This window comes from Microbacterium sp. MYb54, from assembly GCF_002979515.1.
Taxonomy (GTDB): Bacteria; Actinomycetota; Actinomycetes; order Actinomycetales; family Microbacteriaceae; genus Microbacterium.
Genome location: NZ_PCPA01000028.1, coordinates 1 through 40,421 on the forward strand (window position 1 = coordinate 1; position 40,421 = coordinate 40,421).

A 40,421-nucleotide genomic window follows, 5' to 3' on the forward strand; every position below is an offset into this window, starting at 1 on the left:
GGTATCCCCGCGGAATTGAGCGTCGAGGTTCGCGAGCTCGCAGACCCCTACCTCAAACATCGCTCGACGACCTCCGCGCTAGGCACCCTCGACGCGTGAGCCGCCTCGAGCTGCGACTGCCTTCGCCATCGGTTTGCTTCTTGGAATCCCGGCAAGAAGGCTGCGCGCCATGATTCCACAGCCGTTGGCATCGATTCCGCGCTCAGCCTTCACTGAAGCGCGATCGCACCCAGTCCGTCGAAGGCGATCTCTCCCGACGACATACCCGGGACGAGGACGCAGGGCTGATAGCTGACGCCCGGCTGCCGCGCCGTGGCATCATCCGCCAGCAGCGCATCGGCCGCCACTCTGCCGAGGTTGTTCAGCTGGGGGTCGACCGATGTGAGGAATCGATCGGGGCTCCCGCTGTATTTCGACCAGTTGTCGTAGCCGACCAGCGCGATGTCGTCAGGAACCCGGACCCCCGCCTGCTCGAAGGCACGGGTGACGCCCAGCGCGATGTAGTCGTTGCCGCAGAACACGGCGTCGAACTCACCCAACCGGTCGAGAAGCTCGAGACCCGCTCGGTAGCCCCACGGGATCGTCCAGTCCCCGAACAGGGGCCCCGACAATGCGAGCTCGGTGCCGGCGTCAGCGAGTTCGTCGCGAAACCCGCTCAGACGATCCTGGACCGCCCGCGAATACGCCATCGCCGTCACGTGCGCGATCCGCATCTTCCCCCGACCGAGGAGGTGCGCAGCAGCCAGCCGACCCGCCTGCACGTCGTCAGGAAGGAAGCACGTGTCCTCTGGGTTGTCCGACAGCCCGAACACGTGGATCACCGGCGTCTGGAACGATTCCGATATCGACGGGAAAGGAACATCCGTACCGTCACCCACCACGATGATCCCGTCGACACGACGAGCCTGCAACGTGCGCAGGTTCTCCGGCCGGGCGGCAGCATTGTCCTCGTCGTCGTAGACGAGCACGGCGACGTCATGCTTGCTGAGCTCTGCGATGATGCCCGTGATGACCGGCGTCGAGAAGTTGCCCGATGCCTTCTGAGCGAGAACCCCGACCGTGAAGCTGCGCCCCAACGCGAACGACTGCGCGAGTGCGTTGGGCCGGAAGTCGAGTCGCCGCGCGGCCTCATGGATACGCTGCCGCGTCTCGACCGATACATGTCCGCCGCCGTTGAGCACGCGCGAGACCGTGGGCACGGAGACACCCGACTCTTCCGCCACGTCCTTCAATGTCACTGGCCTCATCGCTCTCCCTCCCGACTCCTCCTCATCCTCATCCTCATCCTCATCCTCATCCTCTCAGAATCCCACTAGCCGTCGCCGCCTGCCCCGTTGCTCAGGGCTCCATCAGATCGGAGATCGTCAACAGAGACACCCAAGCGTCGTTCATCGTCACTTCGGCGTCGGCGATCGCTCCTGCATGCGTGGATTCGAACGTCTCGCGCGCGAGGATCTGCGCGGCGATCATGCGGTCTTCGGCAACGGACATGTCCAGACCTTCCGCTACCTCCGGTCGAGCGCGGACAGCCTCATCCAAGGCGACCGGATCGCCCGTCAACGCGACGGCGTCCGCCTTCTCCTGCGCGGATGCCGCATCGGACATCTCCTGGAACTCGTACTGCGCGAGCGACTTCTCCACCGGACCGTAGAGAACCTCGCCGGCATCGGCAGCCGCCCGACGGGCTTCGTTGTCGGCGTTCCACCGATCGACCAAGCTCGCGAATGACGCATCATCGATCACGTCGAGAGCGACCGCACCGTGCCGACGGATGACCCCGTCGATGCAACGCGCAGCCCCCTGGTCGACGAAGAGCTCACCGACCGGGTTGTCCGGCACCGGGGCGGCTTCGTCTACGACCCATCCGCGCTTGGACGCGGTGTCCAGGACGCTCGCTCGAACCTGAGTGACGCAGTACCGGAACTCGTCCGCATGAACGGGCGTTCCCTCGACGGTCATCGCGATGTCGTTCGCTGCCACCTCCGGAGGCGATGGCGGCGGTGGTGCGGGAGTGCACGCGGAAAGCCCCAGCGCCAGGAAGACGGCGATGCCCACCGCCGTATACGGTCGTTTCACTGTTCCAACCCATCCGCGTCTCGTCACCGCTTCTGCTCCCGCCCGAGAGTGGGGCGTTCGAACGACCGATTCTCCGACCGTCCGAACGCCCGACAGCTCGACGACTATCCGCCTACACGAGCGAGGCTCAACGTGTCGCAGAAGCCGACGTCGAGCCCGTTCTCCTTGAGGCAGTAGACCTTCGCGGTGGTCGACGACGCTCCCACGGTGAACGGGACCGTGACCTTGGTCCAGGTTCCCGATGTGACGGCGCCGTACTGCTCGGGATTCCCGAAGTCGTACACCCCGATCCGCACCTCCTCACCCGGCTTCGCCACCCGGGCCCAGCCCGTGAGCTCGTAGGTCGCACCGGGAACCAGCCCGTTGACTACCTGTTCGACTCCGCGGTGGCCGTTGAGGTTCGTCTGCAACGTGAATGTGCCGTTCTGGGCACCCTGTCCGACGACGAAGTTGTCGTCGTCCGTCGCCCAGATCGGCTTCCATGCTCCGAGCACGCCCTGCTCGAATCCGCCGTTCTTCAGCAACGGGTCGACAGCGATGTCGTCGCAGTTCGATGCGGTCTGCGTGGGCTGATAGCAGTAGATCCGCGCAGACGTCGCGCTCGTCCCCGTCGTGAACGTCACCGTCTTCTGCGTGTAGCCGGTACTCGCGAACTGCGCGGCGAGATCACCGCCACCGAACTCCTTCACGCCGAGGTACGGCCCGCTCGTGGTCGTCGCCGACTTGCCCCACCCGGAAAGCACGTAGGTCGTGCTCGGCTGAAGGCCGGTGACGACCCGTTCTGCCGCACCTCCAGTGACAGACAGCGCCTTCGTCCCTCCATGCGCGTTTGAACTGGTCACCGACACCGTTCCATACGATGTCCAGCCGGTCAGGCCGTCTTCGAAGCCTCCGTTGCCGACCAGCGCGCCGGCGCGGGCCGCCTTCGCCACGACGGGACCGGAGTAGGCGCCGATGTTCGGAGCCGTCGTCGCCGACACCACGTTGCCCCAGTAGTCGCGACCTCCGTTTCCGGAGATGATGCGACCCGCCGAAATAGCCGGCGATCCGGCGGTCAACTTGTACCCGTCGACGGTGTGGAGACCGTCGCGGCCCGTTCCCGGGTCGGCGAGCAGTGGGTCCGCATTGATGGCGTTGGCATCCGCGGTCGGGCCGTTGAACCCGTGGTAGACGTTGCGGTCGACGGTGATCCCCCGGTCGGTGTCGAATCGCGTCAGGCCCGAGCCGACAAAGATGTTGTTGGCGATCAGCGAGTTCGCGGGAAGGCGGATGTCGAACGGGCGGTCCGGGTTGTAGAGGGTGTTGTTGTACATCTCCAGCTTGACGTTTCCGTTAGCCGAGTTGATGAACCCCTCGCCCTGGGACACGTTGTATCGAACGATCAGTCGGGGGATATCGGTCTGCGCCGGGCCGAAGCAGGTCAGGCACTCGAGATAGAAACCACCGGTGTTCTCATGGCTGTAGTTGTACTGGTAGGTGCACGAACCGGTGATGCCCCAGTCGCAGTCCCACCCCATGGAGTCCGGCCCTGGTTGCGTGCGAGCCGATTCATTGAACTGGAACACCGGGTTGGCGCTCGTGTAGGCCCAGATGCCGGCTATCGCGCCACGGTTGACCGCGTCGTATCCGGCGTCGTAGCTCACGTTGCGTTCGACGAGGGGGTCGATCGAGACGCCGATGAGGATCGAGTCGGCGGCCGCGCGATACACCGAGTTGCCTCTGATGACGACGTTGCGGTTGTGGTTGATGGTGTCGTCGCCGTTGGGTGAGCCGACGACGGCGATTCCCATCGACTTCACATCCCGGACCGCATTGTTCTCGATCGTGACGCCGTCGAAGTAGCCCGTGAGTCCGCTGGACTTCGCCGGGAGGCGCACTTGGATGCCGGCCGAGACGTAGCGGTCGCTGGCGTTTCTATCCGAACGCCCCGTGACGTCGTGAACATCGAGGTTCTTGATGGTGATGCCGGATCGTTTGACATTGCCGGTGTTCTCCACGAGAACACCGCTTCGCTTGCCCTCGGCCGCAGCGATGTTCGTCAGTTCCAGTCCGTCGACCGTCCAGTAGCTGACATCCCGCACGATGACAGGTGCCTCGACGGCGCCCCCGCCATTGATGATCGGCTTCGCGCCGGTGCCGTAGCTGGTCAGGGTGATGGGTTTCGCGGCTGTTCCGCTTCCCGCTGCCGCGAACGATCCGGTACAGCTCGTCCCGGCTTTGAGCCTGATGGCGTCCCCGGCGCCGAACGCGCCACCGGGGGCGTGGATCGCGGCGAGCGAGTTCCACGGATTGTTCTGTGTGCCGGTGCCGTTCGTCGGCGCCCCGCAATCGACGAAGTATGCGGTGTCGGCTGCGCGTGCGGGCGACGCGCCGAGCCCCGTCAAGGAGCTGAACGCCACAGCCACTCCGACGGCAGCCGTGAGCGCCGCCCTCAAGCGGCCTGTCTTGTGTCGCACTACAGCGACGGAGGGTGGAGCAGAATGCATCATTGCACTTCCCTTCTTCAGGCGATCGCGAGCGGATGCTCCGACCGGGATCAGGACTTCACGGCACCCGCCGACATGCCGGCGACGACATAGCGCTGCAGGAAGCTGAACACCAGGACCAGGGGCAGGACGCCGAGGAGCGCCGCCGGGAACAGCGTCGTCGGCTCCACGGTGTTCGGGTCGATCAGGGCATACGCATTCGCCATGATCGTGCGGTTCTGCTCACCCTGGAGAAACACGAGGGGAACGATCAGGTCGTTCCACACGACGAGGCTGATGAACGTCACCAGGGTCGCGGTCACGGGTGCCAGTAGCGGGAATATCACGACGAAGAAGATGCGAAGAGGACCCGCACCATCGATCGCGGCAGCCTCCTCGAGTTCCGTCGGAACCTGGCGCATGAAGCTGGTGTAGAAGAACACGGCGATCGGCAGGTTCATAGCCGTGTAAATGAGGATGACGCTGAGGTGCGTCCCCAGGATGTGCAGATCTCGAACCATAAGGTACAGCGGCGCGATGAGCACGTAGATCGGAATGGTCGTGCCGATGATGAACACGCGGTACATGGTGTTCGTCCAGGAGCGCCCGATCCGGCTCAGGGGGTAACTGGCCATGGCGCCGAAGGCGACAGTCAGCACACATGAGCTCACCAGGATTATCAGGGTGTTGGCGACGCTCTGCGCGTAGTTGATGCGCAGGAACGCATCCACGACGTTGTCGATGGTCAGGTGCTCCGGCCACCCCAGCGGATTCGCTGATACGTCAGCGGCCGGACGGATCGCGGTGAGCACCGCGAAGGCGAAGGGGATGAGGAGCAACGCGACACCGACGATGAGTCCGAAGTCGCCGAGCCGGCGTTTGCCCGCGTTCCAGAGACGGTGGTCGCGTGACCGGGTCGGGGCGGGGAGCGATGCGGTCATGAACTCAGATCCTTTTCTCGCGCATGCGCAGAATGGACGTGGCGACGCTGCTGAGCACCACGACGATGACGAGCAGGAGGACGGCGATCGTCACCCCGTAGGCGAACTCGCCCGCCCCGCCGAAAACCTTGCGGTAGACGAGGAGGGTGAGTGTCGTGGTGGATCCGGCCGGCCCGCCGTTGGTCAGGACGAACGGGAACTCGAACACCTTGAGCGAGCCGATCAGAGAGAGAGTGACGTTCACCGTGAGCGAAGGGGCGAGAAGAGGCCATTCGATCGTGCGGAACCTGCGGAACCCCGTCGCACCATCGAGGTCGGCTGCTTCCAGAACATCGGCGGGCAACGCGAGGTAGCCGGCGAGGAAGATCGCCGCGGAGTAGCCGGCGAACATCCAGATGTTGACCAGCGCCACCGCACCCAGGGCAGTGCCCGTCTCGCCCAGCCAGATGCGAGTGAGGGAGTCGAGCCCGAGGGTGCGAAGCACTTCATTGATCGTGCCGTCGGGCGCGTAAAGGTAGGAGAAGATAAAGGACGCCATAACCGGGGCGACGAGCGTCGGCATGAGGATGAGGACGCTGACCGGCTTGCGGATCCGCGGCCGGTTGTAGAGCGCTCGGGCCAGAAGCAACCCGAAGAGGTTCTGGAAGACGACGACGATGACCGCGTAGACGACGGTCGTGCCGACCGCGCGGATCACCTCCCCGTCGGTGAACAGCCGCAAGTACTGTTCGAGACCGACGAAGTCCGCCCGAGGACCCCCGCTGCTGTCCGTGAAGCTGAGCCAGAGCCCGTTCACCAGGGGGTAGAGGATGAGCAGCCCGTAGACGACGAGCGCAGGAAGGAGGAACCCGAGAGCGACGAGGGGACGTTTGGAGATCATGACATACCTTCAGCAGGAGCGGTGCGGCCGCCGGGGAGATGGCGACCGCACCAGGAACGGGGCTACTCCGCCTTCTTCGCGATCCCGTCCATCTCGTCGAGGAACTCGTCGACCGTGATCTCGTCGAGGAAAAGGGCCTGCAGGCGAGAACCCATCTGCGTCTGCACGTCGCCTGCCATCCACGTATTCGTCTGCATGAACCGATAGTTCCCGGCTTCATAGGATGCGAGGAACTCGCCCGTCGCGTCGCTCTTCGGGCTTGTACCCGATTCGAACGGAGAGATCGCGTTCTCCGCCTGGAGGAACAGATCGAGGTTCTCCGGCTGGGACCAGAAGTCCACGTATTTCGCTGCAGCATCCTTGACCGGAGACGCCTCGTTCACACCCCACATCGTGCCGACGAACAGCAGCTCGTTGGGGTCGCTCCCCGCCTCTCCGCCGGGCCACGCCGTGAACTGACTGTTGATTCCGGCCTCGGTGACGCCGCCGAGGTTCCAGGCGCCCTGGAGCCAGAAGCCCGTGTCGCCGGCTGCGAAGTCGTCTGCCCCCTGCGACCATTCGTCTTCGCCGAGCTCGGTCTTCCAATCGATGAAGCCCTGCTCCTGCAGATCGAGCAGTTGCTCGACGGCCGGCCTCCAGTCCGAGAAGCTGGCATCGCCCTGGTAGAACTCTTCGTCCCAGCCCTTGTCGACGGTCGTGGCCGCAGCGTTCAGCAACGCCATCGCTCCCGTCCACCCGGCCTTGTCCGGAAGGGTGATGGGATCGTGTCCGGCTGCCTTCAGCTTCGTGAGCGCGTCGACGAATCCGTCCCAATCGGTCGGAACTTCATTCACCCCCACCTCGCTGAGCAGATCCGTGTTCGAGTACAGGCCGACGCCGATGGCCTCCATGGGCATGCCGAGCACCGCATCGTCGTAGGTCGCGAAGCTCTCGACCTCGGGGATGATGTCGTCGGCCCATTCCGCAGAGGACTGATCCGCGAGGTATCCGGATTTCCCCCACGTCGCGAGGAGGTTGCTGTCCAGCATGATCACGTCGGCGGCGTTGCCCGCCAACAGCTCGGGTTGCACACGCTGCGAATACGCCTCGTTCGCGGGAACCGCCTCGAACTCGAGCTTGATGTCGGGGTTGGCCTTCTCGAAGGCCGCGTTGATCTCGGCGACGTTCGCCGGCTCACCTTCGCTCCCCTTCCACCCGTACACCTTCAGGACGGTCTGCCCGTCTTCGGTCGTCGTGGATGCCCCGCCGGATGAGCACCCGGCGAGAACCACTGCCGTCACCGCGATGGTGATGGCAGTGGTGGAACGGATGATGTGTCGCTGTGACTTCTTCATTGAAGGGCTCCTCGTCGGGACAGGAAGGAAGTACTCGGTTGCCTCAGCGCCAGGGAAGACGAGTTAGGCAACCGGTTGCCTTGTACTGCTGGCGAGTGTAGGTTGATGCGCGTCGCGTTGTCAAGCGACCAGCATCCGCAAGTGTCCCGGCTGCCGATGCCCCCGAACGAAGAGAAAGCAGATGACGATCGCCGCGCATCCCACTCCGGCTACGGCCGCCGAGATCTCCTCCCCCCATCCCCGTCTGGACTGGTTCCGCTCCACCTCGTTCGGACTTTTCATCCATTTCGATCAGGCGAGCCAGCTCGGAGTGGACTTGTCCTGGCCGATGGTAGGGCTCACCAGCGATGACGGCTCGGGGGTGCATGCGCAACAGGGCGTCGACTATCTGAGGGACGCCGACAGGTTCGACCCTCGGGAGTGGGATCCCCGCGCGATCGCGTCCGCAGCGAAGGCGGCGGGAATGCAATACGCCGTGTTCACGACGAAGCACCACTCGGGCTGGGCGGCATGGCCGAGCGAGGCGACGCCGCTGAACATCTCCACTTCGCCCTACGGTGCACGCGGAGGTGATCTCGTCCGCGAATACGTGGACGCCTTCCGTGACGCGGGACTGCGCATCGGGTTCTACTACTCGGTGTCTGACTGGTCAGATCCGGATTACCCCGCCTGGCGGGCGGAGTTCGCGCCGTACGCGTTCGAGGAGTATCCGCGCACGACGCCCACGAAGTGGTCCGCCTATCGCGAAGGGATGAAGGCGGAACTCACCGAACTGCTCACCAACTATGGGCGCATCGACCTGCTGTGGTTCGACGGAGGGTGGGAACGCACGGAGGAGGAATGGGACAGCGCGGATCTGGAAGCGCACATTCGGTCCCATCAGCCGGCCATCGTCCTCAACGACCGCCTGCCCGGTGTCGGCGACTACGTGACGCCAGAGCAGTCACTCCCCGCAGAGATTCTCGGCGACGCGTGGGAGGCGTGCATCACCATGAACAACACGTGGGGATGGGATCCGGACGACCATGACTACAAGACCCCCGCGCATCTGATCCGGACACTCGTCGACTGCGTCGCCAACGGCGGCTCGCTCCTCCTGAACGTGGGGCCGAGCAGCACCGGCGCTCTACCGCCGGAAGAAGAGACGACGCTTCACGAGATCGCCGGCTGGATGCGCACACACCGCGACAGCGTGATCGGTGCTCGACCAGGGCTCGAACCCTGGCAGTTCTACGGACCGACGACGACGAACGGCGACGATCTGTACCTTCACCTCATCGCCTGGCCGGACGAGACCACCACCGTGCGCGGCATTCGGCCCCGTTCTGTGCTCGGGGTGGAGCTCCTGACGACCGGGGAGGAACTCCCCTTCCGCGCCATCGTCGATCCTGCGCACGCCCGGAACGATGATCCGGTGGGCAACCTCCTCATCACAATTCCCCCGACTCGGCCTGCGGGACCCCTTCCCGTCGTCCGAGTGCGGTTCCGGCCGAACGGCTCGCCGCCGCCGCGCTTCTGATCCTCTTGGTGAATTACATTATTGATTCACTCGATTCAAAACTGTTATATTCAGCCACCGGGGGCCCGACGCCCCGAAGATCGCCCGCGCAGGCGAGGCCTTGTTCGCACCGACGACAGCTTCCCCTCGCATGACCTCTGCTGCGCCCTGCACTCAGGACGCGCCCATACCCAGGAGACTCTCGTGAAGAGGAAAGTCCACGCTGTGCTCGCCCGAACGATCGCTGCCATACTCGGGGCCGCAGGCCTCGCTCTCGGTGCGGCCACCCCTGCAGCGGCAGCACCCCCGTATGCGACCACCGCGTCGGTGAATTCCATCCAGTTCACCGAATCCGAGGTCGTGTCAGGGCGAGAAGCCCGGCTCGCTGGCAGCTGGTCGCTACCTGACAATCCCTCAGCCCCCGCGGGCTTCGTCGTCGACCTCCCCTCCGGCTTGCAGGGGCTGACCGATAGCTTCACGCTCGACGCTCCAGGCGGAGAGACCATGGGAACCTGCGTCGTGACCGCCACCCAGGTCGTGTGCGACATCGACTCGACCTACATCGCAGAAAATCCGCTCGGGCTCAGCGGAACCTTCGAGTTCTGGGCAAACGTCACCACCTCCGTGCGCGAGAACACCGCGACGACCTACGACTTCGGCGACGTCACCGCGGTCGTGACCGTGACCCCCTCCCCGGACCTCTGCACAGAGAACTGCGCGTTCCCCGGTCGTGACACGATCAAGGAAGGCTTCTACAACCGCGACGCCAACCAGATCGACTGGTACATCAAGCCGGCCGTTCCCGCATCGGGCATGGCCGGTGGGCAGCTGGTGACGATCGTCGACATCCTGGGCCCGCAGCAGCTGATCCTCAACGAGGCCCCCGCCGTCATCGAAGTGATGGCCACCAACGAAATCGTAACGAGCGAGTTGGGAAGCCAGTCACCGGGGAACTGGCATCCGCTGCCCTCCGCTGACCTCACCATCTCCCCCGACAACACGACGGTGTCATTCACCACGCGACAGGGCTTTTACTACGAGCTGCACATCGTCACGCAGGTCCTCGATGGCGGCACCCTCGGCACCTACGGCAACTCCGCAGAAGTCACAGTCGGAGGTGACGAGCCTGTCGAAATCAACGCGACCGTCGTCCGACAAGGCGGGGGCGGCACAGGGATCGGCGAAAGCGTAGGACGCTTCGCCATCACCAAGTCGGTGAACGGTCCTGCCGCGCTCGTTGAAGATCTCACCTACACCGGCAGTTACACGATCACTCTCCCGGACTCCACCACCCAGAATGGCACTTTCTCGGTCGCGAACGGCGCGACGTGGACGAGTCCCGACTTCCCCCGGGACTCCACCGTCCAGCTCATCGAGAACGACCCGGCGGCACCGCCCAGCATCTCGTGGATCGGGCACACGTTCTCCGTCAACAACTTCGCGCTCCTCGGAGGAACGCAAACCGACGTCACACTGACGAACGAGTCCGAGCTCGCAACTGGTGCGTTCGAAGCCTCGAAGGTGATCACAGGGGGTGCCGCCGGCCTCGTTCCCGATGACGCCACGTTCACCCTTCTCTACTCCTACCCGGAAGGGCCCGGCTTCCCGGCAGGTTCCGGCTCCCTCGAGCTTCCCGCCTCCGGAGAGACCGTGTCCTCCCCGCCGCTTCCCGTGACGGCATCAGTCACGCTGACAGAACTCACGCCGCCGGTCTACCCAGGCTTCACCTGGGGAACGGCGACGATCTCCCCAGCAACGTTCACGATCGATAGCACAGAGACCGCGACTTCGACCGTCACGAATGACACTGTGCTTCCCGCAGTGCCCCATGCCCCCGCACCCACGGCTGCCCCAGCCGCCGTGGTCCCCCCTGCCGCCGGCAGCCTGGCAACCACAGGCGGGAGCAAAATGGCCATCCCGGCATCCGCGGGGCTTCTGCTCGTGCTCGCCGGAGCTGCGCTCCGCCGAGCACGCCGAAATCCAAGCGCGCCCTAAATTGAACATTCTCCTATCGGCTGAAGCGAAACTGTAATAGACTCGCCAGACTTCCCGGCCTTCTGCCGACGGAAGGGAGCGGTTCACGTGCACGGACCGCTCGAAGGGTGTCGGATTCTCCCCATGATCCGGCACCCTTCCGTCGTCCAATGGCATCGCCCGTCACGAGGAAGCCATCTTCGCGGCCATGTTCGCCCGAAACTCTTCGTAGGCAGCCCGAACATCCGCTCCCGGCCAATTCTCTGGCAGCAGTTCGAGGGGAGCGGCGAGATCTTCGGTCAGAAGACGTACCGCGGCGACCGTGGCGCGGAATCGTTCGAAGGTGATCTCGGGCCCTGAGCGAACCTGCTCGACAACAGCCCGGGTAACGTCAGCCCACTCGTCGACATCCCAGATCCGCCGAAGAAGCGCCCCGGGATCAGCCGGCTCCGTGAGAAAGGACTCGAACTCCGTGCTGATCTCCAGGTCGGAGTCACGCAGGTTATCGGGACGCAGCCAGACACCCTCGCGCAGCTCGCCGAACCTCGACCGCTTCAGCGCCCGACGCGTCGCGGTCCGCTCAGCCGCGGTACGACCCCGCTCGGTCAGGACAACGACCCGCCATTGTCCGCGAGAAGGCTTCGTCGCGGGGCGGATGTGCTCACCGATGTTCCGATAACGCACAAGGTGCCGCCCGGCGAGAGTGTAGAGCGAGTCGACTACATCGATATCGCCGGTGGCAACTGCGCGCGAGATTGCAACCCGCATCGTGGCGGGCGAGACGTCGACGAGTTCGCCCGCCCGCAGGATCGCTTTCAAAGACAACGCAGGAGGCCGAGCACAGAACAGCAGGCTCAATAAGACAGAACGCGCGGAAAGCGAGGGTACGACGTCCTCTACGCGGCGCGCCATGCTCGTCCATTCTGCACGTTCGACGAGAGCGCCTCTCCCACTGAACCGCGCCTCTCCCATACGTCAGCATCATCCACATGCCGCTCAGCACTTCAGCCCAGCGCATGAAGACCTATCCCTGCAACTCTTCGAACGCCATGATACGGGCTGCCCACTGCGACGCGGCGCCTCGGACCGCGACATGCTCGACAACTACAGAGCCAGATCAAGGCATAGACGCTGACCATCACCCAAGGAAACAATCCGGGGCCGGGATCGCCGAGGCCGGGGAGGGAACTCGGCGATCCCGCTCGACGCAGCTCAGCGCACGAATGCGTCCGCTACGTCGAGCCCGGAGCGCGGGCGGTAGTGCTGCGGGGAATGGGCAGCACCTGCCATGGCTCCGGGGATCTATCTCACGATTCCTCGAAGAACCGTCCTGCCATGTTGCTGTGGGATCAACGATCCCCACCGCCGCCCCCACAGCAAGCAGCTCCGCGGCATCCGGGCATCGCACCCCGTGCGCACCGTCATCATCTCCCCCGAAACCTCGCCCACATCGCAACTACGCGGCCACCAAGCACCCCCACACCCCGGCAACCGCAGGCAAGGTCATCACGAAACTGGTGTTGGATGAACACAACCGTGGGCCTCACGCACTAGTGTAACAAAGTTCAGACAACTAGTAGAAATATGTAACACCTCTGCTCTTCCGCGTCGTCGCGGGCACGGCGTCGCGGAGCTGACGCCACGAGCGCCGGAACGAACGACGCGCGTCGCTAGGCAGCCATACCCGCTTGAAGGTCGGGATGCGGGGACGCTTCACCGCGTACAACCGATGGGCGACAGATACATCTGCCGTTCAGAACCGCAACGCGCCCCAGCGGCCCAAAGAGGTCGTGACATCCTAGCCATGGGTCAGGCCCAGGAGGCCACCTTCTCCTCTACCCGGAGTGGAGGAATGCCCGGGCTCCAAACGGGCACGTGCGCAACGGAGCCCGCTTCCCGGTGCGTGAGAGCGGGCTGCTGCACAAGCACCTGAGTTCGAGCCCCCGGTTACGGCCGCGCGCGGTCAGGCTGTCGCTCACAACCGAGATTCGATCAGTGTAGGTTCCTGCCCGGGATGACAGGGGAAGGGCGCGATTCCGCGGCAGTTGGCAACGGTATCGCAGCCGGGATTCCATGCGAGATGGCGGACTCCTACACGTCACCAGAACGTGCGATCACCTCGCCCAGGATGACGAGGACGATCGACCGGAACTAGTATTCCCCCACGACGGTCCGGTTCGTTCCGTCGAGGGTGACGGTACCACCGTGCGGAATGATCCACTGCGGACGGGTGTGTCCGAAAGGCACGCCCACGCACACGACCGCGGCGGGGTTATACCGGGCGACCTGTTCGATGATCGTTTCCCGCTGGGCGGCTCGCAGTCGCGCACGCTCGGCGGCGGGCGGCACGAGTGCGCCAAGTCCACTGACCGGAGGTCGGGCGACGAGCACACCGGCGACGACGTCGAACACTCCGCGCTCGCCCAGGGCGCGCACCCAGCGCTTGACATGAACTGCGGGCGGTGCCTGTCCGCCGGTCTCCAGCAGCAGGATCGTGCCCTCCAAGTCGCTCAGAGCGGGCATTCGACCGGCGACGGCGATCTGGTCGACGACTTCGATGCAACCGCCCCAGCTCCTCCCCGACACGGCAGCTCCTGGACCAGCCCAGGTCCATGCTTCAGTGGCCTCGCGCGCGCCGAATTCCGTCAGGGCGCGGGGATCGTCCCATGGATGCCCGAAGTCCTCGGACTCGCCGGGTTCGGTGAGCTCGAGCGTGCCGCCGTCGAGCAGGGCAGCGCGCAGCGACCGCAGGTGGACGTCGTCGAGGTGCGGGCCGGGCCCGAGATGCACCTGAGTGGATCCGCCGTAGAAGCTCGGCACGCCGAGATTCCAGAGCATGTTGTGCAGGTTCGTGTTGTCGCTGTAGCCGACGAACGGCTTCGGGTTCGCCACGAGCACGCCGGCATCGACGTGCGGAACCACCGTCACCTGGTCATCGCCACCGATTGTCGCCAGCACAGCCCGAATATCCGGGTCGGCGAACGCCGCGGTCACGTCGGCGGCTCGGGCCTCCGCACTCGCAGCCAACTGACGCGTAGTCGGGTACTCGACCGGGATCAGCCCCGTCGCCTCGGTCAGACGTCGCATCGCCTGCTCGTGCAGTGCGGGTGAGATCGCTGGAGCGGCGGATGCCGGCGAGATCACGGCGACACGGTCACCGGGACGTGCTTTGGGGACGGCTTCAAACCACCTCGTGACCATTCACCGATTAGACCAGACCACTAAGACCCGGATCAATGAACTTGAGCGCTTGGCAGTACTGCCAAGTGACTGACAAGTAGCGGTGGATCTTGCCATCTTCACGCGGAACTTACACTCAGTTGAAGTCGCCGCCGGGAGCCATGTCCATGAAGCGCGAGTAGTGACCCTGGAACGCGACGGTGATCGTGGCGGTCGGACCGTTACGGTGCTTGGCGACGATCAGGTCGGCCTCGCCCGGACGCACGTCCTTGTCGTAGACCGAGTCGCGGTGCAGCAGGATGACCATGTCGGCGTCCTGCTCGATCGAGCCGGACTCACGCAGGTCGCTGATCGCGGGCTTCTTGTCGGTGCGCTGCTCGGGACCACGGTTCAGTTGCGACAGGGCGATGACCGGGACCTGGAGTTCTTTGGCGATGAGCTTGAGGCTTCGCGAGAACTCCGAGACCTCTTGCTGTCGCGACTCGACGCGCTTGCCCGAGGTCATCAGCTGCAGATAGTCGATGATGACCATGCGCAGGCCCTCGCGCTGCTTGAGTCGACGGCACTTTGCACGGATCTCGACCAGCGTCATGTTGGGGCTGTCATCGATGTAGAGCGGCGCGTCGTTGATGCGGCCACGGGTCGCGGCGACGGTGGTCCAGTCACGCGGGTCGAGGTTTCCCTTGCGCATGTTCTGCAGCGGGATCTGGCCCTCGGCACTGAGCAGACGCATCGCGATCTCGCTCTTGCCCATCTCGAGCGAGAAGAAGACCGAGGGGATGTTGTGGCCGATGGATGCCGAGCGCGCGAAGTCGAGCGCGAGCGTCGACTTACCCATCGCAGGTCGAGCGGCGACGACGATCATCTGACCGCCGTGCAGGCCGTTGGTGAGTTCGTCGAGCTCCTTGAAGCCCGTCGGAACACCGGTCATCGATCCGTCACGGCCGCTGGCCGCCTCGATCTCCTCGAGCGCGGCGTCGACGGCGATCTGCAGCGGAACGTAGTCTTCCGCGGTCTCGGATCCGGTGATCGAGTAGATCTCGGCCTGGGCGTTGTTGACGATGTCGGTCGCATCGCCCTCGCCCGCGTAACCGAGCTGCACGATGCGGGTGCCGGCGTCGACGAGGCGGCGGAGGATCGCGCGCTCGGAGACGATGCCCGCGTAGTAGCCGGCGTTGGCCGCGGTCGGGACGATCGAGGTGAGGGTGTGCAGGTAGTCGGCGCCACCCGCCCTGCCGAGCTCGCCGGTCTTGATGAGCTCATCGGTGACGGCGACCACGTCGGTCGGCTCGCCATGCGAGTAGAGCGAGAGGATCGCCTCGAAGATCAACTCGTGCTTCGGAATGTAGAAGTCGGCGCCCTTGAGCGTCTCGATCACATCGGCGACGGCGTCTTTCGACAGGAGCATTCCGCCCAGTGCGCTCTGCTCGGCGAGAAGGTCGTGGGGAGGCGTGCGCTCCGGGCCGCGCTTCCCACCCGCGCGCTCCTCTGAGATGTCGGCGATCGACACAGTCTTCCCTTCGATGCGACGTTTCCGATGCGATGTTCTGATGAGGCGTTTCGATGAGGCGTTTCGACGGCTGGGCCTCTTATGGCTCTCGGCCGTGACGTCACCCTGCGCAGCAAAACAGGTGCCTCCGACATTCGGTCGCTCGCCCACGCTACGAGCGACTGTTTCCACATGCAACACGGCCTGTGGATAACTCTGTGGAGAGCGTGCGGACAAAGCCGGAGTGTCTGTGCAGAACGGGTGTGGATAACCCCGTGGAGGACCGCGAAACCAAACTTTTTTATGAGCCTTGACCTGGCTTTTCCTGTCTCCCCAGCCTGTGGATGAGAATCAGTTTAAATCGAGCCTTGAAGGTTGCCTCTCCCGGGAGGGGGATGTGTAGAACCTGGGGAAAGTCAAGCCGAGATTTCTCCGGGCGCGTCACACCCCGACATCCCCGGAAACGCGCGGAGAACCCCCTAGACAGGAACCCCGCGCGCGAGTATCGTCACCCGCAATCGATGCATCTGCGTCGACGTACGTTGCCTTCTGAGGGGGAGGTAGACGTGGACGTTCGGGCCACCCGACACGGCGTTCCTGCCGTCGCCTTCTGGGGTGCCATCGGCGTTCTCGCCTGGGCGACGCTCACAGTCCTCCTCGCAGGCGGATCCGCGCACGCCGACGAACAGGAAGATGGGCCGCTCGACGGGCTCACGTCGCTCGTCAGCAACACGGTTACAGCCGTCACGGCCCCCGTCGCCCCCATCGTCACGCAGGTCGTCGCCCCCGTCGTCACCCAGGTGGTCGCGCCCGTGCAGCAGGCCGTCCCCGCCGTGGTCACCACCGTGACGCAGCCGGTCGTGAACGCCCCGGTCGTCGGACCGGCGGTCACGCCCGTGGTTCACACCGTCACAGAGACCGCGACGGCGGTCGTCACACCCGTGACCGACGCGCTGACCGGCTCTCCGGTCTCGCAGATCACCGATCCGATTCTCGACACCGTGGCAGGCATCCCAGTGGTCGGCGGACTCGTCTCCGACCTCGGGCTGATCTCCGCTGTGGATGACGTCGTCGGTGTGGTCGACGACACCACCGCCCTTCTCGGGAACGTCACGAACGAGACGGTCCCGCCAGTGCTCGAAGCCCTCGACCCGACGACGTCGACGACACCCGAACCCGGTGAAGGTTCCGGGAGCGTCGCCGAGCCTGCGGTGAAGACGACCACCCTCATCATCACGACCGAGAACACCGCGGCGACGCCACCGGTATCACCGACGCCCGCGTCCTCGGCCGGAAGTCCGTCGTCGATCGCGCTCTCCACCACGATCGGTGCGACCCGAGCCGTCGACGACACCACTCCTGTGCCCACCGGCCCTCCGTCAGGGAGCCCGCCTGGTGCCACCGTTCCCGCGTCATCCTCTGCCGGTTCCGGCGGAGGCAACGGCGCTGGCCACGCGCGTCTCAGCGACGTGAACTCTTCTCCGCTCCGTGCTGGTGAGCGGACATCCGTGGCCTCCGACGACGAGCTTCCCTCATCGCCGGTCGCCGACACCGACGTCTCTCCTGACTGACGGATCGTCACGTCGTTCCCCCGGGAACGACAGAAGCCGTGCTGCGCGCGCACTTTGATCGCGCGCACCCTTCAGACGATCCACCTAGTCAGGAGAACGATCATGCGCACTTTCATCAAGCGAGCCCTATGGGGCGCGCTCATCGCCGGGGGCATCACGCTCCTCGGCGCGACGGCCGCGAACGCGGCTGAGACGACCGGAGACGACGGACTGCTCTCCGGCACACAGGCAGAGACCGCGATCACCGCGCCACTCTCGATCGTGAACAACGCGATCTCGGTAGTGGGCGATGCCGTCGCTTCGGCACCGGCCCCTGCACCCGCTCCGGCACCTGCACCGGCTCCGGCTCCTGCTCCCGCCCCAGCTCCGGCGCCGGCCGCCACCACCAGTGGCGATTCAGGCACGGCATCCGGTACTCAGGCCGCAGTGACCGTGAATCTTCCCGTCACCGTGTCGAACAACGCCGTGAGCGTGCTCGACACGTCAACGACCAGCGCCCCGGCCGCGACTCCCCAGAGCCCGGCTCCCCAGGCCGGGACACCGGCCGGGGCGCCCCTCGTGACCACGAACGGCCTGGATGGAGTGCTCTCGGGCACCCAGGCGCTGCTCGCGGTCAACGCACCGATCACCGTCACGGGCAACGCCGTGTCGCTGCTCGGCGACACCGAGAGCACCGCTCCGGCAGGGCAGGGAGCCGCAGCACCGGCATCCTCCGCACCCGTCGGCGCAGCGACCTCCGGCGATGACGGAATCGGCAGCGGGACCCAGGTGATCGCTCCGATCACGGCACCCGTGACCGTGTCCGGCAACGCGATCTCGCTGCTCGGTGACACGAGCTCGACCCGAGCCGGCACTGCCGGCGGTACCGGCTCATCCGCTCCCGCCACCGCGGCGGGCACTTCGGGCGACGACGCGATCCTCGGCGGCACGCAGGCCACTGCTCCCGTCACGGCACCGGTGACGGTGTCGGGGAACGCGATCTCGCTGCTCGGTGACAGCGCCACGACCGGCGCCGGCGGCACCACCTCCGCACCGGCCGCACCGGCCACCGGAGGTGGCACCACCACGGGAACCGACAGCGTCCTCGGCGGCACCCAGATCACCGCACCCGTCACAGCCCCCGTGGGCGTGACCGGCAACGCGATCTCGCTGCTCGATGACGCCACCGTCACCCGCACCGGCGGCACCACCACCACGCCGGCCGCACCGGCTGGCAGCGGCAGCACCACCACGGGAGCCGGCGGCATCCTCGGCGGCACCCAGCTGGCGCTGCCGATCAGCCTTCCGATCACGCTCGGCGGAAACGCCATCTCGGTGATCGGCGAGGCGACGGTGACCGACCCCGGCACGGGAACGAACCCGGGGACCGACCCCGGGACCGACCCCGGCACCGACCCGGGAACCAACCCCGGGACCGACCCCGGCACCAACCCGGGAACCGGCACCAACCCGAGCACGAACCCTGTCCGCACGACCGAAGCCGCCTTCGCCTCTGGCGCAGCGACGACCGGTCAGGCATCAGGGCTCGCGATGACCGGCGGCACATCGCCGGTCGGACTGATCACACTCGCCGCCGTCCTGATCCTTCTCGGAGGTGCGGGACTCCTGCGACGTCGCCGGCTGACGGCGTAGCGATGACGCCGGCGGTGCGGTCGCCCTCGGGGAGGAGAGCCCGCACCGTCGGTGCGCCGACGCGTCCACCCCATACGTCGACGGACTCGTAGCCCCCAGCTCACACCGTCGTTCGACGCCGGCGCAGAAGAGGCGGATGCCCCGTGGAAATCCCACCCACGGGGCATCCGTCGCGCCCGCACCGCGGCGAGATCAGGGGATGTCGTCGACCTCGCCGTAGGGGATGATCGCGGCGCGGTAGCGCTCGACGAGCTCACGCCATCCGAATCCCTCGGTGTACTCGTGCTCGTAGACGGCTTCGGTGAAGTGCCAGAGCAGATACGGGTGCGCGCCGAGGCCGTACAACGTGCCGTAGTCGCGGTTCACGAAAGCAGTGCGCTCCTCGGGGGTCAGCATCCGGTCGTCGGTGACCGCATCGGGTCCCGCTCCCCCGGCCAGCCAGCCGTCGACGAACCCCTCGGTGTCGGCGACGTAGGCGTTCACGTTCGCGGTGCTCATCTCGACGGCGCGGATGAACTTGTTCATCATGTACCGGCTCATGACGCGGCCCTCCACAGGAAGAACGGGCTGGAGGCGAAGCGCGAGGTCGTGGCCTCCGCCAGGTCGGCCGGGCGACCCTGCATCGCGGCGAGCGCTGCAACGATGTTCACGTACTGGTAGGTGACGTTGCCGGCGGCCATGATCCGGTCGTACCGGCATCCGGCGATCGCCCCGTCGAGGTCGCCGTCGCGCATCCAGGCAACTGCTTCGGCGTCGAACTCCGGGTCGGGCGAGCCGTTGAACGTGCGGGGTCCGCCGACGTCGGTGGCCATGTGGCCCGAGGTGAGCAACCCCACCCTGACATCGCTGTCCCAGGACTCCACCGCGGTGCGCAGGTGCTGCCCGAGCGCGGCGAAGCGTGCGGCTGTGGGCAGCGGAGGCAGGATCGAGTTCGCGTGGATCGGCACGATCGGCAGGTCGAGCTCTGGGCGCACGTATTGCAGCGGCAGCACGAAGCTGTGGTCGAGTCGCCACTCGTGCGACACCGAGAAGTCGATCGTCTCGGGCAGCACCTCGCGGCCGGTGATCTGCGTCGCCAGCTCCGGGTTGCCGGTGAGCTCGGCGTACTCCATGCCGAAGGTGCGCACCTCGTTCTCGTAGGTGCCGTGGTACGACGCGGCCTTGCCGACGATGAACGCGGGCGAGTTGTCGGAGAAGAACTGCCGCACGTGGTCGGTGCCGAGCACGATGAGCGTGTCGACGCCGGCATCCGTGATCGCGTCGCGGATGCGACCGAAGTTCGCCTCGACCTGGACGAGATCGTCCGGCACCGGTTCGCGCATCGCCCGCCACAGCAGCGGATTGTGCGGGGTCGCCGCGGCCATCACCAGTTCAGCCACGATCGGCTCCTTCCTTCGCGCTCACAGTCGGAACAGCTTGCGTGCGTTGCCGAGCAGGATCTTCCGGCGCGACTCCTCCTTGAGTCCGAGCTCGTCGAACTCGGCCATCCAGCGATCCGCGGTCATCACGGGCCAGTCCGACCCGAAGAGCACCCGGTCGGAGATCAGCGAGTCGGCATATCGGACCACCTCGGGCGGCAGATACTTCGGCGCCCAGCCGGACAGGTCGAGGTACACGTTCGACTTGTGCCAGACCATCGCCAGGTTCTCGAGGTGCCACGGCCAAGCCGGGTGCGCGCTGATGATGTTCAGCTCGGGGAACTCGGCCGCCACGTCGTCGATGTAGGGCACGGGGCGGGCGTTCTCGAGACGGTAGCCGCCACCGCCAGGGGTTCCCGCACCGGCACCGGGGAATCCGGAGTGGAACATGACCACGAGTCCGAGCTCGGCGCAGGTCTCCCAGATCGGGAAGAAGCGCCGGTCGTTGGCGAGGAACTTCTGCCGCGACGGGTTGAGCTCGCCGACGCCCTTGATGCCGTACTCGGCGTGCATCCGACGGATCTCGGCGACCGCGGCCTCGCCCTTCCACGGGTCGATGCCGGCGAAGGCGAGGAACACGTCGGGGTGGTCCTGTTGCGCCTTGCCGAGCAGGTCGTTGGGCGCGCCCTTGATGCCGCTCGTGGTCTCCGAGTCGGAGTTCACGATGACGGCCATCATCTTGCGGTCGCGGTACTGGTCGGCCTGCTCGGCGAACGACACGACCGGCCGCTCGCGCCCGAAGTGCGCCGACATCTGGGAGTGCCGCTGACCCATCGCGGCGATGAACTCCTCGGTCTGCGGGTGGGTGTGCACGTCGATCGCGACGAGGTCGTCGATACCGGTCATCAGGCTGCCCCTTCCTTCGCTCGTGCAGGTTCGGATGATCCTGCTCCGGACTGCAGCCCGGTGATCTCCTCGGTATCGGCGCCGAGCGCGGGCGCGTAGCGCAGCTCCGGGCGCCCGGAGCGCTGGAATCGGATGCTGGGCACGGGCACGCGCAGCGCGCCATCCGGCCCCTCGATCTCCTCGACCAGCCCCATGCTCGCGATCTGCGGATCGTCGAACAGGTCGCCCATCGTGTTCAGCGGACCGTGCGGGATGTCGTGCGCGGCGAGTCGGTCGAGCCAGTACTGGCGGGGCCTGGTGGCAGCGATCTCCTTGAGCACGACGTCGAGTTCGTCGTAGTTGCGCACGCGGCCCTCGCGTGTCGAGAAGCGCGGGTCTTCGGCGAGGTCGGGCCGCTCGAGCACGTCGAGCAGGCCGGTCCAGAACTTCTCGGGCACCGACATGTGGATCACGAATGCCTTGTCGTCCGAGCCCCGGCAGGCATAGGCCTGCGCACGACGAGGCCGTGAGTCGGGCGACGAGACCTGCCCTGTCTCCAGGAACGCGGAGGCCGACTCGGTGAGGAAGTCGAGCAGTGCACCGACCATCGTGACCTCGACGTGCTCGCCCACCCCGCTCACGTCACGGGCGTGGAGTGCGGCGAGCACGGCCTGCACGGCCGACATCCCCGACAGCAGATCGGAGAACGCCGGTCCCAGCGGGCGGATCGTGGATGCCGGAACGACCTGGCTGTACATGCCACCGGTGGCCGAGATGACGGTGTCGTAGGCGGGTCGCTTCGCCGCGGGGCCGGTCGCACCGAAGCCGGTGATCGAGCACGTGATGACCCGCGGGTTGCGGGCGTGCAGGGCCTCGGGGCCGAACCCGAGCCGCTCGGCCACGCCGGGGCGGAAGTTGTCGAGCACGATGTCGGCGTCATCCACCAGGCCGAACAGGGCGGCGAGGCCCTCGGCGCTTTTGAGGTCGAGGACCACTCCGCGCTTGCCCCGGTTGTAGGCGGCGAACTGCGGGCTCATGGTTGCTCGGCCCTCCCACCGGCGCATCGGGTCGCCCTCGGGCGACTCGACCTTGACGACGTCGGCGCCGAGGTCGGCGAGCAGCTTGGCGGCGAACGGGCCCGAGATGTACTGGCCGAGCTCGACCACGCGGATCCCGGCCAGCGCTCCGGCGCCCGGGGATGCAGTACTCGTCACTTGTGGTCTCCTCTTCGGTCCTGAGGGCGGTCAGCGCACATCGACGACGACCTTCCCGTCGCCCTTGCGGGGGAAATCGCGATACGCCGTGGCGATGTCGTCGAACGCATAGCGCCGGCCGACGAGCGAGGGCAGCGCACCGGCGGCAGCCAGCGCGAGGGCTTCGGCCACGTCGTCGTAGCGCGCGCTGGCCACGCCGAACAGTCGCTTGCGACGCAGGTAGAAGTCGCGGGCATCGATGCGCAGATCACTGTCGACGGATGCCGCGCAGAACACGGCACGACCGCCCCAGCGCAAAGCCGAGATCCCGGCGCTCAGGGTCGGAGCGTGGCCGGAGACATCGAGCACGACGTCGAACCCCTCTCCCCCGTCCAGCGCCGCAGCCAGGGACGCTGCACCCGATGCCTGAACGACCTGCTCGTCGCCGAGCGGGGAGAGGGTACGTCGCGAAGCCGCGACCACCTGGGCGCCGCGAGCGAGCGCGATGGCCACCGCCGCACGCCCGAGCGTTCCGCCCGCGCCGGTGACGAGAACCCTGTCTCCGGCGGCGAGCGCGACCGTGCGCACGGCGTTGATCACGATGGAGGCGCTGTGCACCACGGCGGTCGCCTGCGCGGCGTCGAGACCATGACGGTCGATCGCATTACGCGTCGGCACCGCGACGTACTCTGCCGCTCCGCCGTCGCGATGCACGCCCACGACGGTCTGCTTCGGGCAGTCGGCTTCGTCTCCGGCCTCGCAATGGGCGCACTGCCCGCAGGCGATGTTGGGTTTGACGACGACGGTCTGCCCGATCCGCCCCCGGTCTACGCCCGCTCCGACCGCGACGATCTCGCCTGCGGGATCGATCCCGAGGATGCGGGGCAACTGCGCCTGTACGCCTGGGCCGATGCCGGCGATGACGTTGAGGTCGAGCTGATTCACGCCGACGGTCTCGACGCGCACGAGCACCTCGCCCGCACCGGGTGTCGGCACGTCCGTCTCCGTGACGGTCAACCCGTCCACGTCATGACGGCTCAGCACGGCGGCACGCATCTTCACCTCTTCATCGCGGGAATCTGTTTGGGATACTGTATCCAATTTTCATCACGGCCGTCTACACCCTGTTCGAGCACGATATCCCGCAAACCATGGACACGGGGTTCCAAATTGGATACCGTATCCCAAAATCCGCGTGAGGCGCCCCACTCCACGGAGGAGTCGCACGCACTTGCCCGAATGGAGAGTCATGCGCACGACACGAAACAGACTCGGCATCGCCGTGGTCGGGGGCGCAGCAGCACTGACGCTGCTCGCCGCCTGCGCCTCGCCGACGCCGACACCGGAAGGCCCCGTCGACCTCGGCGACGGCGAACCCGGCGCGGCGGAGGACACCAGCATCACGGTGGCCATCCCCTTCCCCGACATCACGATGTACTCGATGTTCACGCTCGCGACCGACCTCGGCTACTACGAAGACGAGGGCCTCACCGTCGAGGTCATCACCGCCGACAACGTCACCGCAGCGGTCGCCAGCGGCAGCGCCGACATCGGCGTCGAGTCGACCGGCACCGTGATCGACGCCATCCGCGGCGGAGTCGAGATCGACCTCGTCTCCGGGCACTACTGCCGGCAGAACTTCGACTTCGCGGTGCAGTCCGACGTGAAGAGCGTCGACGACCTCGACGGCACCTCGATCGTGCTCGCCGGCACCCCCGGCGATCCCGCCGAGTTCCAGCGCGCCCAGGTGCTGAAGGAAGAGGGCTGGGACGTCTCGTCGATCAACGCCGAAGTCGTCTACCCCGGGCCCGGATCGGAGTCGTGGACGGAGTTCTTCGTCAACGACAAGATCACCCTGCAGCCGTTCTACGCCGACGACCGGGCCGCCCTCGAGGAGCACGGCGCGAACATCGTCGTGGAGTCGCTGCGCAACTGGGCCAACGACGTGCAGATCGCCGGCACCAAGTGGGCGCAGGAGAACCCGAATACCCTGGTCCGGTTCTTGCGCGCAACGCTCAAGGGCACCGACTTCATGACGGCGCCTGCGCCGGGCGAGTTCCCCGAGAACGCGGAGGAGGCGCTGGACATCTACGAGGCCAACGACTTCGACGTCGCGGAGCTGCGTGAGTCGGACAGCGTCTGGATCCTCGACGGACACCTCGCCTGCCCGAACCTGTACTTCGACGACGAAGCCTGGGACACCACCATCGAGACGCAGAAGCTCGAGCCGCTCGAGTTCGACTCCGACCAGCTCGTCTACCTCCGCAAGGCGCAGGAACTCCTGGGCCTCGACAACGAGGGACCGGCCACGCTGACCTACCCGTGAGTCGCTGACTCGCACGAAGAGGCCCCACCGTTGCGCATGGCGGTGGGGCCTCTTCGTGTGTGGATGATGCAAACCGATCAGTTTGATCGTTTGGTACCATAAGACCATGACTGATGTGCTGCCCGTCTCCGATGCCAAGCGTCAGCTCGGCGCGCTCGTCGATCGCGCCCACCTCACGCACGAGCCCGTGTTCCTGTCCCGCCGAGGGCGTCGCGTCGTGGCCATCGTCGACGCAGATGAGTTCGATCGACTTCGCGAGATCGCCGAGGACGCCGAGGACGCGGCCGCCGCCGTGGCAGCACGCCGCGAAGCTGCGGAGACCGAATCACTCCCCGTGCCGTGGGAGGAAGTGAAGGCGGAACTGGGGCTCGTGTGAGCTACCGGATCGACATCGCGGCGCCGGCGCAACGGCAGTTGCGAAAGCTGGATCCGCAGGCCCGACGTCGCGTGCAGGCGGCGATCGAACTCCTGTCGGAAGAACCGCGACCGCCTGCGGCGAAGATGCTCGTCAACAGCGATGGCGCGTGGCGCGTGCGCGTGGGCGACTATCGGGTGATCTACGACATCGAGGACAATCGCCTGGTCGTGCTCGTCCTCGCCGCCGGGCATCGCCGCGAGATCTACCGCTGAGCGAGTAGCCCAACGACCGCGGCGGGATAGAGGGGCAGGGCCTCGGCGTCATCATCGAAGCTGCGCCAGACGACGGGAACCACCGCCCCGTCGCTCTCCGTGAGCGTCGCGCCCACCGCCGCCGGTTCCGGGTCGAGGCGGCCGGCGTACAAGAAGACGATCTCGTGCCCGACTTCGCCATCGATCCGGAAGATGTTCTCCACCACCCCGAGGTAGCTCAGATCACGGATCGTCGCCGACAGCTCCTCACGCACCTCGCGCCGGACCGCATCGATGTGGGTCTCGCCAAGCTCGACGCTACCGCCGATGAGTCGGTGATATCCGCCCGGATTCTCTGCGGTCGAGGAGTTGACACTGACCGCGTGGGCGGTCCCCTGCGCGTTCGGTGCGACGAGCATCGCCTTGACGCGGATATGGTTTCGATCGATCGACACCCGGCCACGCTACGCCAGCCCGTTTCGAATCGCGCAAGTGGTCGTATTTCGACGCCAGATGGGACCATTCGCGCGATTCGAAACGGGGGAAGACAGACCCGACCCCCGTCGCGCATGAGACGGGGGTCGGGAGTCGTGACGGCGGATCAGCCGACGATCTTGCGCTCGTCGTACCAGGGCGCGAGCCGGCGGCGGAGCACGGAGATGAGCAGCAGCGTGAGGTTCGCGATGATCACCATCACCACGACCATCGCGATGGCCTCGTCCATCCGGAACTGGTACGCGGCGAATTCGAGCAGGTGACCGAGGCCGCCGGTGCCGCCGAGGAACTCGCCGAGCACCTCACCCGTGAAGCCGAGCGCCGCACCGCGCTGGATGCCGGAGAGGCTGTAGGGCAGCGTGGCGGGGAAGATCACCTTCCAACCGAGTCCGATTCCCTTGGCGCCGTAGACCCTGGCCGCGTTGACGAGCGAGGGGTTCACGGTGACCGCGCCCTCCATCGTGTTCAGCAGGATCGGGAACACCGCGAGCAGGATGACGAGCGCGATCTTCGACTCGCTGCCGAGCCCGAGCCCGAGGATGAACAGCGGGGCGAGCGCGACCTTGGGCGTCGAGTACAGCACCCACAGGAACGGCGCGACCATGAAGCGCAGCACCGGTGACCAGCCGACCGCGAGACCGACGACCACACCGACGACGATCGCGATCGCGAGGCCGATCAGCAGGTTGGTGACGCTGAACGCGAAGGCCGACCAGAACTCGGGGTCGACCATGAGCTGCCCGAACGCGACGGCCACTGCGGTCGGCGCGGGGAGGAACGCCTCGGGAATCCAGTGGAACCAGCTGACGGCCGCCTCCCACAGGAGCAGCACCGCGGCGATCACCCCGATCAGGAGCAGCGTCCACTTACCCTCGCCCGAGCGCACCACACGCCGCGGCCGCACGATGCGGACGGTTCCGGTTGCCGAGACGACGCTCATCGCTTGCCCTTCCTCGTCCACGGTGCGACCCCGCGTTCGATGGCCGTGACCACCTGGGTCATGCCCACGCTCCACAGCACGACGACCGCGATCGCGGCGAACGCCTGGTCGGTCTGATAGGTGTTCGACGCGCGGATGATGAGTGCTCCCATGCCGCTCGACGAACCCGCGAGCTCGGCCACGACCATGCCGATAGTGGCGAGCACGACCGCCTGGCGGAGCCCCGCGAACAGGAACGGCACCGTCGACGGCAGGTACACCGAGCGATAGAGCCGCATCCGACCGGCGCCGTACACGCGGGCGGCGCGGATGATCGAGGGGTTCGTGGTGCGCATGCCGGCGGCGACATTGAGCAGGATCGGGAAGATCGCGCTGATCGTCACGAGGAAGATCACCGGACCGATGCCGAAGCCGAACCACGCCTTCGCGAGCGGCTGATAGGCGATCGACGGGGTGGCGTAGATGGTCCAGGCGATCGGGCCGATCACCCGGTCGACCGGAAGCGAGGCGCCCATGAGAAGCCCGACGGGGATGCCGACGACCACCGCGAGCACGAAGCCCGTCAGCCATGCCTGCACTGAGACCCCGGCATTGGCGGCGAGCGATCCGTTCGCCACGATCTCACCGAAACCCTGCGCGATGGCGAGGGGCGGTGGGAGGAAGACCGGGCTGATCCATCCGAAGACCCCGACGACCAGCTGCCAGAGCACGAGGAGGATGACGACCTCGATCGCGATGACGGCGGCCTTGCCCCGGGCGCTCAACCCCGCGAGCCAGGCGGCCGCTCCACCCCGGCCGAGGTTCGGCCCGGTGGCGAGCAGCGCGGTCATTTCGACACCGCTGCCGCCGTGGCCTCACCCTCCAGCGCCTCCCAGAGGTGGTCGCGGAGTTCGAGGAAGCGGGAATCATGCTGCACCGAGCGCTCCGAGCGCGGGCGCGGGATGCCGGTCGTGATGATCTCCTTGATGGCGCCGGGGTGGCTCTTGAAGACGACGATGCGGTCGCCGAGGAGGATGGCCTCCTCGATCGAGTGCGTGATGAAGAGGACGGTCTTGCCCGTCGCCTCGATGAGCTTCTCGATCTCGTCGCGCATCACCTCGCGGGTGAGGGCGTCGACGGCGCCGAGCGGCTCGTCCATCAGCAGGATGCGCGGCTCGGCGACGAACGCACGGGCGAGCCCGACGCGCTGCTGCATGCCGCCGGAGAGCTCGCGGGGATACGAGGACTCGAATCCCTTGAGCCCCACCATGTCGATGGCCTCCTGCACCTTCGCGCGCCAGTCGGCGGTGCGCAGCCCCTTCTGCATCTCGAGCCCGAACTTCACGTTGTCGAACACGGTGCGCCAGGGCAGCAGCGCATAGTCCTGGAAGACCACGGCCCGGTCGGGCCCAGGGCCGTTGACCTGCTTCCCATCGACGAGGACCGAGCCGGTGCTCGGCGCGACGAGGCCGGCGATGACGTTCATGAACGTCGTCTTGCCGCACCCCGACGGGCCGAGCACCGTGATGAACTCGCCTTCGAACACGTCGAGGTCGACGTTCTCGATGGCTATCAGCTTCTTTCCCGTCCGCGCGACGTCGTAGCTCACCGAGAGTCCGGTGACCGAGATCAGCGGATCCGCCGAGTCCCGTGCGGTGTCGTTCACGTCAGTCATCGTCGACCTCTCGTCTCATCGCCGCGCGTCGGTGCGCGACTTATCGCAGCTTCGGAAGCACCTCGGTGCCGAGGAGTTCGATCTGCTCGAAGAACCGATCGAACTTGAAGCGGAAGTCGAACACCAGATGCTCGGTGCCGACCTCCTCGAACCGCCGGATCTGCTCGACGGCCTGATCGGGGTCGCCCACGATCAGCTGACCCTCGAGGTCTTCGACGGTCTCGAAGCTGCCGGACGGCGGCTTCACCGCGAATTTCGCCTTGTTCGCCCAGGCGAGAAGGCCGGGGATGTTCACGTGCTTCAGCGCTTCTTCGCGGGTGTCCTCGATCGAGGTCGGCGGGATCACGGCGATGGTCGGCATCGGCCGGCCGTTCTCATCCGTCATCTCGCGCATGGTCTTGATGCGCTTCTCCATGGTGAGCAGGCCCGTGCGTCCCGGCATCCATCCGTCGGCGAACTCCGCCGCGAGACGGGCCGAGCGCGGGGTCGCACCGCAGTACCAGAACGGGATGCGTCCGCCCACGGGCTTCGGCTCGATCGTGACGTTCTCGAACTTGAAGATGCCGTCGTCGTAGGTGACGTCGTTCTCGGTGAACACACGACGCAGGATCTCGGCGTTCGAGCGCACCATCTCCACCCGGTCGAGGTCGCCCCAGCCGATCGCGTCGAACTCGTGGTCGAACGTGCCGGCGCCGAACCCGAGGATCAGGCGCGGGCCGAGCAGCTGCGTCATCGTGCCGGCCATGAGGGCCGTGACGAGCGGATGGCGGAACGGGATGAGCGATCCCGTTCCGAGCTCGATCTTGTCGGTGACGGCGCCGATGGCGGTGAGCGTCGTGAGCGCGTCGTAGAACGTGCGGTTCGGCTTCTCCATCTCGCCGTGCGGTTCGAACACCAGGTGATCGCGCACCCAGACGGAGTCGAATCCGAAGCTCTCGGCGAGCTTGGACCCCTCCAGGAGCTTCTCCTTGCTCGCCTCCTCGCCGAAGTGCGGCAGCAGCAGTCCGAATTTCATGTCAGTTCCCTTCCGCGGCGAATGCCGCCCTGTCTTCCGCCGATGCGGCGAGCTTTCCGAATGTGCGGTCGCCTGTGACCTCGTCGCCGACGTAGACGTCGACACCGCGCACGAGGGTGCGCTGGATGCGGGCGCTGATGGTGCGCCCGTCATACGGGGTCCAGCCGATCTTCGACAGCACGCCGTCGTTCGTGATGGTCCACTCCTCGGCCAGGTCGGCGATGACGATGTCGGCATCCGCCCCGATCGTGAGCGATCCCTTCACACCCTCGAGGCCGAACTTGGCGGCGGGGATGTGGGCGACCATGTCGATCGCGCGCTGCAGGTCGAGCTCGCCCTTGTTCACGGCGTCGAGCATGAGCTCGTAGTAGTACTGGATGCCGGGGGTGCCGGTGTGCGAGCTCCACATCTGCGTCCACCCGACCTCCTTCTCCTCGCGCGTGTGCGGGGCGTGGTCGCTGGCGGCGATGTCGATCGTGCCGTCGCGCATGCCCTCCCAGACGGCCGCGCGGTTGTCGTCGGGAACCCAGTAGCTGAGCGCGTACGGTCCGAGCGTCTCGACGTCGTTCCAGGTCGACAGGAACGGCGCCCAGTGGTTGACCTCGCAGGTCACGTCGATGCCGTTCTGCTTGGCGCGGCGCACGGCCTCGATCGAGCGCCGGGTCTGGATGTGCGCGATGTGCACGGGGCATCCGGAGGCCTCGGCGAGACGCAGCACGACGTCGATGGCCGTGTCCCAGATCACACCTTCGCGGGCGGCGTAGGCGGAGGCGTAGCCCTGCGGGGTGTTCTCGCCGCGGGCGAGGTAGGCGCCCTCGATGTAGTCCATGAGCGCCTGGTCGTGCGGGTGCACGATGAAGCGCTTGCCGGTCTGGGCGATGTGATCCATGATCTCGAGCAGGTGCCCGTGGTTGTGGATGCCGGTGCCGGAGGGGTGCGGGTAGTCGCGGCCCGTGTCGACGACCATGTAGATCTTGTACGCCCGGATGCCCATCTCGCTCATGCCGGCGATCTCGTCGAACTTGGTCGGCGCGGGGTTGTGGTTCCAGTCGACGATCGACGATTCCTCGTACCGGTGGAACACGTCGGTCAGGGTGGCGACATCGGTGGTCGGCGGCTTGAGGTTCGGCATCCCGAACATCGTGGTGACACCGCCGGCCGCGGCCTGCAGGCTCGTCGTGTAGATGTCGTCCTTGTGCTCGTAGCCGGGCTCGCGGGTGTGCACGTGCACGTCGACCATGCCGGGGAGCACGAGCTTGCCGGTGGCGTCGACCGTGCGCTCGGCGGCGATCTCGGTTCCTGCGGCCACGATGCCGGCGATCTTGCCGTCGGCGACGAGCAGGTCGGCTACGACCGGTCCTGCGGGGGTGACGACGGTGCCGCCGGTGATCTTCAGATCCACGCTCATCGCGCGACCTCCTCTTTGCTGACGGATTCTGTGGTGATGGACTCGCCGATCGCGGGTGACGGCGACGACCGGTGGATGAGGTGAGCCGGGCGCACGTACCGGTCGAACCAGCCGACGATCACCGGGGTGGTCTGCTCCCAGTAGGCGTCGTACGCGGCGTAGTGGGTGGTGTGCCGCTGCATGATGAGCTGCTTCGGACCGCGCGCGGCCTCGTACAACGCCTCGGCGTGGTCGGTCGGGGTGGTCGCATCGCCCTCGACGCCGATCACGAGCAGCGGCGTGGTCAGGCGGGCGGCCGCCTCGATGGGCCGGTACGCGATGATGCCCTCGGCACACGCCAGCGGCACGGCGGTGGGGATGCGGTCGTCGACGTCGGCCTTGATCTTCGTGGCGCGGCGCTCGGCCGTGGGGATCATGATCTCCTCGCGGGGGTGCACGATCCGCCCCTCCCCTGTGGCGACGCGCTGGCGGCGGTCCTCCTCGAGGGACTTCTGGAAGTCGAGCCATTCGTATTCGCTGCGCATGCGGTGCAGCCAATCCTCACCGTCGGCGACGGGCACCTGGCTGACGGCGGCCTTGATGCGCGGGTCGGCGTCGGCCAGGAGCACGGCGTTGCCGCCTCCGGTGCCGCCGGTGCCGAAGACCCCGATCGCGTCGGCGATGACGTCTTCGCGGGTGGTGAGGTAGGTCACGGCGTTCACCAGATCCTGCAGCTGCCAGGCCGGCGACAGGTAGCCGCGATCGCCCTCGGAGTCACCGAAGCCGCGGTAGTCGATCACGAGCACGGCGAAGCCGGCTTCGACGAGGGCCTCGTGGTAGCGGACGTAGAGCTTGGCGTCTTTGAGTCCGAGCCAGCCCGGCCCCTGCACGATCGCGCGATACGGCCCCTCATGATCGGGCGTGCGCCACACGGCGGAGATGCGCTGACCCTCGCTGAAGTACGAGACGGGTGTGGTCTGCATGGGTTCCTCTCGGCTGAACGCGGCGTCGCGATCGGCGATCTGCGCCGCTGCGGTGGGGCGTTTCCCATCTTCACCCATTTTGGATCCAGAATCCAGTATTGATTGGATCCAGTATCCGCGCTAGCATGACCGCATCACGTCGGCCCGATTGGTCGACGCCGGTGGTCCCGACCTGGACTGCGAACGTGCTCTCTCTTGCGCCCTTCCCCTTCCTCGTCTTCCGGAGAACCATGCCTGCCACCACCCGCGCCCTCGGCGCCGTCCCCGCCCTCGCGCTCCTCCTCGCCGCCGGATTGAGCGGATGCGCCGGTGCGCCGGCAGCTCCCGCCGCTGCCGCCGATCCGAAACCCGTCGTGCTCGACAACTGCGGGACCGAGGTCTCGCTCGATTCCCCGCCGCAGCGCATCCTCACCGTGAAGTCGTCGACACTCGAACTCGCGCTGGCGCTCGGCGCGGGCGACCGGATCATCGGCTCGGCGTTCTCCGACGGTCCGCTGCCGGAAGATCTCGCGGCAGACGCCGAAGACATTCCGGTCGTCTCCGACAAGGTGCCGTCGAAGGAGGCAGTGCTCGAACTCGAGCCCGACCTGGTGTTCGCCGGGTGGGAGTCGAACTTCTCGGTCGACGGCGCCGGCGAGCGCGCCGACCTGGAGCAGCTCGGCATCACCACCTATGTCGCGCCCGCCGCGTGCAAGGCGCCCGGGTACATGCCCGACCCGCTCACGTTCGACACGGTCTTCGACGGGTTCGCCGAGGCGGGCGAGCTGCTCGGCGAGGAGGACGCTGCCGCGGCACTCATCGCGGAGCAGCGGAAAGAGCTCGACGGGATCACCCCCGACGACCGCGGCCTCACGGCGGTCTGGTACTCGTCGGGCACGGATCAGCCCTTCGTTGGCGCGGGCATCGGAGCGCCGCAGATGATCATGTCGGCGGCTGGGCTCGACAACGTCTTCGCCGACGTGCACGACACCTGGACATCGAGCTCGTGGGAGCTGATCGCCGAGGCCGACCCCGATGCGATCGTGCTGGTGGATGCCGCGTGGAACACCGCCGACTCCAAGATCGCACTGCTCACATCGAACCCGGTGACCGCGCAGCTAGACGCCGTGAAGAACCAGCGGTTCGTGATCGTCGACTTCCCGGCGACCGAGGCCGGCATCCGCAACGTGAACGCCGTGGAGTCGATCGTGGCGCAGCTCGGAGAACAGTGAGCGTCGCGGTTCCGCTGCGGACGGCGCTCCCGGCCACCTCGGCATCCGTTCACCGCCCGCGACGGCGGCGCACCGTTTCGGCGATCGCGGTGCTGCTGCTCGTGCTGGCGGGCACGGTGGTCGCGGCGGTCGCGATCGGTCCGGCCGACATCACCCCGGCCGAGCTCGTGGCGAGCGTGTGGTCGCACCTGACCGGGGCCGCCAGCGGGCTCACCCCCATCCGCGACGCGATCATCTGGGAGGGGCGCGTACCACGAGTGCTCACGGCCGCCGCGGTCGGAGGCGGCCTGGCCCTGTGCGGGGCCGTGATGCAGGCTCTCACCCGCAACCCGCTCGCCGACCCGTACCTGCTCGGGCTCTCCTCCGGCGCATCGACCGGCGCCGTGATCGTCATCGTGCTGGGGGCCGCGGTGGCACTGCCGTTCGCGGCCTTCGCGGGTGCGCTGCTCGCTCTGGCACTCACTCTGGGCCTCGCCCGCGCGGCCGGTTCCGCAGGATCGACCGCCGTGGTGCTCGCCGGTCTCGCCGTCTCGGCCGTGCTCGCCGCGTTGACCAGCCTCGTGATCTTCTGGAGCGCGACGAACGACAGCTACCGCGAGATCCTCAGCTGGCTGCTCGGCTCGCTCGGCGGTGCGGACTGGGCGGATGCGGCACTGGCCGGGGTCGCCGTGGTCGTCTGCGCCATCCCGCTGCTGGCTTCGGCCCGACCGCTCGACAGCCTCGTGCTCGGTGACACCGCGGCCGAGGCGCTGGGAATCCCGGTGACCCGGCTGCGGGTGCTGCTCTTCGTGTGCACAGCGCTGCTGACCGGAGCGCTCGTCGCCGTGAGCGGGTCGATCGGCTTCGTCGGGCTGATCCTGCCGCACGCGGTTCGTGCGGTCGTCGGCGCCCGGCATCGCGCTCTGCTGCCGGTCTCGTTCCTCGCCGGCGCCGTGTTCCTCATCTGGGCCGACACCATCGCCCGCACCGTCTTCGAGCCGCGCGAGCTTCCGGTCGGGATCGTGACAGCGCTGATCGGCGGGCCGGTGTTCGCGGTGCTGATGCTGCGCATGCGGAAGAGCCGCGCATGACCGGAGTACACGGAAGCGGCCTCGATGCCCGACGCATCCGCTTCGGCCACGGCGACCGTCTCATCATCGACGGCATGCATCTCACCGCTCCCGGCGGCGCGGTGACGGCGCTCCTCGGACCCAACGGCTCGGGCAAGAGCACGCTGCTGCGCCTGATCGCCGGGACTCTGCGCGGCGAGGCCGACGCGCTCGAGTTGGACGGCGGGTCGCTCACGGCGATGCGGCGGCGAGGGCGTGCACAGCGGGTGGCCCTGGTCGAGCAGGAGTGGTCGGCGGCGGAGGGCATGACCGGACGCGACATCGTCGGCCTCGGGCTGCTGCCGCATCGGGGGTGGCTGTCGTTCGAGGGCGAGGAGGCGGATGCCGTAGCCACGAATGCGGCATTGACGCGTGCGGGTGCATTCGAGTTCGCGGAGCGCGACGCCGCGACCCTGTCAGGCGGCGAGCGCCAGCGCGTGAACCTCGCGAGGGCCCTGGCTCAACGCCCGACGCTGCTGCTGTGCGACGAGCCGACGAACCACCTCGACATCCGCGCCCAGCTCGACGCGCTCGTCTTGCTCCGCTCCCTCGCCCGCGACGGCATGACCGTGATCGCCGCGCTGCACGACCTGAACCACGCGGCGGCCTTCGCCGATCGGGTCGTCGTGGTCGCAGACGGCCATGTGCAGGCAGCCGGTTCGCCGCAGGACGTACTGACGCGCGAGCTCATCGCGCGTGTCTGGAAAGTCGACGCCGAGGTGCTGTCCCGGCCGGGCAGCGATCGTCCACTGATCGTGTTCGACGCGGAGCACGCTCTCGCGCGCTGAACTCGGCCGAACCCCACCGGGCGGGCTCAGCCCAAGCCGGCCTCCGCGGACGCGAACTGCGGAACTTCGACGAACGAGCCCAGACGGTGTGCGAGTGCCCGCGCTTCGGCCTCCTGCTGATCCTGCTGATCCTGCTCCCGGCTGACCATTGATACTCCCGCGCTCATGGCCGCGCCCATTCCGACTCCCGCTCCCGCGAGAACACACGCTTCCGCCGGTTTCCGAAGTTGGTCGAAAGTCATGGGCAGAGCCGCGCACGAGGTGTGCCCGCACAGCAGATGCGCGAGCTCATGGAGCACCACGTGCAGGCGATACCAACGCGGATCAGAGCGCCGCACAGGGATTCTCGCGCGATCACCGTCGCGGAGCACGAACCTGGGCACGGTCGCCCATTCGTCCTCGTCCAAGACGTCGACCTCGATATCCAAGCCCATCAGTGCGGACACCCGCTCCGTGATGCACTGCACACTCGCGCCGCATTCGACCTCCAGCTCTTCGAAGAGCCGGTCAACCCCACTTCGACCACTCATTTGTCCCTCACCCCTCGCATAGCCCGACCCCCTTTCGGTCGGACAACCCTCACACTGGAGAGACGGCGGTCAGGGCTCAGTCATTACGCCGAAAACCTGGGAACTTTCGGCCAGTCTTTCGAGACTTCCGACTATCACCTTTGGTCTCGGCCGATCGGGGCGATGTCGAGAGCCGCGGCAGCAAGATCGGCGGCACTGTCGAGGTCGCGCATCCAGAGCGGACGCACCGGCGCGCGCAGTCCGGTCGCCTCGAGGCCTTCGGCGAGCGATGCGTCTTCCTCGGCGATGAGCCAGGCATCGAGCAACCCGCCCTTCGCGCGTGCGCCGTAGTGGCGTCCGACCGCATCGGCAGTGGCGGGGAGGCCGACGGCGGCGAGGCACGCATCGGCCATGCCGCGCACGGGAGCGCCGGCGATGATCGGCGAGACCCCGACGACGGCCCCTGGCGCGGCGCGGACGGCATCGGCGATGCCGGGGACCGCGAGGATCGGACCGAGCGAGACCACCGGATTCGACGGTGCGAACAGGATGACGTCCGCTGCGGTCAGTGCTTCGCGCACCCCCGGTGCCGGCACCGAGTGCGCGATGCCCGGCCAGTCGAAGCCCTGCGCCGGAAGGGCTGCGCGATGCCGGGTCCACCACTCCTGGAAATGCATCCGGCCCTGCGCGGTGGTCACGTGCGTGTCGACTTCGGCATCCGTCATGGGCAGCACCCGGACCCCGAGCGGCCATCGGGACGCGAGGCGGTCGACCACGTCGGTCACGGAGGCGCCGTCGCGGAGCCAGCCCGTGCGGGCGATGTGAGTACCGAGGTCGAGGTCTCCCAGGGTGAACCACGGCCACCCGGCTCCCCACGCGTGCAGCTCGGCGGCGACGCGCTCGCTCTCGCCCACTCTCCCCCATCCGCGATCGATGTCGTTGACGCCGGCCAGCGCGTAGATCATCGAGTCGACGTCGGGTTGCAGCCGCAGGCCGCTGAGCCACAGATCGTCCCCGGTGTTGGCGATCACCGTGATGTCGGCGCATGTCCCACCCGCGGCATCCGGCCATCGTCGGCGTGCGGCCTCGCGCACCCCGACAACGAACTTCGACCCGCCGACGCCACCGGCCAGCACGACGATGCGCGGGGAACCGGCAGCGACGTCGAAGACACCGGTCATGAGGCGAGTACCAGCGGACGGTCGACGAGCGCCGCGGTGCGCGGGCCCAGACCTGCACGGCGTGCGGCACGGAGGTGCTCGGCGTGATCGAGGTCGCGCCGGAGACCACTCAGCACCGGGAACCCGACCTCGGCGAACCCGGCTGCGCGATGCGCGGAGGCCGAGTCGGGCCCGAAGCACGGAGCCAGGTCGAAACCCGACCGAGCAGTCGCGAGCACGGTGCCGGTCCCTTCCGCATCCGGAACGAACGCCCGCGGATGCGACGAGGCGAAGGCGAGCGCCCTGGCCAGCTCGTCCGGACGCAGCGCCGGGAGGTCGCCGAGCATCACGGCACGCGGGCGCATGTCGGGTGCCGCACTCACTCCGAGCCCGATCGCTGCGGTCAGTCCGTCGCCGCGGTCGCGCACCAGGCGCACCCTCGGCAGGAGACGGAGAGCAGTCGCGGTGACCTCGTCGCTCGTGACGACGATGACTTCGGCGACGCGCTCGCACATCGCGGCAGCCTCGACCGTGTCGAGCGCGATCGCCCGCGCGAGGGGTTCGCGCTCGACACCGGGGATCCGCAGCCGCGACTTGCCGATCTCGGCGCGCTTGACCGGGATCACCACGATCCACTCGCGTGCGGGTGCGCCCGGCAGCGGCACCCCGATTCCCGGACCCCGGATCATGTCCGTCTCCTCAGCCGCGCAGGGCGGCGGTGTCGCGCAGCCGGGGTGCGATGTCGCGCTCGAAGAGCTGCAGGAACCGACGCTGGTCGTGGCCCGGCGCATGGAAGACGAGGTGGTTGAAGCCCCAGTCGATGTACTGCTGGATCTCGGCGGCCACGGCATCCGGGTCGTTCCCGACGATCCAGCGCTTCGCGATGGTCTCCAGCGGCAGCGCATCGGCGGCCTTCTCCATCTCGACAGGATCGGTGATGTCGTGCTTCTGCTCCTTCGAGAGCGACAGCGGCGACCAGAAGCGGGTGTTCTCCAGCGCCGCCTCACGGGTCTCCTCGTACGACAGCTTGATCTCGATCATCCGGTCGTAGTTGTCGAAGGAACGCTCGGACTGCTCGAGCCCCTCCTTCACTGCGGGCAGCAGCTGGTCGACGTAGAGCTCCTGGCCCTTGCCCGAGGTGCAGATGAAGCCGTCGCCCGCACGGCCGGCGTAGCGTGCGACCATCGGCCCACCCGCGGCGATGTAGATCGGGATGCCACCCTCTGGGCGGTCATAGATCGAGGCGTCGTGCGTGGAGTAGTACTCGCCGTCGAAGTTCACCCGGTCGCCTGACCACAGCGCCCGCATCAGACGCACCGACTCACGCAGCCGCGCATAGCGTTCCTTGAACTCGGGCCACTCCTGCTCGCCCGCGCCGCGGAATCCGGTCGCGATCTCGTTCAGCGCCTCACCCGAGCCGACCCCGAGGATGATGCGGTCCTGATACAGGCAGCCCAGGCTCGCGAACGCCTGCGCGAGCACGGCCGGGTTGTAGCGGAAGGTCGGGGTCAACACCGAGGTGCCGATGCGGATGCTCGTCGTGCGCTCGCCGACCGCGGCCATCCAGGTCAGCGAGAACGGGGCGTGGCCGCCCGTGTGCCGCCACGGCTGGAAGTGGTCGCTGGCGAACACGGACTGCATGCCGTGCGCCTCGGCCGCGACCGAGATCTCGACGAGCTCCCGCGGGTCGAACTGCTCAGCGCTGGCCTTGTATCCGAGCGTCAGTGTCATGTCGCATCCTTCTTGTCGTGTTCTTGCTGTTCGTGTGGGTGCTGTTCGTGTGGGTGCTGTTCGTGCGTATCGAGGTCTGCCAGGGCCGCGGCGTAGCCGTCGCGGTACCCCTGGTCGAGTGCTTCGGCGGTGCCCAGCCAGAACAGGTCGCGCTCCGAGGCGCGCACGATGCTCGACGCACCGGGGAGGGTGAGCGGTCCGACGAGGTCGGCGCGTCCGCGCACCACAGCGACGGGGTTGCCGCTCGCCTTGCCCTTGACGAGGTCTGCTGCCGCGGCGAGCTCGTCGGCGACGCACGGGGTCGTGACGCTGAGCACCTTGCCCGCCTGGTCGGTCGTGCCGCGGAGGTCGGCGATCATCCGCACACCGCCGCCGCCGATCGCGACGTCGGTCTGCCCTTCACGCCAGGGACGCCCGAGGGTGTCGCTGAGGATCACGCCCACCTCGGCTCCCGTGGCCGCACGCAGCCCTGCGGCGAGCGCACGCGCCGAAAGATCGGGGTCTTCGGGAAGCAGCAGCACCCAGCCGTCGGGGGTGTTGCTGGCGTCGACCCCGGCGGCCGCGGCGACCATACCCAGGCGGTTCTCGACGATGCGCATGGTGTGCCCGTCGAAGGTGCGCGAGGCGACGAGGCGCACGGTCTCGGCGGTGATCGCCTCCTCACGGTCGGCGGCCTGCACGTAGCGCCCCTCCGCCTTGGAGACGATCTTCGAGGTGACGACGAGGATGTCGCCGTGGGCGAGCTCGACACCGGTCGCGAGGATCAGGGCCACGAGGTCGTCGCCCGGCTGCACCTCGCCCATGCCGGTGAGGGCGAAGACGCTGATCGCGGGGGCGTTCATGCGTGCACCTTCGGGAGGACATCGCGGCCGAAGACCTCGAGGAACTCCCGCTGGTCGGGCCCGACGTTGTGCAGGTAGATGCGGGTGAAGCCGAGGTCGGCATAGCGCTGGATCTTCGCCCGGTGCACGTCGGGGTCGGCAGAGATGAGCATCGACGCCCGCATGTCGTCGGCCGTCACTCCGCGCACCAACTGCTCGAAGTCGTAGGGCGAGCGCACGTCGCCGCGGCGCATCCGGAGTCCGGCGATCGGCCATTCGGACAGTGCGTTCGCGAGGGCCTGCTCCTCGGTCGGCGCCCACGAGAGGCGCAGCTGGAGCACCTTCGGGAGAGCCTCGGGGTCGTGCCCCGCCTCGCGTGCTCCTTCGGCGAATCGGGCAAGCAGGGGCGCGAGGCGCTCGACTTCGGCGGAAGTCGTGATCAGGCCGTCGGCGTTCCGGCCGGCGCGGCGGGCTGTGGCGGGGCCGGCGGTCGCGACATAGACCGGAGGGGCTACGGGCGGCATCGTCCAGAGCCGGGTCGACTCCATGCGGAAGTGCTCGCCACGGTGGCGGGTGTCGCGACCGGCGAGTGAGGCTGTGAAGAGCTTGCGGATCAGGTCGACGGCCTCGAACATGCGGTCGATGCGCTCCGCGGGTTCGGGCCAGTAGTCGCCGACGATGTGCTCGTTCAGCGCCTCCCCCGATCCGACGCCGAGCCAGGTGCGCTCCGGATAGAGCGTCGCGAGCGTCGCTGCGGCCTGCGCGACCACGGCGGGGTGCGTGCGGTAGCCCGGTGTCGTGACTCCGGGACCGAGGTCGCCGGTGGTGTGCGCACCGATCGCGCCGAGCATGGTCCACACATGGGCGGCCGCGCGGTGGCGGGGAAGCCAGGGCTGGAAGTGATCGGTGGCCATGATCCCGCGGAACCCGTGCGCCTCAGCGAGGACGCAGTTCGCGATCACGGCGGTCGGCTCGACCTGCTCGAGCATCGCGGCGTACCCGATGTGCATGTCGCCTCCTCCCCCTGCTGCTGTCTGCTGTCTTCTGCCGCGGTCTTCTGTTGCTGTTCCCATTGAATGGATACTGGATCCAAAAGTCAAGAGCGGCTCTTCTCCGCAGCCCCCAACGCTCGTCGAGTGCACGGGATCTCGTCGAGTGCACGGCTTCACTACGTCGACAAGCCGTGCACTCGGCGCGAAGCCGTGCACTCGGCGCCTGGGGGGCGGGG

Annotated in this window: 37 protein-coding genes; 10 read left to right on the top strand and 27 right to left on the bottom strand. The window is 67.2% G+C overall.

Going from position 1 to position 40,421, the window contains the following annotated elements:
• Nucleotides 1-209: 209 nt before the first annotated feature.
• The 6 genes from CQ040_RS18695 to CQ040_RS18720 form a co-directional block, all read right to left on the bottom strand.
• A complete protein-coding gene (locus CQ040_RS18695; protein WP_181157036.1) occupies nucleotides 210-1,238 on the bottom strand; it encodes a LacI family DNA-binding transcriptional regulator in 1,029 nt (342 codons plus the stop codon).
• A 100-nt stretch (nucleotides 1,239-1,338) separates the two neighbouring features.
• Complete coding sequence (locus CQ040_RS18700) at nucleotides 1,339-1,980, bottom strand: hypothetical protein (RefSeq protein WP_105528276.1); 642 nt, start codon at nucleotides 1,978-1,980, stop codon at nucleotides 1,339-1,341.
• Nucleotides 1,981-2,180: 200 nt separating this feature from the next.
• Nucleotides 2,181-4,511 (bottom strand): carbohydrate binding domain-containing protein, encoded by a 2,331-nt coding sequence (locus CQ040_RS18705; RefSeq protein WP_146113953.1) that lies wholly within the window; start codon nucleotides 4,509-4,511, stop codon nucleotides 2,181-2,183.
• 101 nt (nucleotides 4,512-4,612) lie between these two features.
• The gene (locus CQ040_RS18710) at nucleotides 4,613-5,482 is read right to left on the bottom strand and encodes a carbohydrate ABC transporter permease (RefSeq protein ID WP_105528278.1); all 870 of its coding nucleotides are present in this window, start codon (nucleotides 5,480-5,482) and stop codon (nucleotides 4,613-4,615) included.
• A 4-nt stretch (nucleotides 5,483-5,486) separates the two neighbouring features.
• Complete coding sequence (locus CQ040_RS18715) at nucleotides 5,487-6,362, bottom strand: carbohydrate ABC transporter permease (RefSeq protein WP_105528279.1); 876 nt, start codon at nucleotides 6,360-6,362, stop codon at nucleotides 5,487-5,489.
• Between the two features lie 62 nt (nucleotides 6,363-6,424).
• Nucleotides 6,425-7,696 (bottom strand): ABC transporter substrate-binding protein, encoded by a 1,272-nt coding sequence (locus CQ040_RS18720; RefSeq protein ID WP_105528280.1) that lies wholly within the window; start codon nucleotides 7,694-7,696, stop codon nucleotides 6,425-6,427.
• 181 nt (nucleotides 7,697-7,877) lie between these two features.
• Between CQ040_RS18720 and CQ040_RS18725 the strand changes: the two genes are divergently transcribed.
• Nucleotides 7,878-9,215 carry an alpha-L-fucosidase gene (locus CQ040_RS18725; RefSeq protein ID WP_105528281.1) on the top strand — a complete coding sequence of 446 codons (1,338 nt, stop codon included), beginning with the start codon at nucleotides 7,878-7,880 and terminating at the stop codon, nucleotides 9,213-9,215.
• A 183-nt stretch (nucleotides 9,216-9,398) separates the two neighbouring features.
• Complete coding sequence (locus tag CQ040_RS18730; RefSeq protein WP_146113954.1) at nucleotides 9,399-11,189, top strand: DUF5979 domain-containing protein; 1,791 nt, start codon at nucleotides 9,399-9,401, stop codon at nucleotides 11,187-11,189.
• A gap of 162 nt (nucleotides 11,190-11,351) precedes the next feature.
• On the opposite strand, the gene CQ040_RS18735 is transcribed toward CQ040_RS18730, so the two are convergent.
• The 3 genes from CQ040_RS18735 to dnaB all read right to left on the bottom strand — a co-directional run bounded on the left by CQ040_RS18735 (nucleotide 11,352) and on the right by dnaB (nucleotide 15,858).
• Nucleotides 11,352-12,080, bottom strand: a complete 729-nt coding sequence (locus tag CQ040_RS18735; protein WP_146113955.1) for a PaaX domain-containing protein, C- domain protein — start codon at nucleotides 12,078-12,080, stop codon at nucleotides 11,352-11,354.
• A 1,239-nt stretch (nucleotides 12,081-13,319) separates the two neighbouring features.
• On the bottom strand, nucleotides 13,320-14,369 hold the full coding sequence (locus CQ040_RS18740; RefSeq protein ID WP_105528284.1) for a S66 peptidase family protein: 1,050 nt from the start codon (nucleotides 14,367-14,369) through the stop codon (nucleotides 13,320-13,322).
• Between the two features lie 115 nt (nucleotides 14,370-14,484).
• Nucleotides 14,485-15,858, bottom strand: coding sequence for a replicative DNA helicase (gene dnaB, locus CQ040_RS18745; protein ID WP_028501110.1), 1,374 nt, complete (start codon nucleotides 15,856-15,858; stop codon nucleotides 14,485-14,487).
• A 545-nt stretch (nucleotides 15,859-16,403) separates the two neighbouring features.
• On the opposite strand from dnaB, the gene CQ040_RS18750 reads away from it, so the two are divergent.
• Together CQ040_RS18750 and CQ040_RS21205 are read left to right on the top strand one after the other, a co-directional pair.
• Entirely contained in the window at nucleotides 16,404-17,408 is a 1,005-nt protein-coding gene (locus tag CQ040_RS18750; protein WP_105528285.1) for a hypothetical protein, read from the top strand.
• A 102-nt stretch (nucleotides 17,409-17,510) separates the two neighbouring features.
• The gene (locus tag CQ040_RS21205) at nucleotides 17,511-19,040 is read left to right on the top strand and encodes a DUF320 domain-containing protein (RefSeq protein WP_146113956.1); all 1,530 of its coding nucleotides are present in this window, start codon (nucleotides 17,511-17,513) and stop codon (nucleotides 19,038-19,040) included.
• A 192-nt stretch (nucleotides 19,041-19,232) separates the two neighbouring features.
• Here the strand turns inward: CQ040_RS21205 and CQ040_RS18770 are convergent, their stop codons facing one another.
• Genes CQ040_RS18770 through CQ040_RS18790 form a run of 5 tightly spaced genes read right to left on the bottom strand, consistent with a single transcriptional unit; the run spans nucleotide 19,233 to nucleotide 23,532 of the window.
• Nucleotides 19,233-19,580: a hypothetical protein gene (locus CQ040_RS18770; protein ID WP_105596260.1), complete on the bottom strand. Its 348-nt coding sequence runs from the start codon at nucleotides 19,578-19,580 to the stop codon at nucleotides 19,233-19,235.
• Nucleotides 19,577-20,419 carry an extradiol ring-cleavage dioxygenase gene (locus tag CQ040_RS18775; protein WP_105528290.1) on the bottom strand — a complete coding sequence of 281 codons (843 nt, stop codon included), beginning with the start codon at nucleotides 20,417-20,419 and terminating at the stop codon, nucleotides 19,577-19,579. The genes CQ040_RS18770 and CQ040_RS18775 overlap by 4 nt, the downstream gene beginning before the upstream one ends.
• 21 nt (nucleotides 20,420-20,440) lie before the next feature.
• Entirely contained in the window at nucleotides 20,441-21,304 is an 864-nt protein-coding gene (locus CQ040_RS18780; protein ID WP_105528291.1) for an amidohydrolase family protein, read from the bottom strand.
• Nucleotides 21,304-22,497 (bottom strand): CaiB/BaiF CoA-transferase family protein, encoded by a 1,194-nt coding sequence (locus tag CQ040_RS18785; RefSeq protein ID WP_105528292.1) that lies wholly within the window; start codon nucleotides 22,495-22,497, stop codon nucleotides 21,304-21,306. The genes CQ040_RS18780 and CQ040_RS18785 overlap by 1 nt, the downstream gene beginning before the upstream one ends.
• A gap of 30 nt (nucleotides 22,498-22,527) precedes the next feature.
• Nucleotides 22,528-23,532 (bottom strand): alcohol dehydrogenase catalytic domain-containing protein, encoded by a 1,005-nt coding sequence (locus CQ040_RS18790; RefSeq protein ID WP_146113957.1) that lies wholly within the window; start codon nucleotides 23,530-23,532, stop codon nucleotides 22,528-22,530.
• Nucleotides 23,533-23,725: 193 nt separating this feature from the next.
• Between CQ040_RS18790 and CQ040_RS18795 the strand changes: the two genes are divergently transcribed.
• From CQ040_RS18795 to CQ040_RS18805, 3 genes are all read left to right on the top strand, one after another.
• Nucleotides 23,726-24,802 (top strand): ABC transporter substrate-binding protein, encoded by a 1,077-nt coding sequence (locus CQ040_RS18795; RefSeq protein WP_105528294.1) that lies wholly within the window; start codon nucleotides 23,726-23,728, stop codon nucleotides 24,800-24,802.
• A 106-nt stretch (nucleotides 24,803-24,908) separates the two neighbouring features.
• Nucleotides 24,909-25,178 carry a type II toxin-antitoxin system Phd/YefM family antitoxin gene (locus CQ040_RS18800; RefSeq protein ID WP_055871358.1) on the top strand — a complete coding sequence of 90 codons (270 nt, stop codon included), beginning with the start codon at nucleotides 24,909-24,911 and terminating at the stop codon, nucleotides 25,176-25,178.
• On the top strand, nucleotides 25,175-25,432 hold the full coding sequence (locus tag CQ040_RS18805) for a type II toxin-antitoxin system RelE/ParE family toxin (protein WP_105528295.1): 258 nt from the start codon (nucleotides 25,175-25,177) through the stop codon (nucleotides 25,430-25,432). The genes CQ040_RS18800 and CQ040_RS18805 overlap by 4 nt, the downstream gene beginning before the upstream one ends.
• Here the strand turns inward: CQ040_RS18805 and CQ040_RS18810 are convergent.
• The 7 genes from CQ040_RS18810 to CQ040_RS18840 form a co-directional block, all read right to left on the bottom strand.
• Nucleotides 25,423-25,866 carry an NUDIX hydrolase gene (locus CQ040_RS18810; protein ID WP_105528296.1) on the bottom strand — a complete coding sequence of 148 codons (444 nt, stop codon included), beginning with the start codon at nucleotides 25,864-25,866 and terminating at the stop codon, nucleotides 25,423-25,425. The genes CQ040_RS18805 and CQ040_RS18810 overlap by 10 nt on opposite strands.
• A 146-nt stretch (nucleotides 25,867-26,012) precedes the next feature.
• Complete coding sequence (locus CQ040_RS18815; RefSeq protein WP_105528297.1) at nucleotides 26,013-26,846, bottom strand: ABC transporter permease; 834 nt, start codon at nucleotides 26,844-26,846, stop codon at nucleotides 26,013-26,015.
• Nucleotides 26,843-27,676 carry an ABC transporter permease gene (locus CQ040_RS18820; protein WP_105528298.1) on the bottom strand — a complete coding sequence of 278 codons (834 nt, stop codon included), beginning with the start codon at nucleotides 27,674-27,676 and terminating at the stop codon, nucleotides 26,843-26,845. Before CQ040_RS18820 ends, CQ040_RS18815 begins: the two co-directional genes overlap by 4 nt.
• Nucleotides 27,673-28,500: an ABC transporter ATP-binding protein gene (locus tag CQ040_RS18825; RefSeq protein ID WP_105528299.1), complete on the bottom strand. Its 828-nt coding sequence runs from the start codon at nucleotides 28,498-28,500 to the stop codon at nucleotides 27,673-27,675. The genes CQ040_RS18820 and CQ040_RS18825 overlap by 4 nt, the downstream gene beginning before the upstream one ends.
• Nucleotides 28,501-28,540: 40 nt before the next feature.
• Nucleotides 28,541-29,515 carry an LLM class flavin-dependent oxidoreductase gene (locus tag CQ040_RS18830; RefSeq protein ID WP_105528300.1) on the bottom strand — a complete coding sequence of 325 codons (975 nt, stop codon included), beginning with the start codon at nucleotides 29,513-29,515 and terminating at the stop codon, nucleotides 28,541-28,543.
• A gap of 1 nt (nucleotide 29,516) precedes the next feature.
• Nucleotides 29,517-30,923: a dihydroorotase family protein gene (locus CQ040_RS18835; RefSeq protein WP_105528301.1), complete on the bottom strand. Its 1,407-nt coding sequence runs from the start codon at nucleotides 30,921-30,923 to the stop codon at nucleotides 29,517-29,519.
• Nucleotides 30,920-31,885, bottom strand: a complete 966-nt coding sequence (locus CQ040_RS18840) for an alpha/beta hydrolase (RefSeq protein WP_105528309.1) — start codon at nucleotides 31,883-31,885, stop codon at nucleotides 30,920-30,922. Before CQ040_RS18840 ends, CQ040_RS18835 begins: the two co-directional genes overlap by 4 nt.
• A 230-nt stretch (nucleotides 31,886-32,115) precedes the next feature.
• Between CQ040_RS18840 and CQ040_RS18845 the strand changes: the two genes are divergently transcribed.
• The 3 genes from CQ040_RS18845 to CQ040_RS18855 are packed head-to-tail and all read left to right on the top strand — an operon-like array spanning nucleotide 32,116 to nucleotide 34,972.
• Complete coding sequence (locus CQ040_RS18845) at nucleotides 32,116-33,096, top strand: putative F420-0 ABC transporter substrate-binding protein (protein WP_105528310.1); 981 nt, start codon at nucleotides 32,116-32,118, stop codon at nucleotides 33,094-33,096.
• Complete coding sequence (locus CQ040_RS18850) at nucleotides 33,093-34,166, top strand: putative F420-0 ABC transporter permease subunit (protein WP_181157038.1); 1,074 nt, start codon at nucleotides 33,093-33,095, stop codon at nucleotides 34,164-34,166. The genes CQ040_RS18845 and CQ040_RS18850 overlap by 4 nt, the downstream gene beginning before the upstream one ends.
• A complete protein-coding gene (locus CQ040_RS18855) occupies nucleotides 34,163-34,972 on the top strand; it encodes an ABC transporter ATP-binding protein (protein WP_105528302.1) in 810 nt (269 codons plus the stop codon). The genes CQ040_RS18850 and CQ040_RS18855 overlap by 4 nt, the downstream gene beginning before the upstream one ends.
• 26 nt (nucleotides 34,973-34,998) lie before the next feature.
• On the opposite strand, the gene CQ040_RS18860 is transcribed toward CQ040_RS18855, so the two are convergent.
• The 6 genes from CQ040_RS18860 to CQ040_RS18885 form a co-directional block, all read right to left on the bottom strand.
• Nucleotides 34,999-35,502: a hypothetical protein gene (locus tag CQ040_RS18860; protein ID WP_105528303.1), complete on the bottom strand. Its 504-nt coding sequence runs from the start codon at nucleotides 35,500-35,502 to the stop codon at nucleotides 34,999-35,001.
• 134 nt (nucleotides 35,503-35,636) lie between these two features.
• Complete coding sequence (cofD, locus tag CQ040_RS18865; protein ID WP_105528304.1) at nucleotides 35,637-36,662, bottom strand: 2-phospho-L-lactate transferase; 1,026 nt, start codon at nucleotides 36,660-36,662, stop codon at nucleotides 35,637-35,639.
• Nucleotides 36,659-37,330, bottom strand: coding sequence for a 2-phospho-L-lactate guanylyltransferase (gene cofC, locus CQ040_RS18870; protein WP_105528305.1), 672 nt, complete (start codon nucleotides 37,328-37,330; stop codon nucleotides 36,659-36,661). The genes cofD and cofC overlap by 4 nt, the downstream gene beginning before the upstream one ends.
• Nucleotides 37,331-37,340: 10 nt before the next feature.
• Nucleotides 37,341-38,372 (bottom strand): glucose-6-phosphate dehydrogenase (coenzyme-F420), encoded by a 1,032-nt coding sequence (gene fgd, locus CQ040_RS18875; RefSeq protein WP_105528306.1) that lies wholly within the window; start codon nucleotides 38,370-38,372, stop codon nucleotides 37,341-37,343.
• Nucleotides 38,369-39,214 (bottom strand): coenzyme F420-0:L-glutamate ligase, encoded by an 846-nt coding sequence (gene cofE, locus CQ040_RS18880; protein ID WP_105528307.1) that lies wholly within the window; start codon nucleotides 39,212-39,214, stop codon nucleotides 38,369-38,371. The genes fgd and cofE overlap by 4 nt, the downstream gene beginning before the upstream one ends.
• The gene (locus CQ040_RS18885) at nucleotides 39,211-40,203 is read right to left on the bottom strand and encodes a TIGR03557 family F420-dependent LLM class oxidoreductase (RefSeq protein ID WP_105528308.1); all 993 of its coding nucleotides are present in this window, start codon (nucleotides 40,201-40,203) and stop codon (nucleotides 39,211-39,213) included. Before CQ040_RS18885 ends, cofE begins: the two co-directional genes overlap by 4 nt.
• Between the last annotated feature and the right edge of the window lie 218 nt (nucleotides 40,204-40,421).

Excerpts from the sequence above, each read along its gene's own strand:
- CQ040_RS18710 (WP_105528278.1), bottom strand. The coding sequence starts at position 5,482 with ATGACCGCATCGCTCCCCGCCCCGACCCGGTCACGCGACCACCGTCTC.
- CQ040_RS18715 (WP_105528279.1), bottom strand. The coding sequence starts at position 6,362 with ATGATCTCCAAACGTCCCCTCGTCGCTCTCGGGTTCCTCCTTCCTGCG.
- CQ040_RS18720 (WP_105528280.1), bottom strand. The coding sequence starts at position 7,696 with ATGAAGAAGTCACAGCGACACATCATCCGTTCCACCACTGCCATCACC.
- CQ040_RS18725 (WP_105528281.1), top strand. The coding sequence starts at position 7,878 with ATGACGATCGCCGCGCATCCCACTCCGGCTACGGCCGCCGAGATCTCC.
- CQ040_RS18735 (WP_146113955.1), bottom strand. The coding sequence starts at position 12,080 with ATGGCGCGCCGCGTAGAGGACGTCGTACCCTCGCTTTCCGCGCGTTCT.
- CQ040_RS18740 (WP_105528284.1), bottom strand. The coding sequence starts at position 14,369 with ATGGTCACGAGGTGGTTTGAAGCCGTCCCCAAAGCACGTCCCGGTGAC.
- CQ040_RS21205 (WP_146113956.1), top strand. The coding sequence starts at position 17,511 with ATGCGCACTTTCATCAAGCGAGCCCTATGGGGCGCGCTCATCGCCGGG.
- CQ040_RS18770 (WP_105596260.1), bottom strand. The coding sequence starts at position 19,580 with ATGAGCCGGTACATGATGAACAAGTTCATCCGCGCCGTCGAGATGAGC.
- CQ040_RS18780 (WP_105528291.1), bottom strand. The coding sequence starts at position 21,304 with ATGACCGGTATCGACGACCTCGTCGCGATCGACGTGCACACCCACCCG.
- CQ040_RS18790 (WP_146113957.1), bottom strand. The coding sequence starts at position 23,532 with ATGCGTGCCGCCGTGCTGAGCCGTCATGACGTGGACGGGTTGACCGTC.
- CQ040_RS18795 (WP_105528294.1), top strand. The coding sequence starts at position 23,726 with ATGCGCACGACACGAAACAGACTCGGCATCGCCGTGGTCGGGGGCGCA.
- CQ040_RS18800 (WP_055871358.1), top strand. The coding sequence starts at position 24,909 with ATGACTGATGTGCTGCCCGTCTCCGATGCCAAGCGTCAGCTCGGCGCG.
- CQ040_RS18815 (WP_105528297.1), bottom strand. The coding sequence starts at position 26,846 with ATGAGCGTCGTCTCGGCAACCGGAACCGTCCGCATCGTGCGGCCGCGG.
- CQ040_RS18820 (WP_105528298.1), bottom strand. The coding sequence starts at position 27,676 with ATGACCGCGCTGCTCGCCACCGGGCCGAACCTCGGCCGGGGTGGAGCG.
- CQ040_RS18825 (WP_105528299.1), bottom strand. The coding sequence starts at position 28,500 with ATGACTGACGTGAACGACACCGCACGGGACTCGGCGGATCCGCTGATC.
- CQ040_RS18830 (WP_105528300.1), bottom strand. The coding sequence starts at position 29,515 with ATGAAATTCGGACTGCTGCTGCCGCACTTCGGCGAGGAGGCGAGCAAG.
- CQ040_RS18835 (WP_105528301.1), bottom strand. The coding sequence starts at position 30,923 with ATGAGCGTGGATCTGAAGATCACCGGCGGCACCGTCGTCACCCCCGCA.
- CQ040_RS18840 (WP_105528309.1), bottom strand. The coding sequence starts at position 31,885 with ATGCAGACCACACCCGTCTCGTACTTCAGCGAGGGTCAGCGCATCTCC.
- CQ040_RS18845 (WP_105528310.1), top strand. The coding sequence starts at position 32,116 with ATGCCTGCCACCACCCGCGCCCTCGGCGCCGTCCCCGCCCTCGCGCTC.
- CQ040_RS18855 (WP_105528302.1), top strand. The coding sequence starts at position 34,163 with ATGACCGGAGTACACGGAAGCGGCCTCGATGCCCGACGCATCCGCTTC.
- CQ040_RS18860 (WP_105528303.1), bottom strand. The coding sequence starts at position 35,502 with ATGAGTGGTCGAAGTGGGGTTGACCGGCTCTTCGAAGAGCTGGAGGTC.
- cofD (WP_105528304.1), bottom strand. The coding sequence starts at position 36,662 with ATGACCGGTGTCTTCGACGTCGCTGCCGGTTCCCCGCGCATCGTCGTG.
- cofC (WP_105528305.1), bottom strand. The coding sequence starts at position 37,330 with ATGATCCGGGGTCCGGGAATCGGGGTGCCGCTGCCGGGCGCACCCGCA.
- fgd (WP_105528306.1), bottom strand. The coding sequence starts at position 38,372 with ATGACACTGACGCTCGGATACAAGGCCAGCGCTGAGCAGTTCGACCCG.
- cofE (WP_105528307.1), bottom strand. The coding sequence starts at position 39,214 with ATGAACGCCCCCGCGATCAGCGTCTTCGCCCTCACCGGCATGGGCGAG.
- CQ040_RS18885 (WP_105528308.1), bottom strand. The coding sequence starts at position 40,203 with ATGCACATCGGGTACGCCGCGATGCTCGAGCAGGTCGAGCCGACCGCC.